The organism is Marinobacter sp. NSM (assembly GCF_052380025.1).
In the GTDB taxonomy this organism is placed as follows: Bacteria; Pseudomonadota; Gammaproteobacteria; order Pseudomonadales; family Oleiphilaceae; genus Marinobacter.
This window is the reverse complement of the sequence record NZ_JBQTCK010000011.1, coordinates 1-49488: the sequence shown is the minus strand read 5'-3', so window position 1 is coordinate 49488 and position 49488 is coordinate 1. Positions and strand designations below refer to the sequence as shown.

Below are 49488 nucleotides of genomic sequence, written 5' to 3'. Positions count from 1 at the left end.
ACCTGCTGACGGAAAACAACCGCACCGAAGTCATCAAGAACGACAGCCACCTGACTGTGGAGAACCATCAGTTCAGCCACACAAAAGCCGCTGAGCATTGCACCACTGATGGCGAAAGCCGAGCCTCCGTCGGCGCCGATTGCAGCCAGACCATCGCCGGCAGTTTCCACCAGAAAACCGGCCGCACCATGGCCTCGGAAGCCGGTACAGAAGTTCATCACAAAGCCGGCGCGAAAGTGGTGCTGGATGCCGGGGCGGAGCTGACGATTTCTGGTGGCGGCAGCTTTATCAAACTGGACCCGAGCGGAGTTACCTTGGCTGGGCCGGGGATCAAGGTTAATTCTGGTGGGGCGCCGGGGAGTGGGGCTGGGCAAAGTTCTGCTAATCCGGAACTACCAAATCTTGTTGGCAAAGATGGGGCGGCAACGCCACAGCCCCCCGAACTGGCCTTGGTCGGCCAGCGCAAATCTGCCTCTCTTGATCAAGAGGAGTTTGATCAGTTACCGGGCTCCGATCGAAAACTGATCATTGATGTGATTGGTGGGCATCTTGAACGAGATTCTGTGGAAGCGATTAAAGGGACTGATGGGGAGGAAACTGTATGACGGATACTGTGGATTTTTCAGATGAATCCCGGGATCGCTCGATTCTGAGAAAAGCAGATTACGATGATGCAGACCCCAAGGATCTCGTGCTGACCGTGCCCAAGCGCGATGGCGGCAAGATCTCGATTCCTCTCCTGAAGCACGCAAGATCTAACATCGAGCGTGAAGATTACCAGGATAATACCCTCGTAAGGATTAAGCCCCTGGCAGAGATCGCCAGCAACTTGCCTGTTAGACGTGGCTCCAACGCCCCCGTTCATCAGGGGAAAGGAGTTGCACTGTTGCGGCCAGGCTATCTTTATATTTTCCGCGAAGACAAGCTCTGGCGAGAATTAGAGATCAGTCAGAACTCCCAATTCAGCGATATTGATCTTCAGGCAGTGCGGGCGGAGGTTGGTGACCCAGAATCTGACTTGAGAATGATACGCCCATCAGCCGGACAGTGGTTGGATGATGTGCTTGTTCCGGTGTTTCTCCAGGGGCAAGCGGTGATGCACGATTTCCGCATGGCCTACAGTGAAATCCAGTGGGATTGGGCCTACATCCAAAAACTTGAAGAGAGTGCAGCGACTCGTAATGCAAGGACGACGGGTGTGGGTCACGCCTGGGCTGTCACGTCGGTTGATACATTGAGTTTTGAAACCGGATTCCCGGCATCACGTGTTGAGGATGCACCCGAGCTCAGGCACAGGGATCTGGGCATTGAACTGATGATAGAGAATCCCTGCGACTTCGTGCTCAGTTTTGAAAGGCCGGGTGAAGACGAGCTATGCAGCAAGCTCGCGAAGTTATTAGAGAACAACGAGAAGCAGGCGAGGGAGTCGGCGAACATTCTTGACCTTACCTGCCCACCTGGAGCGGATCTTTTGCAGCATCTTCGCTCGCAGAAGGGGGGCGTTTGTGTGGCCATCCCGGACCCTTTTTTCCTGTTCCGCCACGCCTTGGCCCAGTTGCACTTGGCCATGCATTATCTGGATGCCATCGATATTGCTATAAAGGATAAACCCCTGGTCCATTCCGCAATGCTAATCCGTCAGGCAGTATTCGACCCGGCGCCGAGTGGTCAGAGTGGAGACCTTGCGAACTACCGGAACGCTATCAACCGGGAACAGCTGGATGACATTCTGGAAACGGCCGAAAGGAATCACGCTGTTCGGAACATAGAAGACCAGACGCGCCGCCTGAAGAAATTGATGAAGAGCTCGTCATTCAACTCGGTGTTCGACGATTATCTGCAAAGCCCGGATGTAGCTGCTTGTGAAGCCTTTTTGCTGTGCGCGGACAACTTGAATGTACTGCAGCAAATCCCAGGGGTACTCAAAGCACAGGGGGTGGATGATGATCAGGGGATCCCTGGCGCTCTGGCAAAGTGGCTATCGGACGAATCAATGTTGGCAAAGTGGTCGCCGGGAATCGCCGCCGCAACAGGGGAGGAAGGCACGCAGTCATCTCCCTACGAACAACTTCGATCGCTCGCCAGCGACCAGACGGAGATTAACGATCAGCACCTGGCCCGCCTCAACCTCCAGGCCCTGGCGTATACTGAGAAACAGTTCCAGTACGACGAGGAGTCCACTGGCGAGCAAGTCGCCGGGGAGGTTAAGGATGCAGGGCGTGTTGGGGCACTGGTAAGTGGGGCGCTGGGGGAGTGGAGTGCCTCAGTACTGACCGCCTGCAGAAGACTGATGGAAGACGGTAGCGTGGAGGCCATCCAGGTCCACAGGATCATGCAGGCCGCGTCTGCCAATGCCATCCTTTCTGACCCCGGTCTGGCGGGGGTGGATCTGATGCGTCGAGGCGACGTAGACCCTACCAAGCACACCATTATTGGCGTGGAGGGTGACGGCATTCGCCGTGGCCTGACCGACTTCGACCGCCGCCAGGGTGGGCTGCTCACTCGCGCCAATGATTACCTCTATGCGGATCTTGTGGATCGGTCTGGACAGGTCCAGGGTTCCACCAGCCCTGCCCGTGCCTCTGGTGAGCTGGAAGAAGCTATCAAGAAAATCGCTGGCAATACTTGGGTCTACGTGGTGCCTGCCGGACACCCGGAGGCAAGGAAGCTTAGTGTATTGAATGTGGACCTCGCCAAGCGTGTTGGGGCGGTGGTGGATGGCCCGGGCGTGTCTAGTGGATTGGTGGCATTGGCGGTATTTAATGTGTTTTTGGAGAGTCGGGCGACTATACATGCAGTAAAAAGCAACCAAGACTGGGGTATAAGCTCTTTAAAGGCATTGGGAAGCTTGGTTGATCTGGCCGCTGCTTCGATGAAGCTTAGTATCGTAGCTAATGAAGTGGCAAGTATTGACTCTGGTCATGCATCACGACTCTACAAGTTTTCAAGCCGCCCTTGGTTTGACCTGAAGGGATGGCCGTTGATTGGAAAAAGGCTAGCCAAAACTGGGGCAGCTACCCTCGTCAGATCGGTTGGTCTTGCCAGTTTCGTTGCCGGAGGATTCGCGGTGGGGTTGAACTATTGGGATATGAGGATCAGCTTGGCGAGAGGGGATCTTGATGCTGCGCTCGGGCACGGAATAGCGGTTGCCGGTGGTTTGATCTTCCTCTCAGCACCATTGATGGCCGGGCTGCTGGCGATTCCGGGTTGGGGGTGGGTCGTCCTCGGAATGAGCGTGGCTTTGGGTGGGTCATTGTATGCGGGAAGTGTAACAGACGACCTCTTCGAAAGGGTGCTTAAACAGGGACCATTGGGGACGCACCCGCAGGACTCCTTGGTGAACCTGGACGATTTGGCCTATTACGGGCAGTTGTTAACACTGCTTTCCCCCGTCAATATTTCCGCACAAAGATACAGGGATGTCGATCCGGACCCTGCGTTGACTAACCCGGATCATCCGCCACAGCCGGATGATTATGTCATCACTTTACAAACTCCAGTGGTCAGTCGGTTGAAGGTGCTGCAGGAGTGCCGTCCAGACCTGCCGACCCAGCCTTTCAAGATTGTGGTACAGGAAGTGGCGTACATGAACAGCCGTGCCGAAACCTCCAACGTAGCGGTTGGCACAGTGGAGCAGGAAGTCATGTTGTCGACTACTCCCCTTACACAAATCGTTGCGAGGCAGTCCCTGCCTCATGAATCCGCCGTGCGTTTTCTGGTTAAACGGGAGCTCCAAAGCAGCAGCTTCCAGAGTTTTGGATATCAGGAAGAAGTCAGTACAACGATACGGGTTGGATTGCAGGCTGTGGTTGGTACAGAACAGGGACCTGTGGTCTTTCCCACGCCTGTGATGGAGAATTACGAACCCTATAATGATAACCGCCATGGCGGGGCACCGGATAAGTCCCGCAGTGTTTTTAATCCGCATTCCGAGACATTAGTACCCTATTGGTTCCTTAAGGAAGTTTCTGTATGACCATACCGATAGAGACACAAGAATATGCTTTGACCGCCTATCGGTCTGATCAGGTGGTGGAGCTACCCGAAACCAGGGCTAAACGGGAACGAGTTGGGGACGAGCTTCAGCCGTATGGTGCCTACGCCAACCTTAACCCGTACCACCGAACCGTGGAGGATATTGATACGGTCCAGTGCAGTGAACGGGACGATCCAGAGTTCTATAAGGAAAACTGGTGGTGGGACCACCAGCGGCTTCGCTTTCTTAATGAGAAGCTCGGATTAAAGGCGTTAATACTGATTGTTCCATTCATTTGGGCGTTGTTGGTACTTATTGGTGGCTTGGTGCTTATCAGTTGGAGTATTGGGACTTTCCTGATACCTATTTTGCCGGCGACTGCTGTGGTTTTAACACTTATAATTCTGGGTTCAGCATGGATATTTTTTTCTTTTTGGATCATCCCCCCCACCACCAATTGGCTCATGATTAATGGCGTTGGATTGATTATCAAGCCTTTCGAGAAAACGCTGGAAAAGAAGTTAGACGAAACCCTAGAAGATGGCTGCAGCGAGTTTAACCGGGTCACCGGGCAGGTAAAGTTCGCCCTGGGTAAGGGGCGGTCTTTTGTGGCCCCGTTTGTGGAGTTCGATGCCTACGTGGAGCGAGTGGTCCAGCGGGGCGGTATCTTCTACCGGCTGATGTTCGTGCATCGTTACACCCAGAAGCAATTCAACAAAACCTCCCTGAGCAACATTGAAGCAGAGAAAACTGAGGTGCTGGCCCTATGGGATATGTTGCAACGCTACATGGACGTCACCCAACCCCTGCCAGACATGCCCCGGTTGGAGCCGTTTCGCCGCTTGGACCCGGTGACCGCCAAGTACGACCAGACTACTGGTCGTAACCCCCGCTACTGGCGAGACCTCGATCTGGAGGACTGGCAGAAGGGAAAGGGTGCGGAGCTGTTGAGAAGCCAGCGGCAGCATGCTTGGGGCCGCAGGCAATGCAGAGTCACTCCGCAATTGGGCAGTGTGGATATGCCCACCTATCGCCAAAGTCGACCCGAAACAGCCTGTGTCGTGTAAGGCCACTCTTTTCGGGTGTGGTGGGAGCTCGATTGGCCATTTGTTCCCATTGAGGCAGTTGTATGAAGAAAGTAGCGGATGTAACGACACCCAGAGCCGGAAGCTCGGAATCGTTCAAAAGCGGCAAGGTGAACTATCTTTCGCCTCTTCCGCTGCCGACCGGGTTGCCTCCCGTTGACCACAGCCACGTTGTGGCGGAGGTTACGGACGAATATCTGGAACTTGGGGCGTTTACGCCGAATGTGTTTGGCTGGCAGTTAACTCTCGCGATGCCGATGATGGTTGTTGTTCTGTCGTGCATTGTTCTCCCTGTGCTGATGTTTTTCGGGGGCTTAACAGTCGGGGATGGCCTGATGGATGGTATTGGATTGTTTGGTCAGTTTTTCTTGATTGGGGCAAAGCTGAGTGTGGTTGGGGGGGGGACTATCTTGTTGATAGCCCTTTCCCCGCGCGTGCTAGCTTACTTCAAACTCCGGGGTGTAGTGCCCATCCGCTTCAATCGCCAACGCCGGGAAGTCTGCCTAGTGCCGTCGGATTCGGATACGCCTGTCATTGTGCCCTGGGAGGAGTTGCAAGCCTGGGTAGTTCAGGCCGAGGGGGTTACCCAGTCCGGTGTCCAACGGCAGTTCGGCTTCGGCTTCGGGGGTACGGATCCGAAGACCGGCAAAGGCACCAGTCTTGAGCTGATGTCGGCGGGGTTACCGCTGGCCATCAGCACCTGGGAAGCGCTGCGGGCTTACATGGAATACGAGGTAAACAGCCTGACGGAGATTCAGGACCCGTTGGAACTGCAAAAGCCCGGCGACCCGCCTTGGGAAGGTGTTCATACTTTTTATAATGCCCGGGACCGCATGCGTCGTCGTCGCCGCGAAGGTGAGGTGGGCTGGTACTATCCTTTCTTATGGTACTGCTACCACCTGTTGACCCTATGGACTTTACCCAACCACCTGACGGAGTGGGAGGTTCGCAAACTGAAACGCTTGAACCGCCGGGCAACCCCGGAGGCCGCCCAGCGCTGGTCTGAGCCGCTACCGGAAGCGCAATGGGCAAAACCGAGTGACGAACTGAAGCGGCTGAGTGAAAAAGTGCGCCAGAAGCAGAAAGCAAATCCAGGGCGCTTGCCCTATGAGGTGTTTGCGGAGGTGTACAGTGAAGAGGATCGAGTGCCGCAGGCATCGGACCTATGATTAGGGACTAAATCATTATCAAGGACGACATTATGACCACGGCTATAAATGCAATCTGTAATGCCTGTAACAACACCATTGCACTGTCACAAAAGGACCTGGAGCAGCTTGGAAGATCGGAGCCACTCCCGTGCAGCGAATGCGACGCCACGCTGAAGATCACCCCTGAAGCAAATTCAGAGCGCAACGCAAAACTATCGGTATTTGCGTTGACGATAGGGGCGGCCGTCGTTGCGATTGTGGCCTTGATCAATATCTTTGGTGATGCCGGCTTTCCGACTTATTTTGTTGCGATACCGTTCATTCTGATTTCCACAGTACTGGTGTCCAACCTCAGTAATAGCAAACTCAATTTGGAGCGAGTTGAGTGAGCCTTCGCTGGCTTGGATCTGTTCATGGGATGGTGGTGTCATAGGGGGCGAGGGCGATCTTGAAAGCAGTTGAGAGAAAGGATGAACTCCCGTTGCTCCCTGAGCCTAGAAACAAAAGACGGCGCCTTGGCCAAGATTTGCAACCGGTTGGTGACTACGCAGGTATTGAGCCCTATTACCGGGTTAGCGAAGATGTGGGGGCAGTTCAGCACCAGGATAAAAGTGACTCGAGAGCTTTTTATTCAGATGATTGGTGGTGGGATCAACGTCGGATTCGGTTTCTGAATGGAAAAGCGTTTATCGGCCTTTCGATATTACTTCTCCTAATACCGTATACATGGGGAGGAGTGGTTTTAGCCGGCGGTGGAATTTCTATTGTATACCTTTCGATTATAATGACGGAGGATGCACTGGATTTAATTCGGATGGTAGTGGTTTTAGGTTCGGCGATAATTTGGATACCTCTTTCTTTATATATCCTCATAAAAACCATGCCCTGGGTCATGGGCGCTTTCGCCCTATTACTCAGACCCTTTGACAAACTCCTCAGTAAGCTCCTGGACCGGGGCCTCGAAGCCGGAGAAAGCTACTTCGATCGTGAAACCGGTGAAGTGAGCTTTGCAATGCCGGGCGGCAAGAAACTGACAGCGCCCTTTGAGGAGTTCGATGCCTACGTGGAGTGAGTCATTGAAGCCGGCGGTCTCTTTTATCGCCTGATGTTCGTGCATCGCTATACCGCCAAACAATTCAGCCAGACGTCCCTGAGCCGGGTTGAGCCATCGAAAGAAGAGGTAATGGCGCTGTGGGACATGCTCCAACGCTACATGGATACCTCGCAGCCCTTGCCTGATGTACCAAGGCTGGAGCCGTTCCGGCATCTGGACCCGGTCACTGCGGAGCATGACGAGCGTACCGGGCGTCATCCTCGGTTCTGGCGAGACTTGGATCTGGAAGCGTGGAGACGGGGTGAGGGCGCTGAGTGGTTGAAGCGCCAGGTGGAGTATCCGTGGGATAAGCGCCGTTGCAAGCTTACGCCGCAACTGGGCAAGATTTCGATGGATGAATACCGCAAACTACGACCGGCAGAGGCTTGGCCTATTTGATGCTCTCGCAGCGGCCAATAATTTGAGGGAGTCGCAGCTTGGGTAGGGGCCTCTGGCCTGGCGCTATTGCGCAGGCCAATCCCCCGGCACCACAAACCACCGCTCTCGCTCAACCCAACACCCAAGCCCAGGCTGCCACTCCACCCGCGCGAACAACACCGGCACGCCCTTAGCCTCCACAAACTCCACCGCCTCCCGCGCCGCCTCAGTGTCGGGCTGCTCACCCTGTCTCCAAGGCCCAATCCAATGCGGCTTTTTCAACGGCACCCAGTTCGTCAGTTCCGAGTTCACCAAATTCCGCGCATAACACCATCGCCCCTGACTATGGCCTACCGGCACATAGTCCGGAAGTTCCACCTCATCACCGGGATAGAACAGATACCCCGGCAGAAACACTCTCGGAATAATCGGCTCTGAAATCCCCAACTCTGCTAACAGCGCCTGGGCTTCCACTCGCTGCGCCATGGGGCTCTGGTGGCTGAGCATTCGGTCCACCTTCAGGTCAAGACGGTCCTTGGCGTTTGGTCCGTACCACTTGGTCATTTCGGGGCCTTCGTTTACGCCCAGATAGTATTTGATGGCAATTTCATGGTGTTCCAGGCACTGGGTGTGTGGATTCCGCACCAGAAAATCTAGCTCACCGATGGTTCGGTTGCCGGCCTTGATCTGCTGATTCTTCAGCAGTAGTTCCCAGCCTAGAAGGTCGACCAGGAGGACTTCGTACAAACGCTCAAAGTAATGGCCAAGGCGGCGCTCGGTAGTGGCCGCGAGTCTTGCTGGCATGGTGTCCGGGTGCTTGTCCCAGTGTTTGAGTTTGTCGCGGTAATCATCGGGCAGCCACTGCAGTGGCTCAAAGCTCACGGGGGCGGCCAGGAGTTGGGGGGCCGTGCACAGCCAGGCGAGATGCCGGATGGCTGGTATCTGCAGGTTGAGCAGGGTTTCGGTTTCTGCGTTTGTCGTCATGGCCTGAGAATAACGTAAACTGGGCGTGTTTGAGAGCCACGAAACCACAGGAGCCCTATATGCAATACCTGCACACGATGATTCGGGTCAGCAATCTGGACGACACCCTTCACTTTTTCTGCGACCTGTTGGGCATGGTGGAGATTTCCCGCAAAGACAGTGAGAAGGGCCGTTTCACCCTGGTGTTCCTGGCGGCCCCGGAAGACGAAGCCCGTGCCCGTGAGGACAAGGCGCCAATGATTGAGCTCACCCATAACTGGGACCCGGAGGAGTACACCGGCGGCCGGAATTTCGGGCACCTGGCGTTCCGGGTGGACAACATTTATGCGCTGTGCGAAAAGCTGCAGGCCAACGGCGTTACTATCAATCGCCCGCCTCGGGATGGCCATATGGCCTTTATCCGCACGCCGGATAATATCTCGATTGAACTGCTGCAGAAGGGCGATGCACTGCCGGCGCAGGAGCCCTGGGCCAGTATGGAAAACACCGGTACCTGGTGAGGTCGTGGAGTCTGTTGCCTGGATTAAAGTGAGATCCAGTTCACAGATTTGACGGAGGCATCGGTCGATCTGACCAACGCCCCGGAACATAACACTCGCTTATCATTTGTTGCACTAAGTGACGCTCTGTTACTAAAACAACAACAAATGAGGTGGTCGTTATGTTCTCCAGAAACGCTCTGGTTGCAGCCGTTATGCTGGTTTTGGTGGGGTGCGGGGGTTCCGGTTCAGAGAACGCTTCCGATAATACCAATGCCCAGGGCCCGGGGCCGACGGTTCCGGGCACTACGCCGCCCGGTCAGTCTGATGGCAACAAAGGTCTGCCAATAGGTGAGGGCGAGGTGCGGGTTCTGTCCAATCGCGCCGATCTGATCAGCGGTGGCGATGCCCTGATCGACATCGAGGTCGCCAATCCCGATGGTGCCCGTGTTTTGTTGAACGGACAGGACGTAACCGCGCAGTTCGCGTTGATGGAGTCTGGCCAGCTGCGAGGCCTTGTTACCGGCTTGGCGTTGGGTGACAACACGCTGGAAGTGCTGCTGGATAATCGCAGTAGCCGGCTGGTGAAGAACATCACTAACCACCCGAAAGGTGGGCCAGTATTTTCGGGCCGCCAGGTTCAACCATGGACCTGCACCAACGCCGCTGCGGTGGACGAGCAATGCAACCAGCCTGCGGAATACAGCCTCAAATATGTTCCTGCGGAGCGCTTTACCGGATTGTTCACCGAGTTTGATCCGCAAGACCCTGGCCTGCCGGAGGCTTTTTTGCCTTATGACCCGGAAAACCCTCCCGCCGATGATGACATCGCCACCGTGACCACCGACGAGGGTGTTGAAATGCCGTTCATCGTTCGTGTGGAAACCGGTGTCATGAACCGGGACCGTTACCAGGTAATGTCATTGTTCCAGCCCGGAAACGACTGGACCGCCCTGAATCCCCAGGAGCAGTGGAACGGGAAGGTACTGGTTCATCACGGCGGTAACGTGGGGGTGAGTTACGGGATGGGCAGTCCGCCCAATGGCGATATCTCCGGCGCGACCAACGGCAATGAACTGTTGCTGGGTGACAGTATTTCCGTGGCGCTGGCCCGGGGTTTTGTAACCCTGTCCACCGCCCAGGCCAACCTTGGCCACAACGTGAATCTGGTGACCGCTGCCGAATCTTTGATGATGGCCAAAGAGCACATCATCGAGAACTACGGCCCGGTTCGTTACACCATTGGCACTGGCTGCTCTGGTGGGGCGATTGCCCAGCAACACATTGCCAATGCCTATCCCGGTATCTATCAGGGGTTGATTGTTCAGTGTTCCTATCCGGATGTCTGGACCACCGCTACCCAGTTCGCGGACTACAACCTGATCAGCAACTACCTTGGGCTGCAGATGCCTGAGGGTCCGGAAGGGTTCTTCTCCTTCATGACGGATCTGCTGACCAACGGCTTGCTGCCAACCCAGTGGCCCTTTATCTACGGGCACCTGCCCGTCAATCCAGTGGTTTCAGACCTGGCCTTCTTCCCGGCGGCCTACCCGGACCAGGAAGATTGCCGGCGCCTGCAGGACGGTGTTGAGGTCTATCATCCGGAAGAGCGACCGGGTGGCCTGCGCTGCGGGTTGATCGATTACATGGTCAACCAGTTTGGCGAGCGGCCACCGGAGGTGTGGTCTGAGAATGAGCAATTGCTGGGGCGTGGTTTTGCCGGCATTCCGCTGGATAATGAAGGCGTTCAATACGGCCTGAGGGCCCTGCAGCAGGGCTTTATCAATGGCCAACAGTTCCTGGATCTGAACCGGGAGATTGGCGGCTTCAACGTGGACATCAAGTATCAGGCGGAGCGAACCCGGGGTGATATCCAGGCCATCACCAATGCCTATCGCACCGGCGCCATCAACACGGCGGAGAATCTTGCCGGTGTGCCGATGATTGACCTGCGAGGCCCAGACCCCGGCTTTGCCCACGATGCCTTCCACTCCTGGCAAACCCGTGCCCGTATTGAAGAGGTTCAGGGCCATTCGCTCAACCATGTGATCTGGTACGGCGCCTTCCCGATTGCCGGGGATACCGTGTTTACCACCGAGGCACTGTTGACCATGGACCAGTGGTTGGCGGGCATCGAGGCGGATGAGCGCCAGGATAGCCTGCCGGAGAAAGTGATTCGCAACCGGCCCGGCTTTGCCCGTGATCGCTGTCTGTCGTTGTCGGGCGCTACCGCCGAATGGGGTGTGATTCTGCCGCTCACCGGTGGCCTGTTGTACCCGGACCCGGTTTTGCCCGGCCTGGAATACTTGCCGACCAATCGGTTGCCGGCAGAGATGGGTGAAATCCTGGACGTGGCCACCGGGCAGGTGTGCGGCCTGGATCTTGGCGCCCTTGGCTTGCCCTCGCTGGTGACCGATCTGCTGGCGCCGATCACAGACCCGATTGTTGAAACCCAGGCACTGCTGTTGCAAACCCGGTTTGGTACCCCGAGAACAGTGGCTGGAGATGACATTCGCACCCTGAATAACAAGTGTCAGCTCAAGCCGGTTGACCCTGTGGATTATCCGGCCAATCTGCTCCAAGGTATTTTCACCTCTGAGAACTTTGCCCAGAAGGTTGCGGAGATCTTCCCAAACGGGGTATGCGATTACACCAAACCACCGGTTGGCCAGGTACCAACCGTGACCTGGATGCATTATGGTGATGCCGAGACGGTGGTGCATGGCGGCGTGCCGCTGAGCAGCAATGATGAGCCTGTTCCAGGGTGGGCTTCACCGGCGTTTGCGGTCACCCTGTCACCCAATCACCCTGAGTGATCAGGACCACAGGGTCGGGCAGCGCCTGGCCCTGTGATGGGCTTGCCTGGGCATCGGCCCCAGCCCGAGCCTGAACATAGTGCGGCCTAATCAGCAAAACAGGCGGCTAACCGTTGCTGTTGGTCGCTCTTCCCCCTAAAATCCTTCGCTGTTTAACCCATTGCATCAGGATGATGCTGCCCCAACCCCATGGAAGGAGAATGCCGATGGATGATTGGCAAGGGTGCCTGGCTCCCCAGTGTCAGACCGCGCTATTGCAAGCCCGCAACAATGTTGCCAGCCGCGGTGGCTCGGTGATTACGGTTGAAGACTACCTGTTGGCATTGCTCGATGCTGTTCCTGAGGCCGTTTCGTTTCTGAAACGGCAGGGTGTGGATCTGGACGAACTGATTCGCACCATTCAGGGTGAACAACCCATTGTTGCCGAAGTTCGTGGCGATGGGGACCTGTCTTCCCAGCTTATCTACTGGATTTCCAGCACCCGTGAAGCGACCGATCAGCCCTGGCTGGACTGGCCTGTGCTGTTGCACGGGCTGGTTCACCTTGCCGAGCGCCTGCAAGACAAAGCTTATGTGGCGGTGCTGGAACTGGTCAGCCACTGGCCGAGTGCGGAGGGTGAGGCCTGCACGCCTCCGGTTTCCCCTGACCAACCTTTCAGCCCCGTTACGGTGACTGATCCAGCCTGGTTGCAGCTGGCTGAGGACGTTGTGGTGGCTTTATCTGCAAACCGGAATGGGTTGATCTGGGTAGCAGGCCCCCGTGGTAGCGGGAAAACCGCCTGGCTGAGGATGTTGCTGGCGACGCCGGGATTCTCTTGGGTGCAGATGGACTTGCGACGCCAGGCAGAGGTGATGGCGTCCGATCAGCCGGTGGTCCCGCCAGGCGGGGACGGAGTCGCACCGTGGCCAGCGATGATTCTGGACAATGTGGCACCGCTCGACCTACTGGAACTGATGAGCATGCCGGATGGCGCTGTTCGGGAACTGGTGACGGGATGGCAGGGGCCAATCCTGATGCTGGCATCAAACGACAGGGATAAAGGACGAACAGACAGCAACCGGCTGACCGCCATATTGGGCCGGGAGTTGGAAACCATGGCGATGCCGGGTGTTAGTGAGGCGCAGAGAAGAGCGATCTTGACAGCACACCAGCCAGCCATCGAAAAGCGCTGGAACCTGCAATTGTCGCCGGCAGCGATGGAGTATGCGGCGTCCCGCCAAACCCGAAGTATAGCAACGCCCGGCGGTATGCTCGAATGGTTGCACCGGGCAGCCGCCAGGCTTGACCTGTTTGCCAGCCGGGGACCGCTGGAGGCGGTGGCTCTGGCGGCAGAGCACGACACCCTTCGGCGTGAGTCCCTGGTGGCCCTCGCCCGGGGTGAGTGTGCTGAGCGGGTAGAGCTGCAGATACAACAACTGGATCTTGAGCAGGCTGCTGCTGAGGTGGTTTGGCACGAACGTAAGCGTTCCGGCACCCTGCGCCGGTTATTGGTGGAGGATCTTCGCCAGGAACTGGAACGATGGGTTGCAGCCAGGACCGGGCCGGTTCACTATGTGCTGAATTGTGAACAACAGCAGGGAGATACCTTGGGTGCAGGACCTGGAAATTTATATTCGTGATCTGGAGCCGGCGGCCATATCCGGTTGGCTGGAGAACCAGCTTGATGACGTTCAACTGGACGATTCGGATGTCACTTCGGTAGTGAAGGGCAGTGCGTGGTTCAACGGTACCCGTTTGCAGATCACCCTGTATCCCGGCGCCTTTGGAAAGAGGTTTACCTCTGTGCTGATGGAGGGGGATGACCTGCCCTGGAACAGTGACCTGGACTGTGCCCGCAGTGCCTGGCGGGCCATGGAAGGGGAGATACGGTGCAGCACCGGTGACTGGAAAGAAGGCGATCCGGTGGAAGATGAGAAGTGGTGGCGCCTGGACCACCGGGGCGAGCAATTGGTGGTCTGGAACTGAGCCGACTAGCAGAACGTAAAAAGGCAGCCTCTGGAGGCTGCCTTTTTCGTATCTTGAGCTACGATATTACTCGCTCAGGATAGACACGTTGTCTGCTTGCAGGCCTTTGTCGGCCTCCACAACGTTGAACCGAACCAGTTGGCCCTGGCGCAATACACGGCGACCACGACCGCGAATGGCGCGGAAATGTACGAAGATCTCGTCGCCGCTGTCGCGGACGATGAAGCCAAAGCCTTTCTTGACGTTGAACCACTTGACGGTGCCTTCTTCGTCACCTTCCGGTGTGGTGTCGTCAAAATCGTCTTCTTCGTCATCATAAACGTTGTTCTGGCGACTGTTGCGTGCCGGGCGGCTCTGGCTTCTGAAAGCCGGCGCTGCGGAGGGCTGCTTGGTGGCAAGCGCGATGGCCAGAAAGCCGGTGATGGCAAAAATAACAAAGGCAATCAGGTACGCTGCAAGGCCACCAACACTGCCCAGCGCCTCGGCGAGATTGCCAGCGCTCAGAGCGGCCAGAAATTGCGGTGTGACAGACAGCAGCAGAAACAGTACCAGGGGTGCCGGAATGGCGATCATGAGGGAAAGACGGATCGCTTTGGCTGGATTACGCATTGGCTGAATATTCTCCATGGTTTAACACTAACGATAAAAAGCCGGACATCGGGTAACATGGCATGCCCGGCCAATGAACGCCGCCAAAGTTGGCGGTAAAAGGCGGCATCATACCAGATTACCCAAAGGGCTGACCAAACCTCATGAGCAAAAACACGCTGGAAGACAGGCTGGCAGAGCTGGAAATGCGACTTGCGTTCCAGGACGATGTGATCAATACCCTGAGTGAGCAGGTGGCGAAGCAGGAGATGGATATTCGGGAGCTGTGGGATGCCAAGAAGGTGCTGCACAAGCAGTTGAAGGATATTTCGCCCTCGAACATCAAGGCGGAGGAGGATGAGACTCCGCCTCCGCATTATTGAGTTTGGTGTATGGCTTGAAGTCCGGGGTCAGACCCCAGCGCGGCCTTAGGGCCCACTGACGCGCTGGGGTCTGACCCCTCAGAGTTAGCCCAGCAGTTCTTCCAGTATCTTTTCGTAGATTTCTGACAGAGTGTCGAGATCCTCGGCTTTCACGCATTCGTCCACTTTGTGGATGGTGGCGTTGATGGGGCCGAGTTCCACCACTTGTGCGCCGGTGGGGGCGATAAAGCGACCGTCAGAGGTGCCGCCGGAGGTGGACAGTTCGGTCTCTCGGCCGGTAACAGAGCGGATGGCGTTCTGGCTGGCGGCAACCAGGGCGCCCTTGTCCGTCAGGAACGGGCGGCCGCTGAGGTGCCACTGCAAGTCGTACTTGAGCTGGTGCCGGTCAAGAATGGCCACTACACGTTCTTCCAGGCTCTCGGCGGTGTTTTCCGTGCAGTAGCGGAAGTTGAAGTGCACCAGGCACTCGCCGGGAATGATGTTGCTGCCGACGCCGGACTCAATCCGAGTGATCTGGAACGTGGTCGGCGGGAAGAAGTCGTTGCCGTTGTCCCAGAATTCCCTGGCCAGTGCATCCAGCGCCGGCGCCACCGTGTGAACGGGGTTCTCTGCCAGGTGTGGGTAGGCCACGTGGCCCTGCACACCGTGTACTGTCAGGTAGCCGTGCAGGGAGCCCCGGCGTCCGTTCTTGATGACATCGCCCACCTGATGGGTGCTGGAAGGCTCGCCAATCAGGCACCAGTCCATCTTTTCGTTGCGGGCTTCCAGGGTTTCCACCACTTTCACCGTGCCGTCCTGGGCGGGACCTTCTTCATCGCTGGTGATCAAGAGGGCAATGGAGCCTCGGTGCTCAGGGTTGTTCGCCACAAAGCGTTCGCAGGCGGTGATGAAGGCCGCCAGGCTGCCCTTCATGTCTGCTGCGCCCCGGCCATACAGATAGCCATCTTTGATGACAGGGTCAAACGGCGGGTGCGCCCAGTTTTTCTCCGGGCCGGTTGGCACCACATCGGTGTGGCCGGCAAACGCCAGAACCGGGCCGTCTGAGCCCTTGCGGGCCCAGAGGTTGTCGGTATCACCAAACCGCAGGTTCTCGCCTGCAAAGCCCAGCGGTGCCAGGCGGGACATTATCAGCTCCTGGCAGCCAGCGTCGTCCGGTGTAACCGAGCGGCGGCGAATGAGGTCCATGGCGAGTTCAAGGGTGGGGGATAGTGACATGCTGCGGCCCTTAGTTATTCGCGTGCAGTTCTTCATTCAGTTCAATGGCAGACTTGTTGGTCTTGCACTCAACGGCGCCGGTCAGGCTGTTGCGACGGAACAACAGGTCGTTCTTGCCGGCCAGGTCGCGGGCCTTGATGACTTCTACCTGTTTGTTGTTGTCATCCAGCAGATTCACCTTGGTACCAGAGGTGATGTACAGGCCTGCTTCAACGGTGCAGCGATCGCCCAGGGGAATGCCGATGCCGGCGTTGGCGCCGAGCAGGCAGTTTTCGCCCACGGAGATGACGATGTTGCCGCCACCAGACAGAGTGCCCATGGTGGAACAGCCGCCGCCCAGGTCCGAGCCCTTGCCGATCATCACGCCGGCAGAAATGCGGCCTTCGATCATGCTGGTACCTTCGGTGCCGGCGTTGAAGTTGATAAAGCCTTCGTGCATCACGGTGGTGCCTTCGCCCACATAGGCGCCCAGGCGCACGCGGGCGGTGTCAGCGATACGTACACCCTTGGGTACCACGTAGTCGGTCATCTGCGGGAACTTGTCGACCGATTTCACTTCCAGGGTGCGGCCTTCAATGCGGGCCTGCAGCTGGCGCTCTGGCAATTCGTTCAGATCGATGGCGCCTTCGTTGGTCCAGGCCAGGTTCGGCAGCAGGCCGAAAATGCCGTCCAGCTTTACACTGTGGGGCTTGGCCAGGCGGTGGGAGATCAGGTGCAGCTTCAGATACACTTCCGGGGTGCTGGAGGCGGTATCGTCGGTAGCCAGCACGGTAACAACCACGGGGCGTTTGCTCTCGGCCGCTTTTTCCGCCAGTTTCGCCTGGTCGGTCTGGCCCAGCTGGCGTAGGGCGTTGGCAAACCTGGTCAGTTGCTCGGCTTTAACATCAATGGCCTGGTTACCGCCTTTGTAGTCCAGCGCGGTTTCAACCACGTCGATCAGGTCTTTGCCTGGGGTCATGATCGGCTGCTGGTAATACACCTCCAGCCACTCGCCCTGGTTATTCTGGGTGCCGATGCCAATGCCGAATGCAAAACTCATCTGATCTGCTCCTGTGCTCAATAATTGAAAGAATGTTTGCCACGGACACTCACGGACTTGCACCGACAAAAAACAAGAATTCTTAATCACTTGTCCGTGAGCGTCTGTGAGTGTCCGTGGCTAAAAAATCAGTTAATCCAAACAGCCCATTCGTCTGCGTTAAAGCCCACGGTCACTTCGTCACCCCGCTCAACCACAGGGCGTTTGATGATGGAAGTATTCTCCAGCATGATCTGGTGGGCACTTTGGGCGCTCATGTTATCACGAAGCTCGTCGGGAAGTTTTCGCCAGGTCGTGCCCCGCTTGTTGATCAGGGTTTCCCAGCCTATGGCCTGCTCCCACTGGCTCAGCCTCTCGCTGGTCAGGCCGTCTTTCTTGAAGTCGTGGAATTCGTAGGCGATGCCGTTGTCGTCCAGCCACTTGCGAGCCTTTTTGACGGTATCGCAGTTTTTGATGCCATATAACTTCATGCTTTGAAACCTTTTACAAAATCGACGATTCGCCGGGCTGCTTCCACACACTCCTCCAGTGGTGCTACCAGTGCCATGCGCACTCGGTTCTCACCTGGGTTGTGGTCATCTACCGTTCGGGACAGGTAACGGCCAGGCAGCACGTGCACGTTCTGTTGTGCGGACAGCTCCTTGGCGAAGGTTTCATCATCCATCGGCGTTTCTGGCCATAGATAGAAACCGGCATCCGGGAAGTCCACGTTCATCACTTCGCGCAGGATGGGCACCACCGCTTCGAACTTGGCCCGGTAGGCGGCGCGGTTTTCCCGCACGTGGTCTTCGTCGTTCCAGGCGGCAATGCTGGCCAGCTGGTTATGAACGGGCATGGCGCAGCCGTGGTAGGTGCGGTATTTCAGGTAGCCGGCTAATACGTCCGCATCCCCGGCGACAAAGCCGGAGCGCAGGCCGGGCAGGTTGCTGCGCTTGGACAGGCTGTGGAACACAATACAGCGCTTGAAGTCGTGACGGCCAATGGCTGCGCAGGTTTGCAGCAGGCCTTCGGGCGGGTTGTTTTCGTCCGGGTAGAGTTCGGAATAGCATTCGTCAGAGGCGATCAGAAAGTCATGACGGTCAGCCATTTCGATGACCTTAACGAGGGTCTCCCGGGGGATGACGGCGCCGCTGGGGTTACCCGGGGAGCACAGGAACAAGACCTGGCAGTCTTTCCAGACTGATTCCGGCACCGCGTCGAAATCCGGAATAAAGCCGTTGCTGTTATCACAGGGCAGGTACACGGGGTCGGCGCCGGCCAGGAAAGCGGCACCCTCGTAGATCTGGTAGAACGGATTCGGGCTTACCACGGTGGCGGGTTTGCTGGTATCGACCACCGCCTGAACCAGGGCGAAAATGGCCTCACGGGTGCCGTTGACCGGAACCACATTGCGCGCTGGGTCCAGGGTGCCCTCGGCCAGTTGAAAGCGCTTGCTGGCCCATGTGGCGATGGCTTCGCGCAGCTCGTCGATGCCTTTGGTGGTGGGGTAGTTGGCCAGTTTGTCCAGGTTGTCGGCGATCACCTGCTTCACAAACGCCGGTGACGGGTGCTTGGGTTCGCCAATGCCGAGTGATATTGGCTTCAGGTGGTCCGGCACGGTGATGCCGGCTTTCAGTTTGGCCAGCTTTTCAAACGGGTAAGGGTGAAGTCTTTCGAGATTTAGGTTCATTCAATATCGTCCAGCATTTGGCAAAGGTCCTGTTGCAGGGCCTGGCACACGCCCGGGTCGCGCAGCGGTTCGCCATGTTCGTCGGTGATGAAGAATACGTCTTCTACGCGCTCGCCCAGGGTGGCAATCTTGGCGTTGGTCAGTCGCACACGATGTTCCAGCAGCACCTGGCCAATGCGGGCCAGAAGGCCGGGGCGGTCCGGGGTGATGACTTCCATCACGGTGCGTTGATTGATGGTGTCATTGGAGAAGGTCACTTCGGTTGGGAAAGCGAAGTGCTTCAGCTGCCGGGGGGTGCGCCGGTGGATAATGTCCGGGTAGTCTTCCGGGTCATCGAGTTCTTCGATCAGACGCTTGCGCACTCTTTCCTTGCGGGCCGGATCAACGCCCAGTGGCTGACCCTGTTCATCCAATACCACGTAAGAGCTGATCGAGTGGGGGCCTTCGCTGGAGTTGATGCGGGCATCCACGATGTTCAGGTTCAGCTGTTCCAGCACCGCCGTGGTTGCCGCAAACAGGGCAACCCGGTCTTTCATGTAGATAATGATCTGTGAGTAACCGTCCGTCGGGCCGCCCCGGGTGTCACGAATCAGCACCAATGGGTCCGGGTTGTCGCCGTGGCGAATGATGGCTGCCGTCTGCCAGGCAATATCTACGGTGGAATCCTGCAGGAAGTAATCCTCGTCTACGGTTTCCCAGATAGGATCAATCTGCTCATCGGTCATATTCTGTGCGTGCAGGATCTGACGGGCTTCTTCCCTGGTGGCGCGTATCCAGGCCTGGCGGTCGACTGGCGTGTCGGTGCCACGGCGCAGGGCGCGCTTGGCTTCAATGTAAAGCTGGCGCAGCAATGATGCGCGCCAGGTGTTCCAGAGTTTTGGGTTGGTGGCGCTGATATCGCACACCGTCAGAATGTACAGGTAATCCAGATGGGCCTGGCTGGGCATGGCGCGGGCAAAGGCCTGGATGATGTCCGGGTCTGAAATGTCCTTGCGCTGGGCGGTCATCGACATCAGCAGGTGGTTTTCCACCAGCCATGACACCAGTTGGGTGTCCCGCTCACTCAAGTGGTGGCGTTCACAGAAGGCTTCTGCGTCAATGGCGCCCAGTTCTGAGTGGTCACCGCCACGGCCCTTGGCCACATCGTGATAAAGGCCAGCAATAAACAGCGTTTCCAGTTTGGGCAACCGATGAATCAGTCGGGACGCCAGGGGGTATTCGTTGCGAACGTCGGTACTGTTCAGCCGCGCCATATTGCGGATCACGCGCATGGTGTGGGCATCGACAGTGTATATATGAAAGAGGTCGTGCTGCATCTGGCCGATGATCTGGCCAAACTCCGGCAAGTAGCGGCCCAGTACGTTGTACTTTTTCATGGCAGACAGAGTCTGGTCCAGCGCGTGTGGCGTGCGCAACAGTTCCATGAACAGGGTGGTGACTGCCAGATCTGACCGGAAGGCGTCGTCAATCAGGTGCCGATGGGCCCTTAACGAGCGGATGGTGGTCGCCCGGATACCCTTGATTTCAGGGTGCTGGGCCATCAGCACGAAGATTTCCATGATGGCGTAGGGGGCGTAGGCGAACACCTGGTTGTTGATGGCTTCTATATACAGGTTGCGAATCTGGAAGCGTTTGTTCAGTGGGTGGATTTCGTCTTCACTGCCCTCGCCGATAATGGCTTCGTCGTAGTACTGCAGGATAACGTCAGCCAGCTCCGCCAGGGCCAGTACGGTGCGGTAGTAGGACTGCATCATCAGCTCGACGCCCAGCCGTTTGCCTTCATCTTTGTAGCCGAGCATTTCCGCGAGCGCACGTTGGTGGTCGAACAGCAGCCGGTTTTCATTGCGGTCGGCAATCAGTTGCAGGCCATAACGCAATTGCCACAGGAAGGTTTCGCCCTGGTGCAGGATCTGGTGTTCTTCTTCGGTCAGAATACTGAAGCGGGTGAGGTCGGCAATGTTCTGCAGGCCGAAGTGGCGTTTGGTGATCCAGCCGATGGTCTGGATGTCCCGAAGTGCGCCGGGGGAACCTTTAACGTTAGGCTCCAGGTTGTATTCGGTGTCGCCGTATTTTTTGTGGCGCTGTTGCTGCTCTTCCCGCTTGGCCAGGAAGTAGTCACGATCCGAGCTGACCCCATCGGAATAGACCAGCTCACTGAGCTCTGCCCGCAGTCCATCGGGGCCGGCGATGGTTCGGGTCTCCAGCAGGTTGGTCAGGATGGTGATATCCTGCCGGGCCGAGGATAGACACTCTTCCATGCTGCGCACGCTGTGGCCGATATCCAGCTTGAGGTCCCAGAGCAGGGTAACGAAGGCGCCCAGGTCATCCTGCCAGGCCTCTTCTATACCGTGGCGGGTCAGGATAAGCAGGTCTATGTCTGAGTGGGGGTGTAATTCGCCGCGCCCGTAGCCGCCGACGGCGACCAGGGCAATGTCGGAGGAGCGGGAAAACGGGTACCGGTTCCAGATCAGCCGGAGCACTTTGTCTATGGTGTTGGCCCTGGCATGAACCAGGGCTCTTACATCGGCACCCTGGCGGAAAGCTTCGGCGTCAGCATTATAGCTTTCCCGTAACAGTTCCCTGGCGGCAAATACCGGTGAGGTGTCGTTGCTGATACGAGATTCCAGCTCGCTTCGGTCCACTTAGAATGACTCTTCCGATCGTTTGGTCAGCACTTCATAGCCGTCAGCGGTCACCAGGATGGTGTGTTCCCACTGGGCAGACAGCTTGTGGTCCTTGGTGACCACGGTCCAGCCATCGGCCATCAGTTTGGTTTGGTATTTGCCCTGGTTGATCATCGGTTCGATGGTAAAGGTCATGCCTTCCTGCAGCTCCATACCGGTGCCGGGCTTGCCGTAATGCATGACCTGCGGCTCCTCGTGGAACACCTTGCCAATGCCATGGCCGCAGTAGTCTCTGACCACGGAATAACGATGCTTCTCGGCATGCTGCTGGATGACGTGGCCAATGTCGCCCAGGCGGGTGCCGGGTTTGACCAGTTCAATACCTTTGTACAGACACTCCTGAGTGATCTGGATCAGGCGTTCGGTACCGGGCTTGGGTTTGCCAACAACCCACATCTTGCTGGTGTCGCCGTGGTACTCATCCTTTATAACGGTGACGTCGATGTTAATGATGTCGCCGTCTTTCAGAATTTTCTTTTCGGTTGGGATGCCGTGACAGATCACATGGTTGACCGACGTACAGATGGATTTCGGGAAACCCTTGTAGTTGAGCGGCGCCGGAATAGCCTGCTGTTTGTTGACGATGTAATCGTGGGCGATGCTGTTGAGCTCCTCGGTAGAAATTCCGGGCTTTACCTGTTCGTCCAGCATTTCCAGAACTTCGGCCGCCAGCCGGCCGGCCACGCGCATTTTTTCAATTTCTTCGGGAGTCTTGATGGATACTTGCATCGCTATACCTGTTGATTTGCATCAAACAGGCATTTTAAGGGGCTGAGGGGTCAGGTACAAGGCGAGCTGCCTGCTATCGTGACTATAGGGTTGCGCTAAAAATAATGGCACCCCGGTGTCGCTTTATGGTATAAACGCGCCCGCTGGAAACGAATCCGGCAAATTCACACACGTGTCAGCACGTTGTCCCAGGGTGCCGGCTCCCGTTAGAGGAGGCTGGTTGGGGCAATCGGACGCGTGGAGGACTAACCCGAAGCTAAAAGGTAAATATCATGGCTCAGGTAAATATGCGTGACCTGCTCAAAGCAGGTGCTCACTTTGGTCACCAGACCCGTTACTGGAACCCGAAAATGGGTAAGTACATTTTCGGTGCCCGCAACAAGATTCATATCATCAACCTTGAGCAGACTGTTCCTGCCATGAACGAAGCGCTGAATGTGATTCAGCAGCTGGCAGAAAGTAAGAACAAGATCCTGTTCGTTGGCACCAAGCGTGCTGCGTCCAAGATCATCAAGGAAGAAGCTCAGCGTTCCGGCCAGCCCTACGTTAACCATCGCTGGTTGGGTGGCATGCTGACCAACTACAAGACCATCCGTCAGTCTATCCGCCGCTACCGTGATCTGGAAGCCCAGAGCAAAGACGGTACTTTCGACAAGCTGACCAAGAAAGAAGCCCTTGAGCGTACCCGTGAAATGGACAAGCTCGAGCGCTCCATCGGTGGTATCAAGGATATGGGCGGCCTGCCTGACGCGCTGTTCGTTATCGACGTGGATCATGAGCGTATCGCTATCAAGGAAGCCAACAAGCTGGGTATTCCTGTTATCGGCGTTGTTGATACCAACAGCGATCCGGACGGCGTTGATTACGTAATCCCGGGTAACGATGACGCCATCCGCGCCATCCAGATCTACGTGAAGGCTGTTGCCGATACCTGCCTGGAGGCTTCCCAGTCTGCAGGCGCTGGCGCTGACGAGTTTGTTGAAGTCAGCGAAGACGCTGCGGGCGCCGCTCCGGCTGCCGAGTAACACTTAAACTTCACGTTCGAGTTGTAAGGTATGCCCGCTCGTTAAACCGGGCATACCTCCCCACCGAATTCGGAAACGATTAAGAGGACTGAACATGGCTGCAATTACCGCTGCAATGGTCAAAGAGCTGCGTGAGCGTACCGGCCTTGGCATGATGGAATGCAAGAAGGCACTGGTTGAAGCTGGTGGTGACGTTGACGCCGCAATCGAAGAGCTGCGCAAGTCTTCCGGTCTGAAAGCCGCCAAGAAAGCCGGCCGTACCGCTGCTGAAGGTGTTTCTCTGGTTAAGGTGTCTGACGACAACACCGTTGCCTACATTCTGGAAGTGAACTCCGAGACAGACTTCGTTGCTCGTGACGACAACTTCATGGGCTTCGCCAACGACGTTCTGAACGTTGCTTTCGAAAAAGGCGAAACCGACGTTGCGGCCCTGATGGCTGGCGATCTGGAAGCCAAGCGTGAGGCGCTGGTTCAGAAGATCGGCGAGAACATCACCGTTCGTCGCATCATCAAGGTAGAAGGTCCGGTTGTGGGCGGTTACGTTCACAGCAACAACAAGATTGCCTCTGTTGTGGCCCTGACCGCTGGTAACGAAGAGCTGGCTCGCGACATCGCGATGCACGTGGCTGCTGTTAACCCGCGCGTTGGCAAGCCCGACGACATGCCGGCTGAAGAGCTGGAAAAAGAGAAAGAGATCATCAAGGCGCAGCCGGATATGGAAGGCAAGCCTGCTGAGATCATCGAAAAGATGATGGGTGGCCGTATCAAGAAGTTCCTGGCTGAGAACAGCCTGATTGAGCAGCCGTTCGTCAAGAACCCTGACCAGAAAGTGGGCGACCTGATCAAAGCTGCCGGTGGCGAGCTGGTTGGTTTCGTTCGCCTGGAAGTGGGTGAGGGCATCGAGAAAGAAGAAGTGGATTTCGCTGCTGAAGTGGCTGCTGCCGCTGGCACAGGCAAGGCCTGATCCTCTTCTGAGCGCTGTCACGCAAGGTGGCAGTGCTTACCTGAGTCTGCCACGTCAGTCGGGTACGCCCGGCTTTCGTGGCGGGCTTGTATCTGAGATACCCCTTTTTTTCGAGGAGTATGTCAGATACAAGCCTGCAACGGGTTTGCGCCGGATAGCCAACAGACGATAAGGGGATCACCATGCCGACATCTTCAAAAAACCAGCCCAGATACAAACGTGTTCTGCTGAAGCTCAGTGGCGAGGCCCTGATGGGCGATCACGATTTCGGTATTGATCCCAAAGTTCTTGATCGCATGGCGCTTGAAATTGGTGCCCTGGTTGGTATTGGCGTACAAGTTGGGTTGGTAATTGGTGGTGGTAACCTGTTCCGGGGTGCAGCGCTAAGTGCCGCAGGCCTTGACCGTGTGACGGGGGATCACATGGGCATGCTGGCCACGGTCATGAATGGTCTGGCCATGCGTGATGCGCTTGAACGTTCCAATATCCGGACCCGTGTGATGTCTGCCATTCCAATGAGCGGCATTGTTGAGCATTATGACCGCCGGCGTGCAGTACGTGACCTGAAAGAGGGTGACGTGGTTATTTTCAGCGCAGGTACCGGTAACCCGTTCTTCACCACAGACTCCGCCGCTTGCCTGCGGGGTATCGAGATCGAGGCCGATGCCGTGCTGAAGGCCACCAAGGTTGACGGTGTCTACAATGCGGATCCCCATCTTGACCCCAGCGCTGTAAAATACGATTACCTGACCTACGATGAGGTTCTGGACAAAAAGCTCGGGGTGATGGACCTCACGGCTATCTGCCTGGCCCGGGATCACGGTATGCCGCTACGAGTGTTCAACATGAGTCAGCCCGGCGTACTGACCCGCATTGTGACCGGTGAGAAAGAAGGCACATTGATTGATTAATTGGTTGCCGGCTGCGGAAATCTGGCCGGATACTGCACTATAACCAGACGAACGTTTCGAGGATGCTGACGTGATTAACGATATCAAAGCAGATGCCGAGAGGAAGATGAAGAAGAGCCTGGAGGCTCTGCACTCGGCCTTCAACAAGATTCGCACCGGCCGTGCCCACCCTGCGATTCTGGACAGTGTGGTGGTGAACTACTACGGTCAGGAAACGCCGTTGAAGCAGATTGCCAGCGTTAACGTTGAAGACAATCGCACCCTGATGGTTGCCCCGTGGGAGAAGAATCTGGTTCCCACCATCGAAAAGGCCATTATGACGTCGGATCTGGGGCTGAATCCGTCTACCAGCGGTGATGTGATTCGTGTGCCCATGCCGATGCTGACCGAAGAAACCCGTAAGGAAATGGTCAAGCAGGCGAAAGCAGATGCGGAGCATGGCCGGGTGTCCATCCGTAACGCTCGCCGCGATGCCAACAGCATGATCAAAGACCTGCTCAAGGAAAAAGAGATCAGTGAGGACGATCAACGCCGGGGCGAAGACGAAGTCCAGAAACTGACTGACAAGTACATCGCTGAAGTCGACAAGATGCTGAAGGCGAAGGAAGAGGACCTGATGGCGGTCTGATCGCCGGGTCCATTCAGTAGAAAGCACGCGGCGGGGTGGATGCTCCGCCGCACAGAGGGTTTCATGAAGTCACAAATAACCGCAGAAATTCCGGTGATGGCAGACAACTGTCCCCGGCATGTGGCCATTATCATGGATGGCAATAACCGCTGGGCCAAGGCTCATCGGCTCAAGGGAGTGGCTGGTCACAAGGCTGGTGTGGATGCGGTAAAGGCCGTGGTGGAAACCTGCGCCAGGGAAGGGGTGGAGGTGCTCACTCTGTTCGCTTTTTCCAGCGAGAACTGGCGTCGCCCGAAAGACGAAGTGTCGGCTTTGATGAGGCTTTTCCTGATTGCCCTTGAGCGCGAGGTCCGGAAGCTCCATCGCAACAATATCCGCTTGCGCATAATCGGCGATCGCTCGGCTTTCAATCCGGCGCTTCAGGAACATATGGACAAAGCCGAGGCCCTGACCCGCGACAACACAGCGATGACTCTGGTGATTGCGGCGAACTACGGGGGCCACTGGGACATAACCCAGGCAACCCGAAAAGTGGCAGAGCAGGTTCGGATTGGTCAACTTGAACCGTCAGACATTACCGACGACCTGATCCAGCAGCACCTCAGTATCGGCGACCTGCCGATGCCGGACCTGATGATCCGTACCGCCGGCGAGCAGCGCATCAGCAACTTCCTGTTGTGGCACCTGGCCTATACCGAGTTCTACTTTTCCAGCGTTTACTGGCCGGATTTCAAGGCTGAGGAAATGCGCAAGGCACTGGAAGCCTACAGCCGTCGCCAGCGTCGTTTCGGGCAAACCGACGACCAGATTGCGGCGCGAGCTTCACAACAATAACGATACAGCGACTTATACCGTGTTAAAAACCCGCATCATCACAGCTCTTATTCTTGCTCCCATCGCGATTGGCGGCATCTTTTTTACGTCGCCCCTGGGGTTTGCCCTGTTCACCGGCGCGATCATTACCCTGGGTGCCTGGGAATGGGCGAATATGTCTGGCATTGAGGCGCAGCCGGGTCGGGTGATCTACGCCGCTGTTGTTGCGGCGTTACTCTATGGGCTGCTGAACGTGCCTTCGGTGGCTGTGCTCTGGCTTGCCGTGATTTGGTGGCTGGTGTGCTTCTGGCTGGTGCGCCGGTATCCGGCTGGATCGGATTCCTGGGGTGCCGTGCCCGTGCGGGCGGTGATGGGCCTGTTGGTGCTGATTCCGGCCTGGGTAGGGTTGAACCACCTGCGAACCGGAGGTTTTCAGTTCGGTGACCTGGCAGATAACCGTCTGGCGATTCTCTACATATTTCTTGTGGTCTGGGTGGCTGATATTGGCGCCTATTTTGCGGGCAGAGCGTTCGGCAAGGCCAAGCTGGCGCCCCGGGTCAGCCCTGGTAAATCCTGGGCCGGTGTGTGGGGAGGTCTGGCGGCGGTCGCCTTGCTCGCCGTTGTTGCCAGTCTGCTGGCTGCCGCCACGCCTGTTCAAATGGTTCTGTTGATCGTTGCCACATTGGTCACCGGTTTTGTGTCGGTGCTGGGCGACCTTCTTGAAAGCATGCTCAAGCGATTCCGGGGGATCAAGGACAGCAGTCAATTGCTGCCCGGCCATGGCGGGATCATGGATCGCATCGATAGCCTGACCGCCGCCATTCCTGTGTTTGCCCTGATAATCACCCTGCTGGGTTGGTTGACCACCGGTCACTGGTAACTATGACAACACGTTGCATTACCGTATTGGGGGCAACGGGCTCTATCGGGCTCAGCACCCTGGATGTGATTCGCCGACACCCGGGCCGGTTCTCGGTCTACGCGCTGACAGCGGGCACGCGTGCATGGGAACTGGCAACCCTGTGCCGGGAGTTTCGCCCCAGGGTTGCTGTCATGGCCAGTGAGTGCGCTGCGGACGAGCTCAGGGAGTTGCTGGCCGATTGCCCGGACATCGAGGTGCTCGGGGGTGAGGCAGGCCTTTGTAACGTGGCTGCTGCCAGCGATGCCGATACAGTCATGGCTGCCATTGTTGGCGCTGCGGGCCTGGCGCCAACCTTATCGGCGGTGCGGGCCGGGAAACGGGTACTGCTGGCCAACAAGGAAGCGTTGGTGATGTCTGGCCAGTTGTTTATGGACGCGGTAATCGCCTCAGGCTCGGAGTTGCTGCCCATCGACTCCGAGCACAACGCCATTTTCCAGTGTATGCCAGCAGACAAAATTCGGGATCCGAAGGCCGCCGGTATTACCCGGATCCTGCTGACCGCCTCCGGTGGGCCGTTTCGAACCCTGGCAGCAGAAGAGCTCCGCAGTGTTACTCCGTCTCAGGCCTGTGCGCACCCGAACTGGTCGATGGGCCAGAAGATTTCGGTCGATTCCGCCACGCTGATGAACAAAGGGCTGGAACTGATTGAAGCCTGCTGGCTGTTCAATACCACGCCAGACCGGGTTGAGGTTCACGTTCATCCTGAGAGTATTATTCATTCCATGGTGGAGTACGCGGACGGTTCCGTTCTTGCCCAACTTGGAAGCCCGGACATGCGTACGCCAATTGCCAACGGGCTGGCCTGGCCCGAGCGTATCGAGGCGGGGGTTGCACCTCTGGACCTGTTTGCCATTGGTAAATTCCATTTTGAACGACCGGATCTCCAGCGCTTTCCCTGTCTGCGGCTGGCCGCCGAGGCTTTTGCCAGTGGTGGCACGGCACCAGCGGTGCTGAATGCCGCCAACGAGGTGGCAGTGGAGTCGTTTCTGGACGGTAAGCTGTGCTTCGCCGATATCCCCGTTATCATAGAGCGGACTTTGGCGGCGACGCCGGTCGTTCCGGCGAGCGACTTCGATACCATATTTGCGAAGGATGCCGAGGCTCGCAGCCGGGCCAGGGAACAGATAAGCCTGCTGTCTGTCTGAGTCCTGCGGGAATGTTCATCTTGGCCGACGGCCTCAAACCGGAAACTCTATGCAGATTATTCAAACCGTTCTGGCACTTGCGTTAACACTGGGAATCCTGGTGACCCTGCACGAGTATGGTCACTTCTGGGTGGCCCGGCGGTGCGGGGTCAAGGTGCTCAGATTTTCTGTGGGCTTCGGTAAACCCTTGTTTTCCTGGTACGATCGCCACGGTACCGAGTTTGCGGTGGCGGCGATCCCGTTGGGCGGCTACGTCAAGATGCTCGATGAGCGGGAAGGCCCCGTACCGGAGGGGCTGAAAGATCAGGCCTTTACCTCCAAGCCGCCGTCCCAGAGAATTGCCATTGCAGCTGCCGGCCCGCTGGCAAATTTCCTGTTTGCCATATTCGCCTACTGGTTGCTGAGCGTAGTGGGTGTAACAACCGTTGCGCCGGTGGTAGGGGATGTGACGCCCGGCAGTGTGGCCGACAGGGCAGGGTTGCAGCAGGGCATGGAAATCCATGCTGTGGATGGTCACCGGGTGACGTCCTGGCGTGATATTAACATGCGCCTGTTGGAGCGAACCGGAGAGCATGGCCTGGTGACACTTGAGGTGTCACAGAACGGATCAAGGGGCACAGTCGACGGAGCCCTGAATGGCTGGCGCCTGAGCAATGATACGCCCAACCCCCTGGCAGAATTTGGTATCACGCCCTGGCGACCGGCGGTGCCGGCTGTGTTGGGGCAGGTCACCAGTGATGGCCGGGCTGCTGCCGCAGGGCTTCGGAGCGGCGATCGTATTGTTGCCGTGGACGGCGAGCCGGTGGCCGACTGGTTTGCCCTGGTGGACTACATCAGGAATGCGCCTGAAACCGACCTTGAGCTGTCCATAGAGCGTGATGGGACGCCCCTGGAGCTTACCGTTCGCCCGGCTAACAGAACCCTCGATGATGGCCAGGAAATTGGCTTCGTGGGTGCAGGTGTCGAAGCGATCACCTGGCCAGACGAGTTGCTGCGTGAAGTTCGTTACGGCCCCTTTGCAGCCATACCGAATGCGGTGCATGAAACCTGGGCGGATACCCGACTGACGCTGGTGGCCATCAAGAAAATGGTCACGGGCTTGTTGTCGCCCACCAATCTGAGTGGGCCGATTACCATTGCCCGAGTGGCTGAGGCCAGTGTCAGTTCCGGGTTTGAAGATTTTATTCGTTTTCTGGCCTACCTGAGTGTCAGCCTCGGGGTGCTGAATCTTTTGCCGATTCCTGTATTGGATGGTGGCCACATTGTGTATTACACCATCGAGGCCATACGCCGAAAGCCGGTATCTGAACAGGTTCAGGCACTTGGATTACGAATTGGTATGGCTTTGATTCTGACTTTAATGGTGTTTGCTCTTTACAACGACCTGATGCGGTTGTGAGAATTGCGGGCTCCTTACCGCACATTAACCAGGCGATATAACTGAATGAGACGTTCCCTTCTAGCTGTAGCCGTTGGCCTAGCCATTACCGCAACTGGTATCAAGCCTGTGCTGGCGGATGAATTCACGGTAGCGGATATCGAGGTAGAAGGCCTTCAGCGGGTTTCAGCGGGCTCCGTCTTCTCGGCTTTTCCGGTAAACATTGGCGAGCAGATTGACGAGACTCGTCTGGCCAATGCCATCAAGGAGTTGTTCAGGACCGGTCTGTTTACCGATATCGAAGCCAGCCGTGACAGCGGTGTACTCATTCTGTCGGTCAAGGAGCGCCCTTCCATTTCGTCCATCGAGATCGAAGGCAACAAGAACATTGAAACTGATATGTTGATGGATGCGCTGGCGGGCGCTGGGCTGGAAGAAGGTCAGGTGTTCCGTAGGGCGACCCTCGAACGGCTGGAGCTTGAGATCCTGCGCTCGTACATCGCACAGGGTCGCTATAACGCTCGAGTGCGGGCCACGGCTGAAGAACTTCCCAGAAACCGGGTAGCGGTTCGTCTCGACATCAACGAAGGCACTGTTGCCTCAATCAAGCACATTAATATTGTTGGAAATCAGGATTTCAGTGATGAAGAGCTGATCAGCCTGTTTGAGTTGCGCACCAGCAGCTGGTGGAATTCCATTACCAATAAAGACAAGTATGCCCGGGAGCGCCTGAGCGGTGACCTGGAATCGTTGCGCTCATTTTACCTTGACCGCGGTTATCTGGATTTCACCGTAGAATCCAGTCAGGTGTCCATTTCACCGGACAAGCAGCAGGTATTCATCGCCATCTCCCTGGATGAAGGCCCCCAGTACACGATTTCGGACATTCGCCTTCGCGGCAACCTGATCGTCGAAGAAGAAGAGCTGCGCAAGCTGATCCCGGTTAAGGAGGGAGATGTGTTCTCCCGCGCCCAGATGACCTCCATCTCCGAGGCGTTGTCGTTCCGCCTGGGGCGCGAGGGCTATGCCTTTGCCAACGTCAATGCGGTCCCTGAACCCGGCGAAGACAATACAGCGGCGGTGACCTTCTTTATCGAACCGGGCAAGCGCGCTTACGTCAGGCGTGTGAATTTTGAGGGCAACATCTCCACCAAGGATGAAGTGTTGCGTCAGGAAATGACCCAGATGGAAGGGGGCGTTGCGTCATCTGACCGCATTGAATTCTCAAAAACCCGATTGGAGCGACTGGGCTTCTTCCAGACGGTAGACGTTGAAACCGTCCCAGTACCTGGAACCGATGATCTGGTGGATGTGAATTACAGTGTCCGTGAACAGCCGACGGGCAGCTTGTCAGCGTCGATCGGTTTTTCCCAGAACTCCGGTGTGATCCTTGGTGCTGCTGTTTCCGAGAACAACTTCTTTGGTACAGGTAAGCGGGTGTCGTTTGGTGTAAACGTCAGCGATTCTGTTAAAAGCGCCAATATTTCCTATCTGGATCCCTACTACACTGTCGACGGTGTCAGCCGTGGTTTCAGTTTGTTTGCCAGAGAAACCGATTTTGAAGAGCAGGATATCTCCTCCTACTTGCTGGATGAATATGGCGCCAGATTAACCTTCGGGTATCCGACAGATGCCATCACCCGGCTCAATTTCGGTGTGGGTGTCACCCAATCCAACCTCAAACCTGGCATCTTTTCGTCGGTTGAGGTGCGTGACTTCATCGCCGACGAAGGTGATTCGTTTACCAACTATTTCCTGTTCGGCAGCTGGCGGCGCAGCACACTGAACCGCGGCGTACTGCCTACTCGCGGTTACAGTCATTCTCTGTCGCTGGATGTAGCGGTGCCCGGAAGTGACCTCACGTTCTATAAGGCCACCCACAGAACAGATTTTTACTTCCCGCTGGTAGATACGCAGCGTTGGGTGGTCAGGGCCCGCACCGAGGTGGGCTACGGGGATGGTTATGGCGACCGCACCCAGATGCCGTTCTTTGAGCATTTCTTCTCGGGTGGCTATGGTTCGGTGCGCGGTTACCGGGCAAACTCCCTTGGTAATCGTGCTGAGCCGGCACAAAATGATTTCTCCAGCCCGGACCCCTTTGGCGGTAACCTGCTGACCGAGGCTGGCCTGGAACTGATCTTCCCAACCCCATTTGCGGGTGACACCCGCTCCATGCGTACCTCGTTCTTCCTGGACGCTGGTCAGGTGTTTGATACCGATCGTGGGTTTGACCCGGAACTGGGTGAAGTGCGGGCATCCGCAGGTGTAAGCTTCCAGTGGATCACCGCAGTGGGTCCGCTTGCTTTCAGCCTGGCGAAACCGCTCAATGACAAGCCGGGCGATGATACTCAGGTGTTCCAGTTCTCGCTGGGGCAAACCTTCTGATTGTAGTAAAGAGAAAAACAAAGGATGAAACACAGGAGATTCCCGATGAAACGTCTATCTGCCATTGTTGGCGCAACTCTTATGGCATTCTCGCTGCAGCTCGCAGCGGAGACCAGAATTGGCGTGGTTGACCTGCGCCAGGCGTTGTTTTCGTCCAACGACGCCCAGTCGTTCAGTGAGAAACTTCAGCAGGATTTTGCTGGCGAAGAAGCCAAGGTTCGTGAGGCCCAGGAACAGGCCCGCAGGCTGAAGGACCGGATCGAGAAAGACGGCGCCATGATGAATGAAAGCGAGCGCAACAAGCTGACCGGTGAGTTCGAGGAGAAAGTACAGGAGTTCAACTTTCTCAAACAGCGCCTGGACCAGACCGTTGCGCAGCGCAAACAGCAGTTTCTGGAGAACGCTCGCCCTGAAGTAGACGCGGCCGTCAAAGAGTTGCTGGAAGAGCATAATCTTGACTTGATTCTGCCTAGCGAAGCGGTTGTCTACGTTAAGCCGGAGATGAACCTGACCTCGGAATTGCTCGAGAAGCTTAACCGATAAACCTGACCAGGCCGTGTTACTACCGCATCGGGAGAAGGTTCAATGGTGCAAAAATCCTTTCGTTTGCAGGAACTGGCCGAGGCGTTGGGAGCGGAGCTGAGGGGGAATCCGGACACAGCCATTTCAGGTTTGGCAACGCTGCAGGCTGCGGGCCCCGGGCAGATGAGTTTTCTGGCTAATCCCGCCTATGCCAAGTATCTGGGGCAGACCAAGGCGTCTGCGGTGATTGTGTCGCCGGCTAACGCTGCCGATGCTCCGACCAATGTCCTGTTACTGGACAACCCCTACCTGGGCTACGCTCGCATCAGTCACTGGTTTGACGCCACGCCTGCACCGGTTGTCGGTATTCACCCTACCGCCGTGGTTGATCCCGCGGCAACGATTGCGGACTCTGCCTGTGTCGGCCCGCACGTGGTGATTGAAGCGGATGCGCAAATCGGTGATCAGGTTGTCATAGGGGCCGGTTGTTTCGTCGGGGCCCGTTCCCGGATCGGTGATCAGTCTGTCCTGCGCCCGCGAGTTACCCTGGCCCATGATGTGGTGCTCGGGCAGCGTTGTCATGTTCTCAGCGGGGCGGTCATCGGTTCAGATGGCTTTGGGTTTGCCAACGAGCGTGGTGTGTGGCACCGCATTGCCCAGGTTGGGGGCGTGGTGCTCGGAGATGATGTAGAGATTGGTGCCAATACCACGATCGATCGCGGTGCGGTTGACGACACAGTGATTGGCAATGGTGTAAAGATCGATAACCTGGTTCAGGTTGCCCACAATGTGCACATTGGCGACCACAGCGCCATGGCCGCGAAAGTGGGTATCGCCGGGAGTACAAAGATTGGTCGGCATTGTGTGTTTGGAGGCGCCGCTGGTGTTGCCGGCCATCTGGAAATTACGGATCAGGTTCAACTGACTGGAATGACGATGGTCACAGGGGACATTGCAGAGCCCGGGGTGTATTCGTCGGGTACCAGCGCAGATACCAACCGGCAATGGCGAAAGAATGCGGTACGCTTCAGGCAGTTGGATATTCTGGCGAGGCGGATCAAGGAACTGGAAAAGAAGCTAAAGGGCTGAGGCCAAGCAAGATGATGAAGATCGATGAAATTCTGGAGTATTTGCCGCATCGCTATCCGTTTCTGCTGGTGGACCGGGTAACCGAAGTCGAAAAAGGAAAGTCGATTAAGGGATACAAGAATATCTCCTTCAATGAGCCTTTCTTCACCGGGCACTTCCCGGACAACCCGATTATGCCCGGGGTGCTGATTATTGAGGCCATGGCGCAACTTTCCGGAATTCTCGGTTTTGTGACCGTGGAACGGAAACCGTCTGATGGCGTGATACAATACTTGGCTGGCTCCAGTAAAGTGCGCTTCAAGCGTCCCGTGCTGCCGGGAGACCGCCTGGATATGGAATCCGAGTTTGTGTCTGGCAAGCGTGGTATCTGGAAATTCGAATGCCGCGCATTGGTGGACGGAGAAGTCGCGTGCGTTGCAGAAATCTTGACCGCTGAGAGAGAAGTTTGATGGCGACAAATGACTGGTCGGGTGTCCATCCTCAGGCGATTGTGGACCCGTCAGCCAAACTGGCGGATAACGTTACGGTAGGTCCCTGGAGTTACATTGGCCCGGGAGTGGAAATCGGTGAGGGCACCGAGATTCTTTCCCATGTGGTGATCAAGGGCCCGACGGTTATCGGTCGCAACAACCGTATTTTTCAGTTCTCCAGTATCGGGGAAGAATGTCAGGATAAAAAATACGCTGGCGAGCCTACAACACTGGTAATCGGTGACGATAATGTGATTCGCGAGAATTGCACCATTCACCGGGGCACGATTCAGGACCGTGGCGAAACCCGCATTGGTAACGGCAACCTGCTGATGGCCTACGTGCACGTAGCTCACGATTGCATCGTTGGTAACAACACGATTCTGGCGAATTGCGCCACGCTGGCAGGCCATGTGTCGGTTGGCGATTACGCCATTCTGGGTGGCGGAACTATGGTACACCAGTTTTGCCACATCGGGCCGCACAGTATGGCTGCCGGCGGTAGTATCGTGCTCAAGGATATCCCCGCTTATGTCATGGCCAGCGGGCAGTCTGCCCAGCCCCACGGCATGAACGTGGAGGGGCTTAAGCGCCGGGGTTTCAGCAAGGAAGTCTTGTTGACCTTACGCCGGGCCTATAAGGTGATCTACCGTCAGGGCCTGACCACAGAGCAGGCACTGGAAGAGCTTGAGAGCAGCTTTGCTGACGTGCCAGAGGTTCGCCCGCTGATCGACTCGCTCCGGGGAGCGGATCGCGGCATCATCCGCTGATCCGGCAGGAGGCTGCCGGTGACGCACGCACAAGCTGACATGGTCAGTTCCCGCAAGTTGACCATTGCCATTATCGCCGGTGAGGCATCGGGGGATATTCTTGGTGCCGGGCTGATCCGGTCTCTCCGGAAACGCTATCCGAATGCCCGCTTTGTCGGTATTGGCGGTGATGAAATGATCGCCGAAGGCTTTCATTCCCTGGTCCCCATGGAGCGGTTATCCGTTATGGGGTTGGTGGAAGTGTCAGGGCGTATTCGCGAATTGTTCAGTATCCGCGCCCGCTTGCTGGACTATTTTTTCGCTACGCCGCCGGATGTCGTGATTGGCATTGATTCTCCGGATTTCACCCTGGCGATCGAGCGCCGGTGTCGGGAGGCGGGTATTCCCTCGGTTCATTATGTCAGTCCTTCCGTCTGGGCCTGGCGGCAGAAGCGCATTTTCAAGATTGCCAAGTCTGTCGACCTGATGCTCACGCTGTTTCCCTTTGAAGCCCGTTTCTACGAAGAGCACCAGGTGCCTGTCGCGTTTGTGGGGCATCCGCTGGCGGATCGTATTCCCATGGACCCGGACACCCGTGCCGCCCGTGAAAGCCTGGGGCTTGAGCTGGACAAGCCGGTACTGGCTGTCTTGCCTGGTAGCCGGGGCGGGGAAGTGGAGCGCCTGGGAACGCTGTTCCTGGAGGCATCTCGATGGCTACAGGCCCGCAGGCCAGACATCCAGTTGGTGATTCCCTGTGTAAACCGGGACCGGGAACGGCAGGTTCAGGGGTTGGTAGAGTCCTTGGAAGTCAAGTTGCCGGTCACCCTGGTTCGTGGCCGCTCCCGGGAGGTGATGGCTGCCAGTGATGTGGTGCTGCTTGCCTCGGGTACCGCGACCCTCGAAGCGATGTTGCTTAAAAAGCCAATGGTGGTGGGCTACCGACTGAGCAACTTCAGTTACAAGCTGCTGTCGCGGCTGGTAAAAGTGCCCTGGGTGGCGTTACCGAACCTGCTTGCCCAGAAACCATTAGTGCCGGAACTGTTGCAGGACGATGCCACCCCTGAAAGTTTGGGTGCTGCTGTGCTTGAGCGGCTGGAAAACGAGCAGGAGCGGGCCGACCTGAAGCAAGCCTTTTCCGACCTTCACCAGTCGCTTAAACAGAATGCCGATGAACGGGCTGCCATGGCGATTTCCGAGTTGCTGGAGCGCCAGGACTGATGGCTGGCAAAGAACTCCCACCGTTTGAGTGCCGTTATCAAGGCTGGCGCCTTGCAGGTGTGGATGAGGTTGGCAGGGGGCCCTTGATCGGTGCTGTCGTTACCGCAGCGGTTATCCTGGACCCGGAGCGTCCTATTCAGGGCCTGGCGGATTCCAAGAAGCTCACTGAGAAGCGGCGCCTGGCGCTTTATGACGAGATCGTTGAGAAGGCCGCGGCTTGGTGTCTGGGGCGCTGTGAGCCTGGCGAGATCGATCAATTGAACATCTACCAGGCGACGATGCTGGCCATGAAGCGAGCGGTGGATGGCCTTTCCATAGCACCGGAATACGTGCTGGTAGACGGCAACCGCTGCCCGAACTGGCGCTGGCCCTCAGAACCGGTGGTAAAAGGGGATAGTCGGCACCCGGCCATCAGCGCGGCGTCGATCATTGCCAAGGTGACCCGTGACCGGGAAATGGCGCTGTTGGAGCAAACTTACCCGGGTTACGGCCTGGCGCAACACAAGGGGTACCCCACGCCGGTGCACCTGGAAGCGCTGATGCGCCTGGGGGCAACGCCGGAGCATCGCCGATCTTTTCGGCCGGTTCAGGAGGCAATCGATTCCGCAGGTTTCTTTCAGCCGGGTAGCGAGAGTGTGGCTTCCGAATTGAGTTATCCCACCGACCTGTTTGAAAATATGGATTGACAGGCTGAGTGGTGCGCTGTAATATTTGCGCCACGTTGATCGGGGCAGCCCCGGTAAACAAAAGATTTCGTTAAAAGTTTTGATGCGGGGTGGAGCAGTCTGGTAGCTCGTCGGGCTCATAACCCGAAGGTCGTAGGTTCGAATCCTGCCCCCGCTACCATATAAAAGAAAGGCAGATCAGTAACTTACTGGTCTGCCTTTTTTGCGTTTGGGGTAGCAGAAATTCCCTGTGACGTATATGTGACATATATGTGCCAATCCCTGTGACACGCAATTTGGGTGTTCAGGTGAGAATGACCGTAAGTCTTTTGGTGTCACACTCGAAAATCCACGCAGTTGAAATCTTGTTCTAGCTTATCTTCGGCAAATCCATCTCGGGAATTGCCGACCGCACTTTGCTTTGTCACCTACTCGTCGTTCTGAAATTCCAGTAAATCGCTGACTTCGCATTTGAAAAGCTTGCAGAGTTTGTCGAGCGCTTCAAGATCGATGCGCTGAGCGGTTTCTTTATAAAGCAGTGTCACGGTATTCCGGTTTAAACCAGTCTCTCGAGCGACGTCCACAATCTTCATCTTGTGCTCGCCCATGAGTCGGGCAAGGTGGCATCGAATCATTCTAAAATCATCCTTAATAAACAAATGTCATCCAGAATGGCAAAAAGTGCTTGCAAATGTACTTTTGCTGCTTAAAATGTCATTCAGGATGACATTCTGATATGGGGAATGTCTTTTGTTGATCTAGCGTAGCGCAACAGAAGGAACAATTCGATGGAAAATTCCTACACCTACCTGACTACTGAAGAACTCGCAGGGCGCATTAAGTATGACTGCAGAACCATTCGCCAGTGCCTGAAAGACACCGTTTTGCTTGAGGGAAAACACTACATCAAGCCCTTTGGTCGTCGAAAGATTCTTTTCCTCTGGGAAGAGGTTGAAAAGGAAATGCTGGTTACTGCCCGTGAACATGAACACTTGGCGATTCCGATGGCTAGCGGGGTGGTTTGCCATGGGTAAGGTCAGATCACGTAAAGAAACGGGCCGGCTGTATCTCGACTTCATGTACGCGGGTCATCGCTGTCGTGAGCAAACAGCGCTGGAAGATACGCCAGCAAATCGTAAGCGGGTACAGGCGCTGCTGCAGAAGGTCGAAGCCAAGATCCTTCTTGGCGACTTCAACTATGCCGAGTATTTCCCAGACAGTGGCAATCTTAAGAAGATTGCGCAAAAAGGTGGGGGCTCCCAGGCTGCGGCCGGCTCCGGCGATCTCGAGACTCCGCTTTTCACAGACTTCGCTGGCCAATGGTTCCTGGAATCCAAAATCCAGTGGCGGAACTCTCACACTCGTAACGTGGAATCCATTTTAGAGAGTTCCCTGAAGCCTGCCTTCAAAACCAAGCGGGTCGGGGAGATCACCAAGGCGGATATTCTGGCGGCTCGTAACAAGATGGCCCGGCGCAAGGGCAGGGGCACCAGTGGTCTGATGGCACCTAAGACCATCAATAGTCACATGACGATCCTGCGGATGATCCTGACCGAAGCGGCGGAGCGTTACGATTTCACGAACCCTTACCTCAATATCAAGCCGCTTAAACAACAGAAGGTCCATGTCGAGCCGTTTTCCATGACGGAAGTGGATACCATCCTCATGCGTGTGCGCGAGGACTACCGCAACTATTACCTGGTGCGGTTTTACACTGGCATGCGCACGGGAGAGGTGGATGGCCTGAAGTGGGAGTATGTGGACTTTGATCGCCGCGAGATTCTGCTTCGTGAAACTCTGATCCACGGTAAGACGGAATACACCAAAACGGACGGCTCCCAACGGGAGATTCCCATGTTTGGTCCGGTTTATGACGCACTGAAAGCCCAGTACGAGGCTACCGGCAAGCTCAGTAAGTTCGTGTTTTGTAATCGGCTGGGAGAGCCGTTGGACCATAATAATGTGACTAAGCGTGTTTGGTACCCGCTGCTAGAGCACCTAAAGCTCAAGAAGCGTCGTCCCTACCAGACGCGGCACACGGCGGCGACGCTGTTGCTAGCCTCCGGTGAAAACCCGGAATGGGTAGCCCGGACCCTGGGCCACTCGTCCACCGAAATGCTGTTCAAAGTGTATTCCCGGTATATCCCGAACCTGACACGTATGGATGGCAGTGCCTTTGAACGCCTGATCCAGAGCCGTGTGATCGACAACGATAAGGAGATTGGCGATGAAACTGAATGATCTGCGCCCGTTAACGCAAGAAACCTTCAGGGGCACCTACCGCCTTACCGGTCGCATCGCCTGTTTCGATGACGAAGGTATTCCGTACCTGAAGCTGCGCCTGAGCAGTTGTGCCAGCGATATGGTGGTGCTGGCGGTCATTGGCTCTATGGTGATTCCAGAACACTTGGGCCACATGGATCTGGTGGTCGTCAAAGGGCAGGTATGTGTCGGTCCGGAGGGCAGCGAGGTGCTGCTGACTGAAATCCGACGCCCGCTGCAGACGGATGTCGCCAGCTTGCCGGCACTGCAAACTCTGCCGCGCAACTTCTGCCCGAAACCGGAAGCACTGGATCAGTTGATCGCGGCAGTCCGCTCTCTGGAGTGCGGTTACTTGCAGGTGTTTATCAAGCGGGTGCTGGAGCGCCGGGATCGGCTGGAGGTGTTCCTCCGGGCGCCAGCCAGTAAGAATTACCATCACAACGAACCTGGCGGATTGTTGGTGCACTCTCTGGAGGTGGCGCAGAACGTGTTGCGAATGGCACAGATAAACGAGCCGGAGATGCCGCGATCCCTTAAGGAACTCGGCTTCGTCGCTGGCCTGTTGCACGACATCGGCAAGACCTACACATACGATAAGTACGGTAAACCCACGGCGGCGGCACGACTGTGTGACCACGCGGATCTCACCCTGGAAGCCTGTGCTTTGGGTTTGGCTTATCTCGATAAAGTGGATTCGGACGCAGCACTGGCCTTAAGGCATATCTGGACCTGCGCCTCGCCGGGTGCTCGTTATGGCAATGCTCCCGCCATGACTCTTGCCCGTTACGTTCGGGATGCCGATGCCCAGAGTGCCATGGCCGACAATCAGCGCAAGGCCTATCGAAAACGCCAGCCTGTTGGCTTTGGCCGACTTGGAAGCAACGTGTACTGGAGGCCATGAATCGAGGCCCATGGATGAGGCAATGAGTCAATAGGTTAAGGGGTGTGAGCGCAGTGTGGCCACACCCCTTTTTCGTAGTGTGGTAACCGAAAAATGCTCAGGTGAACAGACAGGTACCTCCTGCTCACACCCTCAAATCTCTGATAGGACAGGGTATAGATCACCAAGGGCAGGCCTATCAAATGATGGACGAGGTGGTCACAGGCTACTATCCCTTCACCCGCTATGGCAGTGGGATTGTGCTGCTGGACCAGAGCGACGAACTGATTCAGTGGACCGACACCGTCCCGGCGCTTGGCGGCTATTTCCCGGCGCATAGTTTTGAAGGCGGCAGCCACCGGTTTAAACACATGGAGCAAGCTTTGAGGCTGATCCGGGAACATGTAAAGGGTTAAATTTCTAGAATGATGGAGTTAACCGCAAGGAGACTGTTTTTCATCAGGCTTCGGTGCGCTTGCATATGCCAGCGCGTAACCAGTTGCATAACCTGCTGCCACACCTACCAGAGCCGTTACTGGCCCGATCAGGCCACCCACTAAGCCGCCAACAAACATCAGTATTACGCTTTTCATACAGACTCCTCCCGCCTTCCTGGCAGCTGCACTATTCCGAGTATAGGGCATTGTGCCCAATGATGGGTTGACCCGCTGATATTGTCTCGCCAAAATACTGTATATTCAAACAGTATCCGGTGTAAAGCATGTCCTGCATTCTGCTTGGCGACTACGAATCCATCTCACGCCTGAACATCCCGATGTTTCTGGAACGGGTCTCGGCTGGCTTCCCATCGCCGGCGGAAGACTACGTTGAGAAAACCATCGACCTGAACGAGCTGTGCATCCAGCACCCCGCTGCCACGTTTTTCGTGCGGGTTCAGGGAGAATCCATGATCGATGCCGGCATCTATCCCGGCGATGTACTGGTGGTGGATCGATCTCTGAGAGCCAAGCATGGCGACATCATCATTGCCAGCCTGGAAACCGAGATGACAGTGAAGCAATTGCACCTGACGCCTCCGCCCGTTCGCCTCCTTCCACGAAACTCGGCGTACCAGCCCATCACCATTGAGGGCGATATGGTGATGGAAGTGTTTGGGGTGGTGACCAATGTGATCCGGTCACTGAAGCGGGGAGGGCAGGGATGATGTTTGTATGTCTGAGGGAGACCAAGGTGCAATGAAGCAGCCTGTATTTGCGCTGGTAGACTGCAATAATTTCTACGCCTCCTGTGAGAAGCTATTCCGTCCGGATCTGCGCAACACGCCTGTGGTTGTGTTGTCCAACAACGACGGCTGTGTGGTCGCCCGTTCGAAAGAAGCCAAGGCACTGGGCATCAAGATGGGCGTGCCGGTTCATCACATCAAATCCGAGATTCGCCGATACGGTATCCAGGTATTCTCCTCCAATTACACGCTCTACGGTGATATGAGCCGGCGAGTGATGACAACGCTAGAGAGCTTGGCTCCAAAAGTGGATGTGTATTCCATTGATGAAGCCTTTTTGGACCTGACCGGCATTGACCGGGTGGTATCCTTCGAGGAGTTTGGTCGAGAGGTCAAAAACATTGTTTACCAGAACATTGGTTTGCCGGTCTGTGTGGGTATCGCTCCCACGCGCACATTGGCCAAGTTGGCCAACTATGCCGCCAAAAAATACCCGGCGACTGAAGGTGTGGTCGATCTGACGAATCCTGAGCGGCAGCGCCGGTTGATGGCTCGGGTGCCGGTTGAGGAGGTTTGGGGTGCCGGGCGAAAACTCAGCGCCAGGCTGCAGGCCATGGGCATTGTCACAGCGTTACAGCTAGCAGATACCCATTTATCGACGCTCAGAAAACAGTTCTCTGTCGTGCTGGAACGCACAGCCCGAGAGCTCAACGGCGTGCCCTGTGTGCCGTGGGAGGATGTACCGGCCCCCAAGAAGCAAATCATGTGCTCCCGATCGTTTGGTCAGCCACTTCGGACATTGAGTGATCTGGAGGAAGCCGTCACACATTTTGCGACACGTGCTTCAGAGAAGCTCCGAAGTGGTGAACAGTTTGCCGGAGGGTTGATGGTTTTCATTCGCACGAACCCGTTTAAGGCCACCGCGCCCCAGTATTCCCGTAGTACGAGCGTCAAGCTGATTAAACCCAGTCAGGATACTCGCGTTATCGTTCAGCAGGCATTGACGCTTTTGCGCCCGCTGTATCGCGAGGGTTTCGACTATGCCAAAGCCGGTGTCATGCTCTGCGACTTGATGGATGGCAGTGGCGTCCAGGAAGATCTTTTCGAGATTGCAGCGGGCGACGTATCCGACAGGGCTCGATCCGAGCGTCTCATGGCCGTCATGGATACCATCAACCGGAAGTCTCGAGCTAAGGTAACCATGGCTCGGGGGGCCGGCCCTTCGGCTTTTGTGATGCGCCGAGAACGATTGTCTCCGGCGTACACCACCAACTGGATAGACTTACCCAACGTGCATTGAGGATTCGTTGTGGGCGAGTTGTCCTCTCCTCTCGTGATCTTCTGAGGTGAGGTGGCCGTATATATCTTTGCATCGTAGCCTTGATGCAAGCGTGCAATCCTTTCCTCGCCCGATATTCTCGGGCGTTTTTTTATCCAAAACTCATGCAGTCAGGTGCGTGACCGATTATCAGCATAGGTTCGGCGTCATGCTCCTTGTTGTGCATCCGTGATCGGACTCTACTCGGCTGCCGACGGACCGGTTCATCGTCCACATGAAACGCTGAGATCATGAGCCGACGAATTGAGGGTGCAGCACAGGGCCGAAATCAGACAAAATGAGAGGTGAATACGCCCGCCTGAAATCTGCTAGGAGCTGGAAGATGGATCTTGAACCAAATAAAGAATTTTCGATGACCATGCCGCCCCCCGGTTGTTAACAGAGATTCGGGAGCTGATTGAAACAGCCAGGCAGCAAGTTGTGCGAGCGGTCAACAGCTCTATGGTGCAGACCTATTGGCATATCGGCCGGCTCATTATCGAGGACGAGCAGCAGGGGGAGGCCCGAGCTGCCTATGGAAAGCAGCAGCTCCAGCGCCTGTCCCAATAATTAACCAAAGAGTTTGGAAAAGGCTTCGACGTTACCAACCTTCGCAATATGCGTCGGTTCTATGAGGCGTTCCCAAAACGAGACGCACTGCGTCCCGAATTGAGTTGGACGCACTACTGCGTTCTGCTCCGGGTCGAGAGCCCCCAGGCCCGGGAGTGGTACATGGCCGAGGCAGCCAGCCAGCACTGGAGCAGCCGGGCGCTGGAACGGCAGATCGGCACCCTGTATTACGAACGGCTGATCAGCAGTCAGGATCGGGCGGCGGTGCAGCAGGAGGCCGAGATCCAGGCGCGGCCATTGTCTGAGCAGGACGCCAGAAACTACCTGCGCGACCCCTACGTGCTGGATTTCCTTAACCTGCCCGGTGAACGGTACTTGGAAGCTGACCTTGAACGAGGGCTGATCGACAATCTTCAGGCATTCCTGCTCGAGCTGGGCAAAGGATTCGCTTTTGTCGGCCGGCAGCAGCGCATCAGCACCGATGATCAGGATTTCTACATCGACCTGGTGTTCTATAACTTCAAGCTCAATTGTTTTCTCCTGGTGGATCTCAAGCTGGGCAAGCTCACTCACCAGGATGTCGGGCAGATGGACAGCTATATTCGAATCTACGACCAGCACCGCAAGGGTGACGACGACCCGACGATTGGCCTGATCCTGTGCAGCCAGAAAAGTGAGGCGGTGGTGAAGTACTCCGTGCTCACCGACAGCGAGCAGATGTTCGCCTCGAAGTACCTGCCCTACCTACCGACAGAAGAAGAGCTGCGGCGGGAGCTGGAACGAGAGCGGTGCTTGGTGCAGCAGCAGATTGAACAGGCAAGCTCCCCTATAGAGAGCAATGATTGAACGGTTCAGCGTCGAGGTATGACGCTGAGATCATGGGTTACGGAATCCGGCTTTTCCCTCTTTTCACATCAGACTAAGCTGAGTGCCAGCGTCTGCTTCTGACACACCAGCTGGCACGCTTTTTCCTTTTCGCAAATCTGAAACCCGCTGTTTTGCGAGCTTTCCCGCTTGTCGGTAGTCAACGATTGGCGCCGGGTACGGCAGAAGCCCCAGGTCGCAAGCTTCGTCACTCAGGCATCCAACCGTGCGCGTTATGTCGTGAACGTCAGCACCTTTAAGTGCTCGCAATTCCGGCACCCAGCGACGGATAAAGACGCCTGCCGAATCGTTGTCGATACCCTGCTTTATGGGGTCATACACCATCAGGTTGTCAAAGCTCGATGTGCCAGAGACTACATGGTGAATGGGATAGTGGACGGCAGGTTCGTAGTCCAGAAACTCACCTGCAAGATGCCTCGCTACTTGCAGTGTTGGCAGCCAGAGGTTCATCGTTGCGAACGAGACTACCGTTGCCCGAAGCCGCATATTAATCCAGCCAGTCTGCCGGAGACACCGCATTGCGGCGTCAATATAGGGCACGCCTGTTCGCCCGACTTTCCAGGCCTCAAACCGTTCTTGGTCGAATTCTGACTCCCGCACACCGTCAAACTGCGGCAGCATGTGCTGAAATTCCAGTTCCGGGTGATGCTCGAACGTCTGTATGTACTGTCGTCGCCACATCAGGCGATCCAGATAAAAGCGAGCTCGCTCCTGGAGCTTTTGGAAGGACTCGGGGCTAAGCTTTTCGTGTCCTTGGGTCACTACGCCATCAACGGCTTGAAACACCTCTCGATCGGAAATGATGCCGTAAGCCAGATACGTTGATAGACGGGAGCATCCGTTCCAAGCCGTGTTGGGGCTGGAAATCTGAAACGGGTAGCGTTGGAGACTCCGAATGCTAAAGAAGCTTCTCATCGCATTCACCGCCAGTGTCCTCCCTCCCCTCTGTCGGAAGGGCTTGTCGTCGCCTGTGGCCACCGGGATGGATTCTGGCGAGGCTGCAGGAAGCGGCGGCTTAGCGAAGCGGTTAGTCAGACTGGTGCCCGTCGGATCTTTCAGCTTTCGGGTAACGCACTGAGCGAAGTAATCCGGAAACGACAATGACGTTTGCTCCCCGCGAGCTATCCCGTTCTGTTGGCATTCCATCAGCTCGATACCCGCGGCCTGACACCAGGCCTTCATCTGCTTATCCCGCTCGTATTGGCTGTTTTGGGTTGTCTCCCGGTGGGTCCAGATGCGGGTAATGGGGGTAATCCTGTGGAGCTGCTTGAAAACATCCAGACTTTCCCCGACAAGCTCCAGTAGCCGGCCTCCAAGGCGTTCTATTTCAACGCTCAGCTCCGCCAATGTTTCCTGCACGAAGACCTGGTGCTGGCGTGAAACGTCCGGCTGACAGATCAGATTCGGCTCGTGAACATACACAGGCAAAACCGGGCCATGGCTGCGTACACCGGCCATTGAAAAATAGAATGGATCTGAGTCTTGTAACCTCAGATTTCGCTTGAGCCAGAAAACTTGCATGGCTTCCCTGATTTTCTAACGTAAGAGAGGATCAAGAGCTGTTTGGTGTTCCTCTAATCGGCTTGGGCTATCAGCACTCGGTTCCTGGCTCCCGAGCCCAGATCCATCCCTCTTTGCGTGCTAAACACAGGTCTGTAGGCTCCATAGCCCCGCCGTTCAGAAAGTCTGCCCCAGCGACACAACAAAGAACGGCATCGAGCACATCAGCATTAGCCAGAAGCGCTTTTTCGTCTGCAATTTCTACCCACTCTGGGAGTCCACGCAGAATTTTCTCGCGCTCGGCACGTAGTGTCTCGCTGTTGTCCTTGTATTTCCCATTTGGGAGTTTATGGGCAGTCAGGGTTCTAGCTGGGTACACCTCGATAGCCCGGTCGTCAGTGAGTTCTGGATCCCACGCCAGGGGGATCGGTTTTCCGGTCGACTCTCGGGAGCGCTGAGTAGATTCAAAGCGAAAACGGTGGTTCGAGCTATGCGGTCAGCACCTACATCCAATGGCTGCTTGCCTGTTCTGTTTTAGATAAACGATCAGTCTCACGCCGGAACAGATTATTCGGTTCATCCTTGATTACCCCGCCAGCTTGGTGGTGTGCGAGCGATGCCCTGAGTGCGTCGGGCCATCCTAGAGGGGCGTCCAGTGCGATCAGACAGGGGCGATCACCATCTAACCATTCGATTACTCTCTGGATAATTTAGTTTTTTGCTGCGCCAGGCTCTGCATGCTTAACGAGCAACCGCCCACGAGTTAGCACTGCTTTAGCAAGCCCAACCTTTTTGGGATCCGTCGCACAATCGATGCCGATGATGGTGATAGCCAAACTGCTTCTCCTGCCGCCTCTGCTTTTATTTACGACCACAAATTTCCTCGGTTTAGAAAAACCTCTCAATTCGCAAGACTAGCCCGATTTTAGCTGAGTGCGAAAAATGTGAAACAAATAACGTCAAAAGTAGATACTCTTTTGGTCGGTCAGTGGCTCACATCGTTTGGAGCAAAATAGTCGGCGCCTTTACTGCGTTAAGTTTCGAGTACGGTTTTCGGTTTTTTCTGAAACTTCTTGGCTCAGGTTTCGTAAACATAGGGGTTAACCCAAATTTTGCAGGAGATAACGTTGATGAGTGTGAAATTTTCAGGAAAGACATTAATTACTGCGTTGACGGGCGCTGCTCTTCTCACAGGTTGCGGAGTGTTCCCCGCTACATCCGGAAATCAATCAAGTGCCGTTGAGTTACCGCGAGAAATTGCGGTCCCAGCGGGACATCAGCGAGCGATGGTGGGTAGCGTTGTTAACGGGACGGTGACGTGGCTGTGTGCTGAGAATGACGCTGGCAAATATGGTTGGAAATTTGCTGGGCCAAGTGCGAATCTCGTAGACGAAAGCGGGACACAAATCGGCTCATATTATGGCCCGCCAGCGACCTGGGAAGCATTGGATGGTTCCAAAGTCACCGGCAAGCAGTTAGCAACCGCGCCTGCTGGCCCTGGCAATATTCCCTTCCAGTTGGTGAAGGCGACATCTGATGGGCCAGATGGCATGATGAGTGAGATTGAATACATACAACGCATTAATCTTGTGGGTGGAGCAGCACCGGCAATAGAGTGCACGAAAACGTCTGAAGGTAGAAAATTTGTTAGCGGTTACACTGCAGACTACATATTCTGGACTGCAGAGTAACGCCAATGTCGTGAATTGATCTCAAATAGACGAAATCCGCACATGCGTGCGGTTTTCGTCACCTGATTGATGGCCCAGGTTTGGGCAATCAACTCCGTATCTGCATTAAAGAAATATCCTGTTCAGCCGATTTCCTTACTCAGAAACTAGAACAAAAACGCTTGCGTACTAAGCTTAATGCTTGGACATGCATGGACATTAGAGTCAGCGAATGTGAATTTTGTCGGCTGTGAGTGCAAGGGATTCTACATGCTTGGATTTGTCAAACAATCCGCTTTCATCGAATGCAAGAACCGGCTAGATCGGTCTCAAGAAACTGCTAACCAACTAGAGTGCATGCTTGAAGCGATTCGTGACGCTGTTGGATATGTTGTGTTTACCCCGCAGGGCTTTGTCGAGCAGTGCAATGAAAAGTTTTAGCAGTACTCGGTTATGAAAAAAGCCAGGTAATAGGCAAGCATCATCGAGCTTTTGTAGAGCCTGATTATGCCGACAGTGCAGAATATGGCCAGTTTTGGAATGACTTGGGTGCGGGAAAATTTTTGCATGGTCTATTTCCGCGTGTTAACTCCCAGGGCAAAAAGGTATGGCTTGAAGGCAGCTACTTTCCTGTGAGAGGTGAGTCAGGGGAAGTTGTGAATGTTGTGAAAATTGCGGCAGACGTGACAACGACTGTGACGGAGAGTGCAGATAAAGAAGCGCTGCTGACTGCTTTAGACTCCTACATGGCGGTTATCAAGTTTTCGCCAGAAGGTACGGTTTTAGATGCAAACAACAACTTTCTTCGCGTAATGGGCTATGAGTTGAGCGACATTGTTGGTTACCCTCACAGGAAATTTTGTTTTGACGATTTCTATCGGGACAATCCTGACTTTTGGAAGCGACTTGCAGCACGTGAGTCGGCGGCCGCCACCTCGGAGGAAACCTCTCAGATTGCAAGTCATTCTACGAACGCCATCGAAGAGGCCATTAAGGTCACTGATCAGGTAACGAAAGAAGTCGCAGAAGCATTAGGTCTGAGCCAGGCTCTAGAGGAGCAGGCTGCCAAGATTCAGGGTATTGTTACCACTATTTAGGGTGTTGCCGATCAAACGAATTTGCTCGCCTTGAATGCGGCGATCGAAGCTGCGCGTGCCGGTGAGGTTGGTCGTGGGTTTGCAGTCGTCGCAGATGAGGTCAGAACGCTTGCTGCACGAACGGCGGAATCACTGTCGGAGATTTCGTCTGTTGTTCAGGCGAATAACGAAATGATTATGGATTTGCGTCTCCGAATGGTAAGGGTTAATGAGCTGTCTTCAAATAGCTCCGATCAAATCTCTTCATTATCAGAAGGCATAGTCGAAGTGGACAGAGGCATAAGTGAACTGGCTCAAACTGTTGCTAATTTGAAGTGGTTAGGTCTCACTGTCTGTAGTAGACCGCTATTTGGACTAGCCTGATTATCGACCTATTGAGCCGAGTTTCGGCGAGCTTCCTTATTTTTCGCGGATTGGTCGACTGTGCTAGCCCATTCCGTCGGCCATCGGGCTGCAATGAGCGTGGCAGCCTCGAATACGTTTAGCCCAAGTTTTCGGGCGTTGGGAAAAGAGGTTGTTATGAGTGCCACGATGTCCGATACCGACGGCTGATCACCAGTGATCGTGGCAGTATTCTGGTCTGCACTGAGCATTCGAATCCCCTCGTATGTGATGCTTAGATGAGCCATCGGCTGCTCCGCTGCATGATCGCCAGTAATGACCAGCCGGAAAGCTCCATACTCAATTGAAAATTCCACTGTTTCAGGCTCCTTGAAGTTATTGGGTATATTGCTCGTAATTATTGCAACTTACGTCGATGTTGCTTGAACAGGTTACTGTTGGGGTGAGGCAGGCCACATGATTAAGCGAGGGATGGAATAGATGAAGTACATGGTAGAGTTGCGACAGAAGTGTCAGGCCCGCATTTGCGAGCCTGATTGACTTTTAGGAAGAAGTTCTCCCAACATTACCCGGGGTTAAAGTGGGTAGGTGGTCAGTGCTGCTGAAACCCAAGGCGTTTTCTGTACCGCTTGAGCAGGAATTCAGTGTCATGATTCCAAGGGT

At 55.9% G+C, this 49488-nt stretch carries 47 protein-coding genes, 1 tRNA gene and 3 pseudogenes; 39 read left to right on the top strand and 12 right to left on the bottom strand.

All coding sequences use genetic code 11. From position 1 onward, the window contains the following. From ACTZWX_RS16985 to ACTZWX_RS16955, 7 genes and pseudogenes are all read left to right on the top strand, one after another. Window positions 1-605, top strand: a pseudogene (locus ACTZWX_RS16985) (hypothetical protein); the annotation flags it as partial. Next, a complete protein-coding gene (locus ACTZWX_RS16980; protein ID WP_444714912.1) occupies window positions 602-3976 on the top strand; it encodes a toxin VasX in 3375 nt (1124 codons plus the stop codon). The pseudogene ACTZWX_RS16985 and the gene ACTZWX_RS16980, both read left to right, overlap by 4 nt. Continuing rightward, complete coding sequence (locus tag ACTZWX_RS16975) at window positions 3973-5043, top strand: hypothetical protein (RefSeq protein ID WP_444714911.1); 1071 nt, start codon at window positions 3973-3975, stop codon at window positions 5041-5043. Before ACTZWX_RS16980 ends, ACTZWX_RS16975 begins: the two co-directional genes overlap by 4 nt. Window positions 5044-5105: 62 nt before the next feature. Beyond that, the gene (locus ACTZWX_RS16970; protein WP_444714910.1) at window positions 5106-6230 is read left to right on the top strand and encodes a hypothetical protein; all 1125 of its coding nucleotides are present in this window, start codon (window positions 5106-5108) and stop codon (window positions 6228-6230) included. A gap of 32 nt (window positions 6231-6262) precedes the next feature. Next, window positions 6263-6601 carry a hypothetical protein gene (locus tag ACTZWX_RS16965; protein ID WP_444714909.1) on the top strand — a complete coding sequence of 113 codons (339 nt, stop codon included), beginning with the start codon at window positions 6263-6265 and terminating at the stop codon, window positions 6599-6601. A gap of 59 nt (window positions 6602-6660) precedes the next feature. Then, window positions 6661-7284, top strand: coding sequence for a hypothetical protein (locus ACTZWX_RS16960; protein WP_444714908.1), 624 nt, complete (start codon window positions 6661-6663; stop codon window positions 7282-7284). A 39-nt stretch (window positions 7285-7323) separates the two neighbouring features. After that, entirely contained in the window at window positions 7324-7704 is a 381-nt protein-coding gene (locus tag ACTZWX_RS16955) for a hypothetical protein (protein ID WP_444714907.1), read from the top strand. 63 nt (window positions 7705-7767) lie between these two features. On the opposite strand, the gene ACTZWX_RS16950 is transcribed toward ACTZWX_RS16955, so the two are convergent. Next, on the bottom strand, window positions 7768-8667 hold the full coding sequence (locus tag ACTZWX_RS16950; protein ID WP_444714906.1) for a DUF1853 family protein: 900 nt from the start codon (window positions 8665-8667) through the stop codon (window positions 7768-7770). Between the two features lie 59 nt (window positions 8668-8726). Between ACTZWX_RS16950 and ACTZWX_RS16945 the strand changes: the two genes are divergently transcribed. The 4 genes from ACTZWX_RS16945 (at window position 8727) to ACTZWX_RS16930 (ending at window position 13927) form a co-directional block, all read left to right on the top strand. Then, complete coding sequence (locus ACTZWX_RS16945; protein ID WP_044384638.1) at window positions 8727-9167, top strand: VOC family protein; 441 nt, start codon at window positions 8727-8729, stop codon at window positions 9165-9167. A 161-nt stretch (window positions 9168-9328) separates the two neighbouring features. Further along, complete coding sequence (locus tag ACTZWX_RS16940; protein ID WP_444714905.1) at window positions 9329-11962, top strand: DUF6351 family protein; 2634 nt, start codon at window positions 9329-9331, stop codon at window positions 11960-11962. 206 nt (window positions 11963-12168) lie between these two features. Continuing rightward, entirely contained in the window at window positions 12169-13581 is a 1413-nt protein-coding gene (locus tag ACTZWX_RS16935) for a hypothetical protein (protein WP_444714904.1), read from the top strand. Continuing rightward, entirely contained in the window at window positions 13553-13927 is a 375-nt protein-coding gene (locus tag ACTZWX_RS16930) for a hypothetical protein (RefSeq protein WP_152438534.1), read from the top strand. Before ACTZWX_RS16935 ends, ACTZWX_RS16930 begins: the two co-directional genes overlap by 29 nt. A 66-nt stretch (window positions 13928-13993) precedes the next feature. Here ACTZWX_RS16930 and ACTZWX_RS16925 read toward each other — a convergent pair whose 3' ends face one another. Further along, window positions 13994-14536 (bottom strand): cold-shock protein, encoded by a 543-nt coding sequence (locus ACTZWX_RS16925; RefSeq protein ID WP_444714903.1) that lies wholly within the window; start codon window positions 14534-14536, stop codon window positions 13994-13996. A gap of 143 nt (window positions 14537-14679) precedes the next feature. Here ACTZWX_RS16925 and ACTZWX_RS16920 point away from each other — a divergent pair, with 143 nt between their 5' ends. Continuing rightward, complete coding sequence (locus ACTZWX_RS16920) at window positions 14680-14898, top strand: SlyX family protein (RefSeq protein WP_444714902.1); 219 nt, start codon at window positions 14680-14682, stop codon at window positions 14896-14898. Between the two features lie 84 nt (window positions 14899-14982). Here ACTZWX_RS16920 and dapE read toward each other — a convergent pair whose 3' ends face one another. From dapE to map, 6 genes are all read right to left on the bottom strand, one after another. Beyond that, window positions 14983-16113: a succinyl-diaminopimelate desuccinylase gene (gene dapE, locus ACTZWX_RS16915; protein ID WP_444714901.1), complete on the bottom strand. Its 1131-nt coding sequence runs from the start codon at window positions 16111-16113 to the stop codon at window positions 14983-14985. 10 nt (window positions 16114-16123) lie between these two features. Continuing rightward, window positions 16124-17152, bottom strand: a complete 1029-nt coding sequence (gene dapD, locus ACTZWX_RS16910; protein WP_444714900.1) for a 2,3,4,5-tetrahydropyridine-2,6-dicarboxylate N-succinyltransferase — start codon at window positions 17150-17152, stop codon at window positions 16124-16126. 128 nt (window positions 17153-17280) lie between these two features. Continuing rightward, window positions 17281-17622: an ArsC family reductase gene (locus tag ACTZWX_RS16905; RefSeq protein ID WP_444714899.1), complete on the bottom strand. Its 342-nt coding sequence runs from the start codon at window positions 17620-17622 to the stop codon at window positions 17281-17283. Further along, window positions 17619-18821 carry a succinyldiaminopimelate transaminase gene (dapC, locus tag ACTZWX_RS16900; protein ID WP_444714898.1) on the bottom strand — a complete coding sequence of 401 codons (1203 nt, stop codon included), beginning with the start codon at window positions 18819-18821 and terminating at the stop codon, window positions 17619-17621. Before dapC ends, ACTZWX_RS16905 begins: the two co-directional genes overlap by 4 nt. Then, entirely contained in the window at window positions 18818-21463 is a 2646-nt protein-coding gene (locus ACTZWX_RS16895) for a [protein-PII] uridylyltransferase (RefSeq protein ID WP_444714897.1), read from the bottom strand. The genes dapC and ACTZWX_RS16895 overlap by 4 nt, the downstream gene beginning before the upstream one ends. After that, window positions 21464-22234 carry a type I methionyl aminopeptidase gene (gene map, locus ACTZWX_RS16890; protein ID WP_444714896.1) on the bottom strand — a complete coding sequence of 257 codons (771 nt, stop codon included), beginning with the start codon at window positions 22232-22234 and terminating at the stop codon, window positions 21464-21466. 272 nt (window positions 22235-22506) lie between these two features. On the opposite strand from map, the gene rpsB reads away from it, so the two are divergent. The 16 genes from rpsB to ACTZWX_RS16810 all read left to right on the top strand — a co-directional run bounded on the left by rpsB (window position 22507) and on the right by ACTZWX_RS16810 (window position 37299). Next, the gene (rpsB, locus tag ACTZWX_RS16885) at window positions 22507-23259 is read left to right on the top strand and encodes a 30S ribosomal protein S2 (protein WP_058090260.1); all 753 of its coding nucleotides are present in this window, start codon (window positions 22507-22509) and stop codon (window positions 23257-23259) included. 94 nt (window positions 23260-23353) lie between these two features. After that, window positions 23354-24223, top strand: coding sequence for a translation elongation factor Ts (tsf, locus tag ACTZWX_RS16880; RefSeq protein WP_058090259.1), 870 nt, complete (start codon window positions 23354-23356; stop codon window positions 24221-24223). Between the two features lie 182 nt (window positions 24224-24405). After that, on the top strand, window positions 24406-25134 hold the full coding sequence (gene pyrH / locus ACTZWX_RS16875) for a UMP kinase (protein ID WP_444714895.1): 729 nt from the start codon (window positions 24406-24408) through the stop codon (window positions 25132-25134). A gap of 70 nt (window positions 25135-25204) precedes the next feature. Continuing rightward, window positions 25205-25762, top strand: a complete 558-nt coding sequence (frr, locus tag ACTZWX_RS16870; RefSeq protein WP_444714894.1) for a ribosome recycling factor — start codon at window positions 25205-25207, stop codon at window positions 25760-25762. A 63-nt stretch (window positions 25763-25825) separates the two neighbouring features. Continuing rightward, window positions 25826-26596 carry a polyprenyl diphosphate synthase gene (gene uppS / locus ACTZWX_RS16865; RefSeq protein WP_444714893.1) on the top strand — a complete coding sequence of 257 codons (771 nt, stop codon included), beginning with the start codon at window positions 25826-25828 and terminating at the stop codon, window positions 26594-26596. Between the two features lie 19 nt (window positions 26597-26615). Next, window positions 26616-27455 (top strand): phosphatidate cytidylyltransferase, encoded by an 840-nt coding sequence (locus tag ACTZWX_RS16860; protein WP_444714892.1) that lies wholly within the window; start codon window positions 26616-26618, stop codon window positions 27453-27455. Between the two features lie 2 nt (window positions 27456-27457). Further along, complete coding sequence (gene ispC, locus ACTZWX_RS16855; RefSeq protein WP_444714891.1) at window positions 27458-28642, top strand: 1-deoxy-D-xylulose-5-phosphate reductoisomerase; 1185 nt, start codon at window positions 27458-27460, stop codon at window positions 28640-28642. Window positions 28643-28691: 49 nt separating this feature from the next. Continuing rightward, the gene (gene rseP / locus ACTZWX_RS16850; RefSeq protein WP_444714890.1) at window positions 28692-30041 is read left to right on the top strand and encodes an RIP metalloprotease RseP; all 1350 of its coding nucleotides are present in this window, start codon (window positions 28692-28694) and stop codon (window positions 30039-30041) included. Between the two features lie 45 nt (window positions 30042-30086). Beyond that, complete coding sequence (gene bamA, locus ACTZWX_RS16845) at window positions 30087-32405, top strand: outer membrane protein assembly factor BamA (protein WP_444714889.1); 2319 nt, start codon at window positions 30087-30089, stop codon at window positions 32403-32405. 45 nt (window positions 32406-32450) lie between these two features. Beyond that, on the top strand, window positions 32451-32948 hold the full coding sequence (locus ACTZWX_RS16840) for an OmpH family outer membrane protein (protein ID WP_444714888.1): 498 nt from the start codon (window positions 32451-32453) through the stop codon (window positions 32946-32948). 45 nt (window positions 32949-32993) lie between these two features. Next, entirely contained in the window at window positions 32994-34016 is a 1023-nt protein-coding gene (gene lpxD, locus ACTZWX_RS16835; RefSeq protein WP_444714915.1) for a UDP-3-O-(3-hydroxymyristoyl)glucosamine N-acyltransferase, read from the top strand. An 11-nt stretch (window positions 34017-34027) separates the two neighbouring features. Beyond that, on the top strand, window positions 34028-34465 hold the full coding sequence (gene fabZ, locus ACTZWX_RS16830; protein WP_058090249.1) for a 3-hydroxyacyl-ACP dehydratase FabZ: 438 nt from the start codon (window positions 34028-34030) through the stop codon (window positions 34463-34465). Further along, window positions 34465-35256: an acyl-ACP--UDP-N-acetylglucosamine O-acyltransferase gene (gene lpxA, locus ACTZWX_RS16825; protein WP_444714887.1), complete on the top strand. Its 792-nt coding sequence runs from the start codon at window positions 34465-34467 to the stop codon at window positions 35254-35256. The genes fabZ and lpxA overlap by 1 nt, the downstream gene beginning before the upstream one ends. 39 nt (window positions 35257-35295) lie before the next feature. After that, window positions 35296-36453, top strand: coding sequence for a lipid-A-disaccharide synthase (gene lpxB, locus ACTZWX_RS16820; RefSeq protein WP_444714914.1), 1158 nt, complete (start codon window positions 35296-35298; stop codon window positions 36451-36453). After that, the gene (gene rnhB, locus ACTZWX_RS16815; protein WP_444714886.1) at window positions 36453-37139 is read left to right on the top strand and encodes a ribonuclease HII; all 687 of its coding nucleotides are present in this window, start codon (window positions 36453-36455) and stop codon (window positions 37137-37139) included. The genes lpxB and rnhB overlap by 1 nt, the downstream gene beginning before the upstream one ends. A gap of 83 nt (window positions 37140-37222) precedes the next feature. Next, window positions 37223-37299 (top strand) — tRNA-Met (locus ACTZWX_RS16810). A 247-nt stretch (window positions 37300-37546) separates the two neighbouring features. Here ACTZWX_RS16810 and ACTZWX_RS16805 read toward each other — a convergent pair. Further along, window positions 37547-37753 carry a helix-turn-helix domain-containing protein gene (locus tag ACTZWX_RS16805; protein ID WP_444714885.1) on the bottom strand — a complete coding sequence of 69 codons (207 nt, stop codon included), beginning with the start codon at window positions 37751-37753 and terminating at the stop codon, window positions 37547-37549. Window positions 37754-37906: 153 nt separating this feature from the next. Here ACTZWX_RS16805 and ACTZWX_RS16800 point away from each other — a divergent pair, with 153 nt between their 5' ends. The 4 genes from ACTZWX_RS16800 (at window position 37907) to ACTZWX_RS16785 (ending at window position 40676) form a co-directional block, all read left to right on the top strand. Further along, complete coding sequence (locus ACTZWX_RS16800) at window positions 37907-38152, top strand: hypothetical protein (RefSeq protein ID WP_022991553.1); 246 nt, start codon at window positions 37907-37909, stop codon at window positions 38150-38152. Continuing rightward, window positions 38145-39359 carry an Arm DNA-binding domain-containing protein gene (locus ACTZWX_RS16795; protein WP_444714884.1) on the top strand — a complete coding sequence of 405 codons (1215 nt, stop codon included), beginning with the start codon at window positions 38145-38147 and terminating at the stop codon, window positions 39357-39359. The genes ACTZWX_RS16800 and ACTZWX_RS16795 overlap by 8 nt, the downstream gene beginning before the upstream one ends. Next, window positions 39346-40281 (top strand): TraI domain-containing protein, encoded by a 936-nt coding sequence (locus ACTZWX_RS16790; RefSeq protein WP_444714883.1) that lies wholly within the window; start codon window positions 39346-39348, stop codon window positions 40279-40281. Before ACTZWX_RS16795 ends, ACTZWX_RS16790 begins: the two co-directional genes overlap by 14 nt. A gap of 182 nt (window positions 40282-40463) precedes the next feature. After that, window positions 40464-40676 (top strand): hypothetical protein, encoded by a 213-nt coding sequence (locus ACTZWX_RS16785; RefSeq protein WP_444714882.1) that lies wholly within the window; start codon window positions 40464-40466, stop codon window positions 40674-40676. Window positions 40677-40694: 18 nt separating this feature from the next. On the opposite strand, the gene ACTZWX_RS16780 is transcribed toward ACTZWX_RS16785, so the two are convergent. Continuing rightward, window positions 40695-40853 (bottom strand): hypothetical protein, encoded by a 159-nt coding sequence (locus ACTZWX_RS16780; RefSeq protein WP_444714881.1) that lies wholly within the window; start codon window positions 40851-40853, stop codon window positions 40695-40697. Between the two features lie 128 nt (window positions 40854-40981). Between ACTZWX_RS16780 and umuD the strand changes: the two genes are divergently transcribed. The 3 genes and pseudogenes from umuD to ACTZWX_RS16765 all read left to right on the top strand — a co-directional run bounded on the left by umuD (window position 40982) and on the right by ACTZWX_RS16765 (window position 44177). Next, on the top strand, window positions 40982-41425 hold the full coding sequence (umuD, locus tag ACTZWX_RS16775) for a translesion error-prone DNA polymerase V autoproteolytic subunit (RefSeq protein WP_444714880.1): 444 nt from the start codon (window positions 40982-40984) through the stop codon (window positions 41423-41425). A gap of 31 nt (window positions 41426-41456) precedes the next feature. After that, the gene (umuC, locus tag ACTZWX_RS16770; protein ID WP_444714879.1) at window positions 41457-42743 is read left to right on the top strand and encodes a translesion error-prone DNA polymerase V subunit UmuC; all 1287 of its coding nucleotides are present in this window, start codon (window positions 41457-41459) and stop codon (window positions 42741-42743) included. Between the two features lie 384 nt (window positions 42744-43127). After that, window positions 43128-44177, top strand: a pseudogene (locus ACTZWX_RS16765) (PDDEXK nuclease domain-containing protein). A gap of 63 nt (window positions 44178-44240) precedes the next feature. On the opposite strand, the gene ACTZWX_RS16760 reads toward ACTZWX_RS16765, so the two are convergent. Further along, window positions 44241-45737, bottom strand: coding sequence for an FAD-binding domain-containing protein (locus tag ACTZWX_RS16760; RefSeq protein WP_444714878.1), 1497 nt, complete (start codon window positions 45735-45737; stop codon window positions 44241-44243). A gap of 70 nt (window positions 45738-45807) precedes the next feature. Next, window positions 45808-46101 carry a DUF429 domain-containing protein gene (locus tag ACTZWX_RS16755; RefSeq protein ID WP_444714913.1) on the bottom strand — a complete coding sequence of 98 codons (294 nt, stop codon included), beginning with the start codon at window positions 46099-46101 and terminating at the stop codon, window positions 45808-45810. 745 nt (window positions 46102-46846) lie between these two features. On the opposite strand from ACTZWX_RS16755, the gene ACTZWX_RS16750 reads away from it, so the two are divergent. The 4 genes and pseudogenes from ACTZWX_RS16750 to ACTZWX_RS16735 all read left to right on the top strand — a co-directional run bounded on the left by ACTZWX_RS16750 (window position 46847) and on the right by ACTZWX_RS16735 (window position 48846). Beyond that, window positions 46847-47407, top strand: coding sequence for a DUF3455 domain-containing protein (locus tag ACTZWX_RS16750; RefSeq protein ID WP_444714877.1), 561 nt, complete (start codon window positions 46847-46849; stop codon window positions 47405-47407). Window positions 47408-47856: 449 nt separating this feature from the next. Next, window positions 47857-48027, top strand: a pseudogene (locus ACTZWX_RS16745) (hypothetical protein); the annotation flags it as partial. Between the two features lie 15 nt (window positions 48028-48042). Then, the gene (locus ACTZWX_RS16740; RefSeq protein WP_444714876.1) at window positions 48043-48483 is read left to right on the top strand and encodes a methyl-accepting chemotaxis protein; all 441 of its coding nucleotides are present in this window, start codon (window positions 48043-48045) and stop codon (window positions 48481-48483) included. 21 nt (window positions 48484-48504) lie between these two features. Beyond that, complete coding sequence (locus ACTZWX_RS16735) at window positions 48505-48846, top strand: methyl-accepting chemotaxis protein (RefSeq protein WP_444714875.1); 342 nt, start codon at window positions 48505-48507, stop codon at window positions 48844-48846. Window positions 48847-49488: the final 642 nt, after the last annotated feature.

What these genes read in the sequence shown, in the direction of transcription:
- ACTZWX_RS16790 (WP_444714883.1), top strand. Translation starts at nt 39,346, where the DNA reads ATGAAACTGAATGATCTGCGCCCGTTAACGCAAGAAACCTTCAGGGGC.
- ACTZWX_RS16965 (WP_444714909.1), top strand. Translation starts at nt 6,263, where the DNA reads ATGACCACGGCTATAAATGCAATCTGTAATGCCTGTAACAACACCATT.
- lpxB (WP_444714914.1), top strand. Translation starts at nt 35,296, where the DNA reads ATGGTCAGTTCCCGCAAGTTGACCATTGCCATTATCGCCGGTGAGGCA.
- rnhB (WP_444714886.1), top strand. Translation starts at nt 36,453, where the DNA reads ATGGCTGGCAAAGAACTCCCACCGTTTGAGTGCCGTTATCAAGGCTGG.
- lpxA (WP_444714887.1), top strand. Translation starts at nt 34,465, where the DNA reads ATGGCGACAAATGACTGGTCGGGTGTCCATCCTCAGGCGATTGTGGAC.
- bamA (WP_444714889.1), top strand. Translation starts at nt 30,087, where the DNA reads ATGAGACGTTCCCTTCTAGCTGTAGCCGTTGGCCTAGCCATTACCGCA.
- tsf (WP_058090259.1), top strand. Translation starts at nt 23,354, where the DNA reads ATGGCTGCAATTACCGCTGCAATGGTCAAAGAGCTGCGTGAGCGTACC.
- ACTZWX_RS16925 (WP_444714903.1), bottom strand. Translation starts at nt 14,536, where the DNA reads ATGCGTAATCCAGCCAAAGCGATCCGTCTTTCCCTCATGATCGCCATT.
- ACTZWX_RS16840 (WP_444714888.1), top strand. Translation starts at nt 32,451, where the DNA reads ATGAAACGTCTATCTGCCATTGTTGGCGCAACTCTTATGGCATTCTCG.
- ispC (WP_444714891.1), top strand. Translation starts at nt 27,458, where the DNA reads ATGACAACACGTTGCATTACCGTATTGGGGGCAACGGGCTCTATCGGG.
- ACTZWX_RS16920 (WP_444714902.1), top strand. Translation starts at nt 14,680, where the DNA reads ATGAGCAAAAACACGCTGGAAGACAGGCTGGCAGAGCTGGAAATGCGA.
- pyrH (WP_444714895.1), top strand. Translation starts at nt 24,406, where the DNA reads ATGCCGACATCTTCAAAAAACCAGCCCAGATACAAACGTGTTCTGCTG.
- ACTZWX_RS16750 (WP_444714877.1), top strand. Translation starts at nt 46,847, where the DNA reads ATGAGTGTGAAATTTTCAGGAAAGACATTAATTACTGCGTTGACGGGC.
- ACTZWX_RS16970 (WP_444714910.1), top strand. Translation starts at nt 5,106, where the DNA reads ATGAAGAAAGTAGCGGATGTAACGACACCCAGAGCCGGAAGCTCGGAA.
- dapE (WP_444714901.1), bottom strand. Translation starts at nt 16,113, where the DNA reads ATGTCACTATCCCCCACCCTTGAACTCGCCATGGACCTCATTCGCCGC.
- umuD (WP_444714880.1), top strand. Translation starts at nt 40,982, where the DNA reads ATGTCCTGCATTCTGCTTGGCGACTACGAATCCATCTCACGCCTGAAC.
- ACTZWX_RS16805 (WP_444714885.1), bottom strand. Translation starts at nt 37,753, where the DNA reads ATGATTCGATGCCACCTTGCCCGACTCATGGGCGAGCACAAGATGAAG.
- uppS (WP_444714893.1), top strand. Translation starts at nt 25,826, where the DNA reads ATGAAGTCACAAATAACCGCAGAAATTCCGGTGATGGCAGACAACTGT.
- dapD (WP_444714900.1), bottom strand. Translation starts at nt 17,152, where the DNA reads ATGAGTTTTGCATTCGGCATTGGCATCGGCACCCAGAATAACCAGGGC.
- map (WP_444714896.1), bottom strand. Translation starts at nt 22,234, where the DNA reads ATGCAAGTATCCATCAAGACTCCCGAAGAAATTGAAAAAATGCGCGTG.
- ACTZWX_RS16935 (WP_444714904.1), top strand. Translation starts at nt 12,169, where the DNA reads ATGGATGATTGGCAAGGGTGCCTGGCTCCCCAGTGTCAGACCGCGCTA.
- fabZ (WP_058090249.1), top strand. Translation starts at nt 34,028, where the DNA reads ATGATGAAGATCGATGAAATTCTGGAGTATTTGCCGCATCGCTATCCG.
- ACTZWX_RS16980 (WP_444714912.1), top strand. Translation starts at nt 602, where the DNA reads ATGACGGATACTGTGGATTTTTCAGATGAATCCCGGGATCGCTCGATT.
- rseP (WP_444714890.1), top strand. Translation starts at nt 28,692, where the DNA reads ATGCAGATTATTCAAACCGTTCTGGCACTTGCGTTAACACTGGGAATC.
- ACTZWX_RS16950 (WP_444714906.1), bottom strand. Translation starts at nt 8,667, where the DNA reads ATGACGACAAACGCAGAAACCGAAACCCTGCTCAACCTGCAGATACCA.
- umuC (WP_444714879.1), top strand. Translation starts at nt 41,457, where the DNA reads ATGAAGCAGCCTGTATTTGCGCTGGTAGACTGCAATAATTTCTACGCC.
- ACTZWX_RS16800 (WP_022991553.1), top strand. Translation starts at nt 37,907, where the DNA reads ATGGAAAATTCCTACACCTACCTGACTACTGAAGAACTCGCAGGGCGC.
- ACTZWX_RS16795 (WP_444714884.1), top strand. Translation starts at nt 38,145, where the DNA reads ATGGGTAAGGTCAGATCACGTAAAGAAACGGGCCGGCTGTATCTCGAC.
- ACTZWX_RS16780 (WP_444714881.1), bottom strand. Translation starts at nt 40,853, where the DNA reads ATGAAAAGCGTAATACTGATGTTTGTTGGCGGCTTAGTGGGTGGCCTG.
- rpsB (WP_058090260.1), top strand. Translation starts at nt 22,507, where the DNA reads ATGGCTCAGGTAAATATGCGTGACCTGCTCAAAGCAGGTGCTCACTTT.
- ACTZWX_RS16940 (WP_444714905.1), top strand. Translation starts at nt 9,329, where the DNA reads ATGTTCTCCAGAAACGCTCTGGTTGCAGCCGTTATGCTGGTTTTGGTG.
- dapC (WP_444714898.1), bottom strand. Translation starts at nt 18,821, where the DNA reads ATGAACCTAAATCTCGAAAGACTTCACCCTTACCCGTTTGAAAAGCTG.
- ACTZWX_RS16945 (WP_044384638.1), top strand. Translation starts at nt 8,727, where the DNA reads ATGCAATACCTGCACACGATGATTCGGGTCAGCAATCTGGACGACACC.
- ACTZWX_RS16975 (WP_444714911.1), top strand. Translation starts at nt 3,973, where the DNA reads ATGACCATACCGATAGAGACACAAGAATATGCTTTGACCGCCTATCGG.
- ACTZWX_RS16760 (WP_444714878.1), bottom strand. Translation starts at nt 45,737, where the DNA reads ATGCAAGTTTTCTGGCTCAAGCGAAATCTGAGGTTACAAGACTCAGAT.
- ACTZWX_RS16785 (WP_444714882.1), top strand. Translation starts at nt 40,464, where the DNA reads ATGATGGACGAGGTGGTCACAGGCTACTATCCCTTCACCCGCTATGGC.
- ACTZWX_RS16905 (WP_444714899.1), bottom strand. Translation starts at nt 17,622, where the DNA reads ATGAAGTTATATGGCATCAAAAACTGCGATACCGTCAAAAAGGCTCGC.